Source organism: Rhodococcus sp. JVH1 (genome assembly GCF_000280725.2).
Classification (GTDB): Bacteria; Actinomycetota; Actinomycetes; order Mycobacteriales; family Mycobacteriaceae; genus Rhodococcus_F; species Rhodococcus_F jostii_A.
In genome coordinates this window covers 863,529-921,199 of sequence record NZ_CP166290.1, presented here as the reverse complement: position 1 = coordinate 921,199, position 57,671 = coordinate 863,529, and the positions used below count along the sequence as shown (strand labels likewise).

Genomic DNA, 57,671 nt, shown 5'->3' with positions numbered 1-57,671 from the left:
TCACAACACACCTCAGGGGCCGACGTGTTCCATCGCATGGACTTACCTCTGTCCGGAGCCACTGAAAATGGTGAACTCTCGTGCCATCGGCGACCCATACCAGATGAGCGACTTGTCCAGGTTCTCCTCGGTCCAGGTGAGCGGCTTCCAGGCCGGATCGAAGATCAGGTAGCCGGTGTCGCCGAACAGCTCGATACGGTTTCCACCAGGCTCAAAGACGTACAGGAACTGGGCCTGCGTCGCACCATGCTTGCCGGGTCCGATGTCGATGGTGAGGCCGTGATCAGTGAACATGTCCGCGGCATCGAGCAAATGCTGGGGGAAGCCGTACCAGAATGCGAGATGGTGCAGGCTCCCCTTTCCGTCCGCCGACTTACCCGTACGATCGGCGAGATTGGCGATCTCGTGGACAAGCGGACTCACGCTCATCCAAGCCGCGGCCTCCCGTCCGCCGACCACGATGTTCTCGCGCAGTCGGAATCCCAGCGTGTCCCGCAAGAATTCACGGTTCTCGGTGACATTGTCGACCAAGTGGTTGACGTGATCGAGTCGCCGGACGGGGACACCCTTCAAAGGGCGCTTCTGAGGGCGGCTGAGCAGCCTCGACGCTTGATCACTGGGTGCTTCGTAATACTCGACGTCCCACAGAATCGAATGCGCATGACCGGACGGCGACCTGAAGTCGACGGTCGGCCCCTGTCCGAGGTCACCGTCCCTCCAGCGGAGGGGCACACCGCTCGCCTCGAGGGCATCAACGCGCCGGCCGAGTGCCTGTGGGGAACTGCTCCGCCAGGTGGTTCTCCCGATCCCGGGCTCCCGGCGATAGGTGACCTTCAACGAATGGTGATACCAGTCCTCATATGCACGAAGGTAGACGGAGTCGCCGTCGCGGTCCGACACCGACATTCCGAGTAGCTCTGTGAAGAACCAGATGGTTTCGTCAACCTTGGGCGAGAACATCTCCACGCTTGCCAGCTGCGCGACATCGAAATTGGGTTCGGGGTAGGTGTTGTCGATTTGATTGCTGAATGTCATTGTCTTTCTCAGTTCTCATAGTGGATGCCGCACAGCGGGCAGCCGAAATCCTGGGGTGAGGCGGGGAACACCGCCGGCGGGGATTCGCTTCGTGGACGAAAGTCGCCGGGCGTCTGCGCCGAGCAGGCTAGTGGGTTACCAGATGCCGCTATACTGCAGCAGAAGCCGCGTCCTTCACCCGTGGCGCAACCTCTTTGGCTAGTAGCTCAAGAGAGCGGAACCACGCGTCCTTGTCGTCCTCATAGTCCATGGCTTCCACTAGAAGCGTCCCGAAACCACCAGAGTCTCGTTGCATGTCCAGGATCTTCTGGGTGACCGTTTCAACCGATCCGACGACGAACATATGCTCGATTAGATAGTCGAGTGTGAGCTCGTCGTAGGTCACCGAGTCGTCGTGCTTCCAGTTGTCCGCGATGCCGCCGAGATTCTTGAACACCGGCAGCAACTGGTCGCGGTAGAAACGGCCATAGAAGCCGTTGCGCACGTGATCGATGGCCTCTTCGTCAGTATCTGCGACGAACACCTCGCGTGCGATTCTCCAATCATCCCGGTTCGCAGTGCGACCAGACTTCCGCGCACCCCGTTCAACGGTTTCCCAGTGCCCGGCCATGAATCGATTGTTCATGTTGAGTGAAATCGGGAGGTATCCCATCTCTCCGGCCAGTTCCAGTGACGGTGAGTTCGGGCTCAAGCCGGAGATCGCAATGGGAGGGTGCGGGTCCTGGAATGGACGAAGATGATGGCCGAGCGTGCCTGGAACCGGACCGAAGGCGTCCGGTGCGATCTTCTCACACGTCCAGTACTTGCCTTCGTACCGCCATGGGCCCTCTTCGGTCCAGTACTTGACGATGATTTCCACTGCCTCGCGATTCATATCGCGGTGCTCGCCGGCGGCCATGTCGATGTTGAACATTTTCAGGTCGGTCGGCACGGATCCGGCGCCGAACCCCACCATATAGCGGCCCTCGAACAATTGATCCTGATAGGAGATGCGTGATGCGAGCTCGGCGGGGTGGTGAAGTGGCGGCAGGAACGTGCCGGCGCCGAGCTTGATGTTCGTGGTCTCCCGTGCGGCGGTCTGGAGAATGAGGTCCGGCGAAGGGACAGGCTCCCAGAGGTGAGTGAAGTGCTCGCCGTACCAGATTTCCTCGTATCCGAGGGTGTCGGCGTGCTTGATGACCGAGATATCCCAATCGAACATTCGCTTGTAGCCGCCGCGTTCCTGTGTACGCTCTGGGGGGGTGGGCCGGCGCGAAGAACAGTCCGAGTTTCACATTTATCTCCCTTGTTCGTTGATGTGGTTGGTGCGTTTGGTCGTTGCGGCTAGAGAATCACCCTGCGGGTGACGATGGCGGAGTCATCCCACATTTTCACGAAAGAGGATTCGGCCGACGACGTCCGTGAGAGTTTCTGCTGCGTCGGCCGGATAGCTGTCAAACCGCCAGGCGACGTGACGATCGGGACGTACAAGCACGCATCCGCTCTCGCCGACTTCCCGCCGACTGGCCCACTCGCCGTACAGATCTCGGAATCCATCATGCTGGCCGATCACATGTACGTCGATCTCGATTCCTGACGCAGCACTTGCTGCCGCAGCAGCCTCGAACCAGTCTTCACCGCCGAAACCCGTGAGCAGGCAGAGACGGGTGCCCTCCACGAGATCGAGCGTCGAGCATTCCCTGGTGCCACGGCCCAGGCGAGCGTGCGGAAGGCGTGCTCCCGGTTGGGTCGTCGGACGAAAATAGAGGTCGGGGTCAGAAGAGGGGTGATCTTCCGGCAGCGCATCATCAACGATCGCACCACACTTGTAGCGATATCCCAGTTCTACGCCGTGAGCATTGAACTGGTAGTTCGTTTGCTCGATGGCCTTGCGGAGCGATTCTCGACGCTGATCACCGACCGGGCCCGGTTCGGTGAGTTCATCGAGACGACTCTGGCCTTCCTCGACACTCTGACCAGGCTCGTATCCGAGCGCATCCGACACCGCCGCGAATTCTCTTCGACTCTGCAGTGCACGCGCCACCCCAGCTGCGCCGACGGGCTGACGTTCCGAGGAGTACGTATTCAGCAGCTCGGGACCGGCTTGCCCCTTCAGCACCAGGGCCATCTTCCACGCCAAATTGAAGGCATCCGCGACCGACATGTTGAGACCTAGGCCGTTGGCGGGCGGATGCCGGTGCACCGAGTCTCCCATGCAGAAAGCGCGGCCCGCCGAATACGTGGGAGCCACCTGACCGCTGACAATCCACGGTGCGCTTCCCAAGATCTCCACATCGACACCATCCTCGCCGATGAGTGCGCGCACCCGTGAGATCAGCGCTTCATCATCGAACGCAGTCGGATCCTCGGCTTCCGGGTCATAGTTGATGACCAAGACGAATTCCGTGAACGGACGATGGCAGATCAAGGTGCCCAATCGTCCCGTCGGAAGGGGCCCCGGAGCGAGATTCCACGCGAGTACCCCTGGCCGATGCGCGAGGTACTGGGTCAGATCTGCGCGAAACCAGATGTTCAAGGCATGTGCGATTCCAGCTTCTCCCGCAACCGCGAGCCCGGCCTGAGAGAGCACCGTGGCTCTTGCGCCGTCCGCTCCGATCAGGAACTGCGATCGAATACGAAGGGTCTCGCCGGTTTCAAGGTCCTTTACGATACTGACGACACCGTGCTCGTCTTCTTCGTACGATTCGAACTCGTGACGCATGCGTACATCGCAGTCCGCGTCGCGCACACTCTCCAACAGGAGTGGTTCCAATATGGTCTGGGGGCAGTTGAGCATCGGGCTCGGGCTCGCAGCAGCGTACTCCCCGGCGCGTTCGTTGCCGGTGCCCCAAGCTTCGAGACGCCCGACCTCGGGGGCTGCGAGCGTCGTGATCCACAGATTGTTGCGCATCAACGCGGGCGGAGTCGAGATCTCGATGAGGCGGTCATCGACTCCCAGGTGACGCATGATCTCTACCGTCCGCTGATTGACGATGTGAGCCCGCGGGGTGTGAGCGGTGCCAGCGTACTTCTCGACGAGCAAGCATTCGATCCCGTACTGGCGAAGCGCCAACGCAGTGGTCAGGCCAGATGGTCCCGCCCCGACGATCAAAACAGGCACATTGACTTCTTGCATCGGATCAGCTCCCAGATTTCCTAAATGACATGCGGTTCGAATTCCGGCGCGTGAACGGCCCCGTCGAATCGTCGTTGCCAGTTGCGCCCCGCTTTGCGACTGTTAGCAGACTCACATGTCACGGCGGTTGTGACTAGGTCGTGATTTCATATCGCGGGTGCAATCGCCTGAGACTCACCAGAGCACGATTGATAACTGCATGAACCACGTAGTGATGACGTTCAAGACGATTGCGGCGCGGTAGTCGCACTGGACTTCGGGAACGCAATAGCCGAACGCCAGCAAGCCCAAGGGTGGGGAGTCAGGTCATCGACGCCGCCGACCTGCGATCGGCGTTTCCCCAGATGCTGCGCGGCCTGTCCCGCAGCAACCTGAAATGCGCGCCGCCATGGCCGCGGTCCGCAACTGGGCAACAACCCGTTGGCCAACTGCCGTGGGGACACATCACCGTGCTGTTGGACAACCTCGACGACCAGGACCAGCGCATCTGGTACGCGCCGAGATATGCGTCGACACAGAACCCCCGGACGGGCGGGGCTGAGTTCGCCTCACGGTGGTGGCAAGTTGCCCACGTCGCCGCAACCGGCAGATTTATCGCGCTCGGACTTACGCATGGCGGGGCCGAGATATAGGTCGCGGCATCCGACTCGTCAGCGAGCACCAGGACCGACGCCGGGTCCACCCAGTGCATTCCAGCAATGCCCACTGCAGGTCGAGATTGGTGCAGCGCCACGCGTTCGGGCAACGATTCGACCCGAAACAACAGGTTACTACGTTCGCGGGTAGTTTGAGGCGAAGTACGGACGGCGTAATCAACGTCGTCCACGGCAACCGCGACGTCGGGACGGTCCTCATTGCCGGTGCGGAAGCAAGGCAGGGCTTCACCGTACGCACCGCCATCGCTCGACGTAATGACCTGGGCCGCAGACACCAAGGCTCACGCTCGAACTCGGTGACAACGATCCGGCGATCGTCCTCGACGAAGTGAACAACAGCGCCGCGCGGGACCGGACACCCGAGCCGGGAAGAGCTTCTCGCGGTTGCAGCGAGTCGACCAGTACGCCGGCCGGCCACCGCCTGGCCGAGGACGCGAGCCTCGGACTCCGAGTGTGATCCGGTACATCGAAGAAACGCTGTCGACAGTCCGGTCCGTGATCTCCTCGCCGTCTACGACGACAGGTCGTGTTGGGCTAACGAATCCGAGTACGGCTGGGACCCGTCCACGGCGGACGTCCGATATGGATCGCGGACTTGCAATCGTGTCAGATCGAAAACCGGCAGTACCTTCTTCAGTTCGCACACATTCGAATCACTCGGCCTGCGTGCGCCTTTCGAAAGGGTGAAGCAGAGCGGTATCGGCCGCCAAGTTTCGACCGAAGCCGGCATGAGGGAGTATGCCGAGGACCACACGATCCCCGTCGTGAGGTAATCAGCCCCTTGCTGCGGCGGGCCGAGTCTCCGCCGCCGCAACCGGACTCAGCTCGCGGCGGCCTCCGGATTCGTCGCGAGCAGGTCGAGGGTGATGTCGACGATGAGGTCTTCCTGTCCGCCGACGAGGCCGCGGCGTCCGACCTCGAGGAGGATGGTGCGGACGTCGATGCCGTATCGCTGGGAGGCGGCTTCGGCGTGCCGGAGGAAGGACGAGTACACGCCGGCGTAGCCGAGGGTGAGGGTTTCCCGGTCGACGCGGACGGGCCGGTCCTGGAGCGGCCGGACGAGGTCGTCGGCGGCGTCCTGGAGGGCGAACAGGTCGCTGTTGTGCTTCCAGCCCTGCAGGTCCGCGACGGCGATGAACGGTTCGATCGGACAGTTGCCGGCGCCGGCGCCGTGCCCGGCCAGGGAGGCGTCGACCCGGGTGACACCCTCTTCGACGGCGACAACGGAATTGGCGACCGACAGCGACAGGTTCTCGTGGGCGTGGATGCCGATCTCGGTGGCCTCGTCGAGCACGTCCCGGTAGGCGCGGACCCGGTCGCGGACGCCGTCCATGGTCAACCGGCCACCGGAGTCGGTGACGTAGACGCAGTGCGCGCCGTAGGACTCCATGAGCTTGGCCTGGGCGGCGAGCTCGGGTGCGGTGGTCATGTGGCTCATCATGAGGAAGCCGGAGACGTCCATGCCGAGTTCACGGGCTTTGCCGATGTGCTGGGCGGCGACGTCGGCTTCGGTGCAGTGGGTGGCCACGCGGACGGACCGCACGCCCAGTTGGTAGGCGTGTTCGAGTTCGGCGATGGTGCCGATGCCGGGCAGTAGCAGGGTGGTCAGCCGGGCGTGGGTGAGGTTGGCGGCGGCGGCTTCGATCCATTCCCAGTCGGTGTTGCTGCCGGGGCCGTAGTTCAGCGAGCCGCCGGCGAGTCCGTCGCCGTGGGCGACCTCGATGCCGTCGACACCGGCGGCGTCGAGCGCGGCCACGATCTTGCCGACGTCGTCGGGGGTGATGCGGTGGCGGACGGCGTGCATGCCGTCGCGGAGGGTGACGTCTTGGATGAACAGCCTGGTGGTCATCGGGTGGCTCCCTGGGTTGCCGTCGGGGCGGCGATCGTGTCGGCGACGGACTCGGCGTAGCGCACTGCGGCCGAGGTCATGATGTCGAGGTTTCCGGCGTAGGCCGGCAGGTAGTGGGCGGCGCCTTCGACTTCGAGGAACACCGTCACCTGGTGGGTGGGGGCGGCCGTGTCCCCGGAGGCGAGCAGGGTGTGGACGGGTTGGCCGTCCGGGACCGGGGTGATCTGGACCTGTTGCTTGAGTCGGTAGCCGGGCACGTAGGTCGCGACATGGTCGACCATCGTCTGGATCGAGTCGCGCACCTTGTCGTGGGTGGCCGGGTCGGGGGCGGAGATCAGGCACAGGACGGTATCGCGCATGATCAGCGGCGGGTCGGCCGGGTTGAGGATGATGATGGCCTTTCCGCGGCGGGCGCCGCCGACTGTTTCGATTGCGTGGGAGGTTGTTTCGGTGAACTCGTCGATGTTCGCGCGGGTGCCCGGACCCGCGGACTTCGACGCGATGGAGGCGACGATTTCGGCGTAGGCGACCGGTGTCACGCGGGAGACGGCGGCGACGATCGGGATGGTGGCCTGACCGCCGCAGGTGACCATGTTGACGTTGGTGGCGTCCCGGTGTTCGTCGAGGTTGACCGCCGGCACCACGAAGGGGCCGAGGGCGGCCGGGGTGAGGTCGATCAGCCGTTTGCCGAGCGGTTCGAGCAGGGCGGCGTTGGCGGCGTGTGCCTTGGCGGAGGTGGCGTCGAAGATCACGTCGATCTCGTCGAAGTTCGGCAGCTGAAGCAGGCCCTGGACGCCGTCCGAGGGGCATTGTCACGTTAACTGAGAGATTCTGCAGGGCATCGGATTCGGGTGCGGCATTGTCCGAGTCGGATGTTGCTGTAAGTGGTTCAGGCCGCGACCGCGGTGTCGGTGATCTCACGCCAGATGGTGAACCGGGCGGCCATCACCTGCCGGTACTCACCCGCCGACAATCGGTGTCGGTGTGGCCGGAAGTGCGGTGAGATCGACGAGAACGCCGACAGAAATCGCTGCGCGTGCCGCATCGATTTGAAGCGCTTCATCGCCCGCTCCCGCTGCCGGGTCGGCTGATGCGAGTTCTCGGCTCGATTGTTCAGGTACTTGGATCGGCGATGCTCGACGGAGCCGAGCAGGGCGCGATGCGCGACGGTGTAACTGGACAGCTTGTCGGTGACCAGCACCCGCGGCACGTATCGCACGCCCTTGAGCAGCTTACGAAAGAATCGCTTGGCAGCCTTGGCATTGCGGCGGGACTGCACCAGCACGTCGAGCACGTTGCCGTGCTGGTCGACCGCCCGCCACAAGTAGCGTTGTTCGCCATCGATCCTCATAAAGACCTCGTCGAGGTGCCACTTATCGCCCGGTCGTGCCCGGCGGCACCGCAGCTGGCTCGCCCAGTCCTGCCCGAACTTCGCGCACCAGCGCCGGATCGTCTCATAGGACACCACGACACCGCGTTCGAACATCATCTCCTCCACATCGCGGAAGCTGAGGCTGAAGCGGAAGTACAACCACACGCAGCGCTGGATGATGTCGACCGGGAAGCGGTGACGCTTGTACGACGGCGCTGCGGTGTTCACCAAGCCGATCCTGCCAGCCGGACCCCACTACCGTTAACGTGACAATGCCCTATGGAGTGTGGGGCGGCACCACCGACCTCGACCGCCAACATCTCACTACACCTCGTCCCCCGCGCAAACCTGTTTGCGTTTCGGGGCGGTTTGCAATCAGGACTGTTCGGCCTGTCGCTGCTCGATGATCCATGCCGCGATCTGAGTACGGGACGTGAATCCCAGTTTGGAGAGGATGTGTTCGACGTGGCCCTGGGCGGTTCGTTGCGAAATGACGAGCTTGCCGGAGATCGCTCTGTTGGTGAGGCCTTCGGCGACGAGCTCGGCTACCTGCTGTTCCCGCCGCGTGAGACTCGTGAATCCCGGCTTAACTGAGGTATCGGGCCGACCCTTCTCGTCGAGGGCATACGCTGCGAAATCGTCGAACCACGCCGTGAGGCCGCGCCGGAACTCCGTCTCGAACGCCCGGTTACCGATCACCCTGCGGGCCTTTTGCTCGATCCCGGTGTGCTGGACGAGCAGGTTCGGGTAGATGTTGCTCGGGCTCCCGACCGTCCGGGCGAGCGCCTCGGCAGCACCCATCATTTTGGCGGCCCGCCGGGGAGCTCCCTCATCCACAGCGATCCACGAGAGAACCTCCATACACCCCGCAGCGCTGGTGTGGTCGTCCACCAGCCGAGCGAGCTGCAGCCCCTGCGTGACCAGATCTTTCGCATGGGAGTGCTCGCGACCCCGCCAGGCCCCCACCCCCGCACACCACAGCGACCATCCCCGGTAGACGGACTCGCCTCGCGACTCGGTGAGCGCAAGAATCTCCCGGTAGCACTCCTCGCTCCGCGTCCGGTGTCCGTCCGCGTCACTTGCCAGCGCGAGCCCGAGCAGCGACCAGATCATGTACAGCAGGTTGCCCTCCTTGCGAAAGACCGCGAGCGAGGATTCGAAGTGCTCACACGCGGTCGAGGCATCCCGGGCGACCAGAGCGTGACAACCGGCGGCATCGGCCATGAGTGCCGTGCCGGTACGATCGCCGAGCTGCGCTGCCAGGGCGCCTCCACGCTGCGCATAGAGTGCCGACGCCTCCGGGTCGCCGTGCAGCCCGGACAGCACACTCAGCACGTATAACGCCTTGATCCGCTCAACACCGGGTTCACCGCACTGAACCGCCAGGAGCTGTGCGAGCCACCGCATTCCTTCTCGCAGCCTGCCCCGCACCCGCCAGTACGGGTACAGCGCCGTCGCCATGCGAATTCCCGTGTCCGCATCACTCGGGCCTGTCAAGCAGAACTGCAGAGCCGCACGGATGTTGGACTGCTCGGCGTCGAGACGCACGACCCAGGCCGCCTGCCGCGAACTGATCCAGTCGGACTCCGCCCGCAGCACCAAGTGTTCGTACCAGTCCCGGTGCCACCGCAACAGCGATCCGAACTCGCCGGTCTCTTCCAACCGGTCCGTACCGTAGTCGCGCAGCGTATCGAGCAGCCGGTACCGCACCGCTCCCGTGACCCCTTCCCGGATCAGGATCGATTTGTCGATCAGAGACGCGACCACGTCTACGACCTGGGCCGGCGTCATGGTGTTGGCGCAGATGGCTTCGACGGCGTCCAGGTCGAAGCCGCCCGAGAACACTGTCAGCCGTGCCCACAACTCCCGCTCGGCCGGGGAGCACAACTCGTGGCTCCAGTCGATGCACCACTGAAGAGTCTGCTGCCGTGCTGGCGCCCCACGACTACCCGTTGTCAGCAGACCATAGCGGTCCGTCAGTCGTTGCAGGATCTGCTCCACCGACATCACCCTGATCCGTACCGCCGCCAGTTCGATCGCGAGCGGCAGACCGTCTAGTCGGCGGCAGATCGCCGCCACGACGTCCTCGTTGTTCTCGGCGATCTCGAAGTCCGGGACCGCCGTCGCCGCGCGTTCGACGAAGAGGTTCACCGCCTCGTACTGGCCGAGCCCACTTCCGACCGCCGATCGATAGTGCAGATCCGGCATCGTAAGGGGCGGCACCCGGAGCGTCGCTTCTCCTCCAATGCCGAGTGGTTCTCGGCTGGTCGCAAGTATCCGAAGTTCCGGGCAGCTGCGGAGAAGGGTTTCGGCGAGGGCGGCAACCGGTTCGACCAGGTGCTCGCAGTTGTCCAGGACGAGCAGCAGCTTCCGTACTGCGAGGTATTCGACGAGCAGCGTCTCGGGTGGTCCGCCCCGACCCTCGCGCAGTTTCAATGCTGACGACACTGCGTCGATGACCGTGTCCGGGTCGTGCAGTTCGCCCAACCCGACCAACCACACACCGTCGTCGAACGCGCGGCTGGCGTCGGCCGCGACACGCAATGCGAGCCTGGTCTTTACCACTCCCCCGACACCAGTCAACGTCACGAGACGCGACACGGAGAGCAGCCGACGACCTTCGGTGATTTCACGGCGACGGCCGACGAAGCTTGTCAGTTCGTAAGGCAGGTTTCCCACGTTCGCCTTGCCACCGGAAGGCATGAAACCGTCACTTTCATCTCACGTACCCCTGTGACCACGGTACCTCCGCAAATTGCGGCCTCACAGCGGCGTGGTGAAGCCGTTCGCGACGCGGCTCACCTGGTCGAACGTGGGGGTGCCTGGCTGTCCCGGTAGCAGCGGTCGGGATGGTGCCGGCGGGCGCAGACCAGGGACCATCCGTTCGTCGGTGATGGCATCGTTCACCGTTTCGCGAATGTGTGAAAGTCACACACTTACCCGCTTGGAGGTATTCCATTATGAGTTCAGTCACAAGCATCGACTGATACGAGGAATTGGTATGACTGCCGTCTCAACGCTCGCAGCTTCGCGAGATCTACTGCAACACAAGTTCCAGCAATTGCTCAACGGCAAGCTGGTGGACGGCGCTGCTTCCCAGCCCGTGATCGACCCGGCCACGGGCCAGGTCATCGCACACGCCCCTGTGGCCGATCGGCAACAAGTCGACAACGCCGTCGCAGCCGCGAAAGCTGCGTTCCCTGCCTGGCGCGATGCGTCTGTTGCGGACCGTGCGGATGTCATCCGGCGACTCGCAGACATCATCGAAGAACGCCGCGACGAGATCGCGCGGGTGATTGTCCTCGAGAATGGAAAGCCGCTGGCTGACGCCACCGCCGATGTCGAGTACTCGATCACCTGGGCACGTCATATCGCGGACATGTCGTTGGATGGCACGGTCATCCGCGACGACGACGAAGCCTATGTCGAGGTCCGGCGCAAGCCGATCGGCGTGGTCGCGGCGATTCTTCCCTGGAACTTCCCGTTCTTCCAGTTCGTGTATAAGCTGGCTCCCGCACTGCTCACCGGCAACACCGTGGTCGTCAAACCGTCTCCGACGACGCCCCTCAGCGCACTGCTTGTCGGCGAGGCATTGCGTAGTCTCGTGCCCGCTGGTGTGGTGAACATCGTGGGAGACGCCGGCGAGGTCGGACCCATGCTCACCAGTCACCCCGATGTCGGGAAGGTGTCGTTCACCGGATCCACGGCGGCCGGCAAACGCGTCATGGCCAGCGGTGCGGAAACCCTCAAGCGCATTGTCCTCGAGCTCGGCGGCAACGATTCAGCGATCGTCATGCCCGATGCCGACGTGAAGAAGTCCGCCGCCGGCATCTACACCTGGGCCTTCGCCAACTCCGGCCAAGTCTGCATCAGCATCAAGCGCATCTACGTTCACTCGTCGCTGTACGACAGCTTCTGCAATGAACTCGCGGAACTAGCAAACAACGCGGTCGTGGGACACGGTCTCAATCCCGAAACCGATCTCGGACCGATCCAGAACGCCCGTCAGTTCGAAACCGTGAAAGAATCACTCAAACTCGCTCACGCGCAGGGGACAGTGATCGCCGGTGGCGAGGTACTCGACGGCGGTGGCTATTTCGTTCGACCGACAGTGGTTCGCGATGTGGATGAATCATCTCCGTTGGTGTCCGCGGAAACCTTCGGACCGATCCGCTCGGTGATGCGCTATGACGATCTCGATGATGCGATCGCTCGGGCCAACAACACCCCGTACGGGCTCGGCAACTCGGTCTGGGGTGAGGATCTCGACGCGGCAGAGCAGATCGCAGACCGGCTCGAAAGCGGCACTGTGTGGGTCAACACCCACTTTGCGCTGGCCCCCGACGTGCCATTCGGCGGGCGCAAACAGTCCGGACTGGGGGTCGAGTTCGGCCGCGAGGGCATCGAGGAATACACCGATGCCCACGTTATTCACATCGCTCGACAGTAGTACCCGACACAGTCTCGCTCCGTTCAAGCCGCTGACAAACGATCCCGACAAACACCCCTGGCCACACGATGGGAAAACCATGACACTCGATTTCAGTCTCAGTGAGGAACAAAAGCAGATCCAGGCAGACGCTGCCGAGTTCGCGGATACTGTACTGACCCAGGTCGCCGGCGCGATGCGCCCGTACCACGATCCGGAGTCGCGATTCAACGCGATCAAGCCGTTCTATGAGCAGATGGCCGACGCAGGTTTCATCACCGCATTGATCCCCAAGGAATACGGAGGAACCGCATTTACGTCACTCGAGTTCTGTCTCTCCGCCGAAGAACTGGCTCGCGTGGACATCAACGTCCCGAGCGCCATCCTCTCAACGGGCCTTGGACTCGACGCCATCATCAACTTCGGCAGCGACGAACAAAAGACAGAGTTCCTACCGCAGTTCACCGACGGCACACCCAGGCTCGCCGGCATCGCATTCTCCGAGGTGGGCGGATCGGCGAACTTCGACTCCAATGTCGTCGGCACCGGGGTTCGGACCACTGCCCGTCTCGAGGGCGATGAGTGGGTGATCAATGGGCACAAGCAGTACACGACCAACGGAACCGGTTGGGACGGAGCTCATCCCGATCTCTTCACTGTCCTCTGTACGACCGATCCGCTCAGTCCGATCTCCGAGGCCGCGGCCATGATCGTTGTACCCGGGTCGACACCGGGCATCGAGGTCGTCGGAATGATTGACACGTTGGGGCACGTCGCGACCCCGTCGCCGATGGTCAACTTCACCGACGTCCGGGTCCCGGCGGGCAATATCCTGGGCAGTCCGGGAGACGGTGTGAAGATTGCGCAGTCCTCCTTCACCTGGACCTCCGCACCGATCGCCATCGCGTGTGTCGGTCGTATGCGTGCAGCATTCGACGTGGCCTACGAGTTCGCGAAAACTCAGCATCGCGGTGGGCCCACGCCGATCATCGAGTATCAGAACGCCGGCTACATGCTCGCCGACCTGAAGATGAAGATCGAAGCGGGACGCTACCTCGCCTTGAAGGCCGCGGACCACTACGACAAGACTGGTGGCGCCGATAGGGAGATAGCCAACATCGCCAAGGTCTACAACTCCGAGCTGTGCGTGCAGGCAGTCTATGACGCAATGCGTCTGGTCGGCGTCGAGTCCTACGGCGGAACCGACAATGCACTCTCGGAAATCATGGCAGATGCACTGTGCTTCCCCATCTACGACGGCGGAAACATGGGTGTTCGCCGGCGGCAGCTGCACGAGTTGATGAAGCAAGAGGGATACGATCCGCTCGCGCTGCGAGATGGAAAGGCGTCCGTTTACAGCACAGAGAAGGACGCCGTCCAGCTCGTCTAGAACGCCTCAACGGGAACGGATCTCGGGGCTGAATCAGTAGCACTTCAAACAGTGCAGGCGTCGAGACCGACCCGTATCCGTGACGGCGGGTGAGCGCCGGGCCATCCATGCCCAGCGCTCACCCGCCCACAGTGCAACACAAACCTCGTTCCCCGGCCAGTGCGACGTTGGACGGCTATGTCAGTCAGCGAGGAAACGACTGGCACCCCCCATATACACCTCGCTGCCGCGGGCAAACCAATAATCCCGAAGGCCTCCGCAAAAGATGTGTTAAGTAACATGAACTCTCGCGAGTATCGCCAATGGCGCCAGAGGCGGCGCGCCGCTTGGATCGAAGTGAACCGCACACCCAAACATCCTGACACCGAGGCGGAGCGCCTCATCGAGTTTGCCAGCACGTGGGCACCATACGGGGGCGCTACCGAGGAGGAGATCCTCGTGCACTTCGGAATGACGACGCGCCGGTTCATTGAGCGTTTGTGGCAGATCATTCCTGAATCGAATTGTGCCCGAGAAGAGATACACAGTTTAGCGAGCGCGTATCCGCACCACCGGCGAACGAACGGTTCCTCACCCGCTTCGTAGTCGCTCGGCGTCCGGTTACGTGGACGACCCAGGTGAGTGGCAGTCCGACAGATCCCAAGAACCTGAGCAAGATTCAGAGTAAACGCAACTTAGGCGGGAAAGAAATGTGGCACAGCCATAGCGACAATGACATTCTCGACTTTGCCCTTCTCTGGGAACCACTCGGGGGACCCGCTCCGGAAAATGTTGCAGCCGCCTTCGCAATCGACATCAGTGATTACAACCGCCGGCTCGACGCTGCTCGTAGGTTCCAGTTGGCGCGACTTCGGCAGGGCGTCACATCCCCCGAGCACATCTATGGTCTGTCCGCTATTACAGCGCTTGATCGAGATCCCCCGCTAGAGCATGTCATACGAGCGACCGAGTCATCCTCGTGACTCGTTGTTCAAGACATGACCGTCGAAACACTTACCCCACGACACACCAGGTTTCAGTGTGGGACGGCCCGCGATCTCAGGCTGCGATACGCGAATCGGAGACCAGCCTCATCTGGCATAGCGCCTCGTTCGGTGTTGCGGACCAGAACAACGACTGCACGGTCCATACGCGGCCACACCCGAGCAGTCGAGCCACTTGTCTCGACACGCAGTGTCAGAGGAATTTTCGCGCGCATCACGAGACCATCCGCCCTAGCGCATCTGCATCCCCTGTTGGGGCAACTCGACCATGCGATCAATCAAAGGAGAGTCATGTCCTTCCAAACCGATCATGTCGGGCTCAACGTCACCGACCTGAACAAGTCCACAGAGTTCTACACCCGCATCTTCGGCTTTACAGTGGTGGCCGAGTCGCACGACGGCGATCGTCGGTCAGCCTTCCTGGCCCAGGACGAAGCGATCGTGCTGACACTCTGGCAGCAGAGTAGCGGCCGCTTCGACGTCGCCGGTCCGGGACTTCACCACCTTTCTTTCCAGGTGGCAGATCTCGACGCCGTCCGCGCGGCAGAAGCGGTGATCAAAGAGGTCGGAGCCGTTCTCCACTACGACGGCGTCGTGCCACACGCAGAGGGCACCCCGTCGGGTGGAATTTTCTTCGAGGACCCCGACGGCATCCGGCTGGAGATCTTCGCTCCCGAAGGCGCTGCCGACCTTCGCGCCCCCACCGCCGGGGCCCCGAGCTGTGGGTTCTTCTGATCAGGCATCCAGGAGAGGTCGCAGTCCAGCACCGGACGGGACTGCGGCTGGCCGATCACGGGAGCTCACGAGTTGGTTCGCGGATCCCCGACGTGGCCGCAGAGTTTCTCCGGAACCAGCACGCGCTCGTCATCGGCGCCGCCGACGATGACGGGCGGGTCTGGGCCGGGATGCTGGCCGGCCCGATCGGCTTCGCCGCACCCCGCGACGATCGAACGATCGACCTCAGCGTCTTACCCCACCCCGGGGACCCCCTTCACGGGCTGTTCGAACAGAACCGGGACGTTGGTCTGCTGGCCATCGAGCCACAGACGCGGCGCAGAATGCGGGTGAACGGCATAGCCGTGAGGGCCGACGAGATACTGACGGTGAGCGCCGAGCAGGTCTACTCCAACTGCCCCAAGCACATCCAGGCCCGTCCCTATACCTCTCCTCCCGTACCGCGACAGGAACTCGGACGTAACACCGCACTGTCACAACGGCACTGTGAGTGGATCACCGAGGCGGACACCTTCTTCATCGCCACATACGTCATGGGTTACGGTGCGGATGCGTCCCACCGAGGCGGCAACCCCGGGTTCGTCAGTGTGACCGGCCCGCGCACGCTGCAGTTCGAGGACTATCCGGGTAACTCGATGTTCATGACACTGGGCAACCTCGAACTCGACCCAGCAGCAGGACTGCTGTTCGTCGACTGGGAACGCGGAGAGACACTGCAGCTCACCGGCCGCGCGTGGGTGGAATGGAACGACAAACGCATCGTGCACTTCGAACTCGACGAATACATACACCCCGCCGGCACCGTGTCGGCAAATGCTGACGCCAATGCACCCCTCCCGACGACCAGCGATTCACCCCCGCGGATCGACCGCGACTGATTACCGAGATGATCACCGACATCGGCGATCGCGGTCGCCGGTGTCGGCGCGCTCCGGCTCGTTGCGGCCGTGTCTCCTAGCTCAGGTGATCTGGAAGTACCGCAGCCGGGCATACAGCTTGGACCGGCTTATACCGAGGCGTTTGGCTGTATGTACTTTGTTGCCGTCGCAGGCGACGAGCGTTCTCTCGATCAGTTCCCACTCGGCCTGTTCGAAGGGCGTCAGTTTCGATCGCACCGCACTCAGGCGCTGATATCGAGTGGGGAGATCAGTGATGGAGATGTCGCCTGCGCTCCGTCGTCTGCTGACCTCGGCCAGCACTGCGGCTAGTTCGGCCAGATTTCCCGGCCAGCGATGGCGGCGCAACAGATCGATGACCGGAGTGGAGAGGCGTACCTGGGGCGCCCTACCCGCATGGAGCTCACGCAAAATAGCGTTGGCGATTTGCGCTACGTCCTCCAGCCTCTCCCGAAGCGGCGGTAACTCGACCCATTCTGTGCACAAGCCACCGAGATAGTCGATGTCTTTGTGGCCGGCGTCGCGCACCGTGGTCATCACTATGCGTCTGCTGGCGGTGCGAATCGTCTCGGCCACCTCCGCGACGGCACGGGAACTCAGGCAGTCAGCCTCTTCGATCACAAGAGCAGTTGTCGAGTCTGTCATGGGCTCGTGCTCGAAATCGGCCGCAGAGATCACGACCGCGCTTTCACCAGCAATGCGGTGCGCGGCCCGTGAACGTCCGGTGCCGCGCTCGCCGATCACGAGCACTGGGGTACGCCGGGCGGCGAGGGCGTCGAGGCGTTCGTCGATTCGATCCGATACCGATCTGGTTCGGCCGAGCGTACGTGGCACCGGTGGGCGCTCGCGTACGTTGCTGCGGACACGGAGCAATGCTGCTTGGCCATGACTCGGGCTGGCCACCTGGACGGCCACTTCACGGCCCGACTCGAGAGTTAAACGCGCCTCGGTGGAGTGTCCGCCGGCCATCGCGTGCTGCTCGAGTTCTGACAGGTCGGACGTCGACAATTCGTCGAGCGCGCGGCGATTGTGCAAGACGAAGTCGCGTCCGAACAGGACCACCGGATCGTCGGTTCGCCGCACCAGAGCATGGAAGGCGATCAGGGACTGTTGGACGTCAGGGTCGTAGTCGGCGAGAAATCGCATGGAGATCTCACGCACCATCCGGTCAAGTACAACTTCGAGTGCTCGACGCTGCCGATGCTCAAATCCGGTATCGACCATCAGGTCGATGACGCCTTCGAGACGTCGAGTCACCGGGTTGATAATCGGAAGTCCGTAGCAGTCGAAGCTCTTGAGGCATTCCAGAAAGTGCTCCTCACCGACGACGGTCACGGGTTCGCGTGTCTCAACGCATGTCGCGATCGCGTTGGTCCCCGTGCGGGACTCGTCGAACGGCATTCCCAGGCATCCTCCGAACCGGTCGGTGCTGGCAGCGAGGTCTGCATCTCCGAAGAATCGGCCGACGATGGTGCCGCTGGAATCAGCAAGCAACCCGCCCGCCCGAACACCGCTCAGTGACTCGCGAACGCTGTCGAGAACCGGTGTAGCCGCCTGGAGCAGTCTGCTGGAAGAATCGAACTCCAACTTGGCAGGCCCGACGATATGGTTGGCCGGTTCCAGACCGAAATGTTGGGATCGGCGCCACGACATCGCGATCGTGGGTCGAAGGAGCTGGGGGCCTACGGTGGCATCGCCATCGGCCGAATCGGGGGTTTGAGCCATTGACCTGGATTCTACCGAATTGTGATATGGATCACCGGGTGGCATCTGTTGGTCGTCGAGGGGTACGGCCTCGGCATCCGGACCCTTTGCGTGTCCGCCGAGAGATTGCGGGACGGCTTCTACAAAACTCATGCCATATCTCCCTCATGACCGACTGCGGGGAGGTTGACTACGCGAAGGTCAACCGCATCTCCGAGTGTCCGGATGAATCCATGGTCGGCGACCCACGCGCCGCTAAGTGTGCGAGGTTCGTACATTCGGGCAGGAAGTGTTCGCCGCCCCGGAACGGGGCCGCTACCAGCTCGTCACCGAACACAAACTCGTCCGGATCCAGCAGCAGAGACAAATGATGTTCCGAGCTCTGGCCGACCGCCTTCACGACGAGACCGGTCTGGCTCAAACCGACCTGATCGTCTTCCGTGACCGACAACGGAATCGTCCACTTGATCGACGGGCACCCTTCGACCACAGCGCATCGGCCTGTCCCGACCGCACGCCTGCTTCCCCCGTCCTGCCCAACCAAACCGACGGAACGACTGTCTGTGGCCCTCGCTCAACTCGGGAATCCAATCGCCTGCGAACCGACTACCCATCGTTCCCGTCAGCCAGCCAGCCGATCTGTTCAGACTCTGGACCGACCCTCCCGGAGGAGCCCGCGCGAGGTCATCTCGGCTGAGCGTGCATCCCCGCCCATGGTTCACCACTCGATGGTGGTGGACCATCGGACCCGAGTAGTACACCTTCCATCTGGCGCATCGTGGTTCTGAGTTCGCGGACTACGGCCGCCACGGCCGGTCTGCGGAGAGTGTCGGATCGAGCAACCAGCCAGTAGTCCATCTGGACCGCAATCTCGTCGGGAAGGATCCTGATGAGATCGTCGTGGCGCGCTGCCATGAAGGTCGGAAGCAACCCGAGCCCCGCGCCGGCCCTCGTGGCCTCGACGTGCGCGAAGACGTTGGTGGAGGTAACCGAGTCGCGCATGTCAGGCAGATAGCGTCGACCGACGTCGAGGTCGTCGACTTGCAGCATCGAGGATATGAAGTAGACGAGCCGGTGCTGGGTGAGGTCGTCGACGGTGGTCGGGGGGTAGTGCCGGCGCAGGTAGTCGGTCGAGACGAACAGGCCGAGCATGTAGCCGCCGAGCCGGAACGCCTCGGCTCGGACCACCTGCGGCTCGCCGATGACAATCTCGATCTCCAGACCGGACCGGTGCTGCCCTGCTCTCCGGGTCGTGGAGACGATCTCCACGCTGATGCCGGGGTGACGCTGGTGGAGGCGTGCCGCGGCGGGTGCGGCGATGAACGTGCTGAATGCATCGGTGGCGGACAGCCGGACGACGTCCTCGATGACGGGTTCGGTTTCCGGGCTCGACTCGAGCTCCTGCAGGACGCCCTCCAGCCTCTCCGCGGCGGTCAGGGCGCGCTGGCCGAGCGGGGTCAGTTCCCACCCCCCGTTCGACCGGGTGAGCAACTTGCCGCCCATGGTGCGTTCGAGAGCACTGATCCGCCGCGAGATGGTGACGTGATTGATCCCGAGTGTCTCAGCCGCTCGGTTGAATCGGCCGCTACGGGCCACCTCCAGCAGGACCAGCAAGTCATCGGCACTCGGCCACGATGGTGCCATCTTCACCTTTTTGCAGATTTGCTGTTCGAGTTCGGCCATTGCCTGAACCGCGGTGGCTAATCAGACTCGATCGTATGCCCGCTCGTACGCGGATCCGAAACCAGTCACGGACCCGAAAGAGTGGGACGCCGTCCTCGTCCATCACCAAACTCCCGGTCGTGCGAGCGGTAGTCCCCGCGTCGATGGCCCGCACCCGCGCTTCCCGTTCCTCCCAGGGCCCAGGGCCCAGGGCCCCGCACAACACACGAAGGACATCAGCATGACTAACCCGTGACTAACCCCGAGTCACGTATTCGCAATCGTCACCGGGTCGGCTCAAGGCATCGTCGAGCCATCGCCGAACGGCTGATCGCCGACGGAAACGACGTGATACTGCTCGATCTCGCCGCCCACGTCCACCAAACGGCGGAAGAGATCAAGGCCGTGGGCGCCCTGCAGATCGACGTCCGTGACGTGGAATCGCTGCAGGCAGGAATCCGCTCCATCGCCCGCGAGCAGGGCCGCCTGGACATTCTTGTCAACTGCGCTGGCACCTGCGGCCGCGAATCGTTCGAAACACTGAGTCCGCAGACCTGGCACCAAGGCCTCGACACCTGACCGCGACCGCATTCGCCTGCCAGGCAGCGGTTTTCCCACACATGCGTGCCAGGTCGGGTCCTGGGGCATCACATGCAACGTCGTCGCTCCCGGTCCGATTGCCTCACCGATGGCCGCCGGCGCCGACTATGGCGTCGAGTCGCTGCCGATCCCCCGATTCGGCAAACCGAGCGAAGTTGCCGGCGCAGCGTCGTACCTGCTCACCCCCGACGCCGACTACACCACCGGCACCTGCCTGCACGTCGTCGGCGGAAGCGTCCTCGCCTGACCAGCGGCTGCAGCGGCTAACGCGGCGGCCGCCGGCAGCCCGTCCGGGCAAAAGCCGGCATTCGAGGGTGCGGCCGTTGGCGACCGCGCCGACCAAGACAAGCGGCGCGGCGCCGATTTCTTTGTGCCGCAAACCAAACCGTATGTCGACAGCGCCAGAGAGAGTCCTCCTCGTTGGCCGTCCACATGAACTTGGCAGCCGACAGCGATTGCGCCCGTTTCTCCCGAACCGGTTCACGTGCTTGTCAGTTTACGTGCTTGCCAAAGGAAGACCGAGCACCCACGCAGCTTCCACGATCGTGGAGGTGCTGGTGAGAGAAACTCCGACCAGTTCCTCGTATTTGCCGAGACGGTAGCGAAGGGTGTTGGGATGCACGACCAATTTCTGCGCCGCGCGCACGATATTGAGGTCCTCTTGCAGCAGAGCCTTCACGCTGTCTAGCAGCAGCTCACCGAACTCACCGAGATCGAGAGCAGGCTGCACATACTTCGTGCGCAGAAGGCCTGTCACGGCGGGTTCGGCCAAGGTGGCGATACGCCAACTTGCGTCGTCAAGGCTGTAGGTGCCTGGCGGCTGGTTCTGGGCGATTCTCAGAATCAGATCGGCGATTCGTGCCGACTCAGGGAGATCGGCGAGCTCGACACGTGGGCCGACGGCCACGACATGCCTGGGGGGGCGCATATTGGGTGGGTCGACGGTCAGTCCTACCCAACGGCCCTCGAACTCGGCCATCACCGGCGGAGGATCCGTGAGATGTTCCAACGCCGCCCGTACGGTGTCCCCTTCCGCAGTGCCGTGCGGTAGCAGGCAGAACACCGAATATCGCCCGACCGGATCGATGTTCAATGCCGTCGCAGCGGAATGGATTCGCGGGTTGCTCAGGGACCCACCGAGAAGTTCGCGCAGCAGTTCGGCACGTCGCATCGTCTCTCTGACTGCGTCGCGAACGGCATGGTGTCGATACTCCACCGCCGCGATGGCGGTGAACCAGTCCCCGACTTCCCACAGAAGGTTCGATGATTCCAAGATCTCGTCGGCCGGCATCCCAGCCTCGGCTGCCAGTTCGAGGAATCGGTCGTGGATGACCCGCAACGAGAGTCGGTAACCGCGGATGATGTCCTCGATCGGCACTCCTTCCTGAGCGCGCTCCCCTGTGGTCACGGCTGCCTCGTCACGTATCCAGGCGCTGGGCGCCTGCCGGGAGCGCAGCGTGGTAATGGCCCGACGGATATTTCGGCCCACGGACTCTTGGACGTCATCCCGGTTGACTCCGGCGCCGGCGTAGCTGGGCAGTTCCGTGAAGATCGCGTCGGCTGCGCGGCTGCCGAGCGCGGCCCATTCCCGATCCAGACAGTTGGTGACTGACACAATCGGATCGTCAGGGAGTGGGCTCACCGGACCATGCTAATCCTCATCGCATGGCCGTCGTTGTAAGAATATCCAACGAGGTCAACGCAAGGTTGGGTCGAGGGACGTAGACGATCGCCCACCCAGGTGCGATTCTGGATGGCAGTGATGGGCGCCACACGAGCGCCGCTCTTCGATCCCAACCATATTGCTTGATGGAGAAAATACGCATGACTAGGGAACTTCTCAGCGGAAAAAACGCAATCGTGACCGGCGCCGGCGCTGTCGGGGACGGCATCGGCAACGGCCGTGCAGCGGCAATCCGCCTGGCAGACGAAGGCGCACGGGTTGCGCTGTTGGACGTGAACGACTCCGGTGAGCGCACCCGCCAAATGATCGAGGAACGAGGCGGCACATGCGCAGCATTCCAATGCGACGTCACCGACCCCGTTCGCGTCAGCGAAGTCGTCAGTGAGATCGAACGGCGATGGGGTGCAATCGAGATCTTGTTCAACAACGTGGGCATCGCAGGACCGCCCGGCACGGTGGTCGACGTCGATCTCGACGACTGGACCCGCTGCCTCGAGGTCAATCTGACCTCCATGGTCGTGATCTCACGATTCGTGATCCCGTCCATGGAAAGGGCGGGCGGCGGCTCGATCATCAACATGTCATCCCTGGCCGGCCTGCGCGGCGGACATGCCGCGATCGGGTATGCCACCACCAAAGGTGCGGTGGTGAGCATGACTCAGGCCATGGCCAGCCAGCACGGCCGCCAGGGCATCCGCGTCAACGCCGTTGCGCCAGGGCTCGTCTACACACCAATGGTGTCAACGAAGCCGGGAATCGACGACGAGGTTCGCGCTCTCCGCGCTTCCCTCAACGTGCTCGGCACGGAAGGCACCGCATGGGACGTGGCCGAGGCAGTTCTCTACCTCGCCAGCCCAGCTGCGAAATGGGTGACGGGCACAGTCATCCCCGTGGACGCCGGAGCAGCGTCGCACTCCTCGACAATCGAAGTATCAGTCACCGACCGCGGCGCGACCGTTCCCTGAGGTCGGTCCCCCGCGAACGCGACCGCGGGGTGGCGGGCGAGGACGACGGCTGCCGGACAAGTCGATGCTCGTCTCACCTCGAGCCGCGTACCTCGGCACCTGTTCCCGGCGTCCGGCGGAGGCACGGCTCCAGCTGCACCTCTCGCGCAGTTCGGCTCCGGTCGTCCAGGCCCCTGCATCGCGACGACCCTCCGCGCCTTGCCCGAATGACGGATCACCTCGATCGGCAGCGGCCTCTCGCACTGATCGCCGTCGCACGGTGAGGCGGCCGCCCTGCCGAAAGCCACCCCCGTTACGGCGTCCGCCGTGCCGATTCTCGAACCGGTCACCGCAGCCAGAAGCGAGCCGCAGACCTCGCCTTATGACCGACGACACCCGACACGACTCCGCAAACAAAGGAGATGCTCACCCATGACAACTGAGACATTCCAGAGCATCTGGAACTCGACCGTGCACGAACACACCGACAATTCGTTCCTCGTCTTCCGATCCGAGTCGGGTTTGGTCAGCGAGTGGACCTACGGGGAATTCGACACGGTGGTCGCGCGCACCGCCGGCACCCTGCGGGAGGCGGGAGTCGGTCCCGGATCACCGGTCCATGTGGCGCTGCGGAACTGTCCGGCCTTCATCGCTTTGTGGCTCGCCGCGGCCCGCCTGGGCGCCTGGCTGGTCCCGGTCGACCCGGCATCTACGGCCCGAGATCTGGCCAGCCAGATCCGTCGAGTGCGCCCGGTCCTCGGGGTGTGCGCCGCCGATCGAGCCGCCGCGTACAAGGAAGGGGCGGCCGAGTCCGCTCCGGTCGTGATCGAGCTCGCAGAAGACGCTTCCGACATCGCAGTCGAAGGTCCTCTCGCCGCGGGTATCCCTGTCGAGAAACCGGCCCCGGTAACGCAATTCGACCGGCTAGCGGTGATGTTCACCTCCGGCACTACGTCGGAGCCCAAAGGCGTCGTCCTGACCCAGGCGAACTACGCGCATGTCGCCGAGACCATGGCCGAGGTGACACGCCTACAGTCTCGGCACCGCTGGCACGTCACCCTGCCGCTCTTTCACGCCAACGCCCAGTACTACTGCTTCGCCCCCGCAATCGCTGTCGGCGCGAGCGTCGCACTCAGCGCCGCCTTCAGCGCCTCGGGCTGGGTCTCGCATGCCCGCGAGCTCGGCGTCACCCATGCCAGCCTGTTCGCCGCACCGATCCGCATGATCCTCGCGCGTTGCGCACCCGACGAACAACCGCTTAACCTCGAACATGTCTGGTTCGCACAAAGTTTGGGCGCCGAACACTACGAGCAATTCGCTCAGCTAGTCGGAACGCGACCGCGCCAGTTGTACGGGATGACCGAAACGGTCGCGATCGTCTGCGCGGACACCAGCGACCCGCTTCGGCACGACGTGATCGGCACACCGCTGCCGGGCCGACGTGCCCTCGTCTGCGACCACGACGGAAGTGGGACCGCCGCATCGGGTGTACCGGGCGAATTGCGGGTGCTGGGGACTCCCGGTGTCGACCTGTTCGCAGGTTACCTCGACGACGAACAGACCACAGCCAAGGCATTCCGGCAGACCGAGGAAGGCACATGGTTCGCCACTGGTGACCTCGTGTCCGCCGTCGACGGGGTGCTGCGGTTCGTCGGCCGCGTCGACGACGTCATCAAGGTGTCCGGGGAGAACGTCAGCCTGACCGAGGTCGAAGCGGCGGTCGCGCAAGCACCGGGTGTTCTCGAGGTCGCCGTGGTCGCTCAACCCGACCCGATGCGGGATGTCGTCCCCGTTGCCTACGTCGTCGCCCGCGACCCCCATAATCCGCCGCATGCCGATGACCTGACCGAGTGGGCATCACGCAATCTCTCGCCCGCCGCGCGGCCCCGGCAATGGAATCTGATCGACGAACTCCCCCGCACCAGTGTCGGCAAGATACGCCGCTTCCGACTGCCCGCCGACCAGTGAAGAACTCCCAGGTCGCATCCCCCGCGGGTAAGTCCGACGAAAGAAACACATCGATGCCGCAGAACACGAAACCCGGTGCCAATGCCGTGGTCGATCTCGCCCTCCGCTGGTTGCCCTACGGCGGCCCCGAACCTGACGAGATCTTCGTGCAGTTCGGATTCGGCACGTCGACCTTTGCCACCAAGATCGACGAGTTTCTGGCCACGAACATCTCAGCGCTATCGATGCCGGAGCGGAACGCGCTGCGGGAGATGACTGCCACGCTCAAGCGAACCCGGACGAGTAAGCCCCCGAGACTCCCGAACGTCACCGCCTATTGACGAGCCGCAATCCGGCCGGTGCCGGGACAGCGAACCTCCTGAACCACTCCTGAACCGTCGCCATCGTCGAAGTCAATCAACCGGTGGATTCACAAGAAAGGATCTGACCCGAATGTCAGCCAACCCCCAAGCGGCGACCGTCGACCTGAAACGACGGAAACGGGCATTTCGTGGCGCCATCGCCGGCCATCTCATCGAATGGTACGACTACGGCGCCTATGGATTCCTCGCTGTCTACATTGGACAACTGTTCTTTCCTGCCAACGGTGCAGCAACCGAACTCTTGAGCAGTTTCGCGGTCTTCGCGCTGAGCTTCTTCGTGCGACCTCTGGGCGGAGTCTTCTTCGGCCCGATGGCAGACCGTGTGGGACGCAAGCGCACGCTGCTGGCCGTCATGGTGGTGATGACAGGTTCGACCTTCATGATCGGGCTTCTCCCCACGCACGCCAGCATCGGTGTTGTCGCCCCCATTGCGCTGATCCTCGCCAGGTGCGCGCAAGGGTTCTCCGCCGGAGGAGAAATCGGGACCACCACCAGTTTCATCGCCGAATACGCAGGACCCGGCCGACGTGGATACTCCACAAGTTGGTTAATGGTCACCGCCGTTGCAGGCCTGATGCTCGGTGGTGTGGTTGCCAACGGCCTCATCGCCGTGCTCGGCAACGAGAGCATGCTTGCCTGGGGCTGGCGCATCCCCTTCCTCATTGCCGGGCCCCTCGGACTGATCGCTCTCTTCATTCGCCTCAAGCTCGAAGACAGCCCCGAGTTCGAAGCCATCGCGAACGCAGGAACAAAGTCCGATGCGCCACTACGTGAAGCCTTACACTTCAAGCGTCCGATCGTCCTGATCTTCTGCATCATCACGCTGCACGCGTCGGTGTTCTACCTCATCGTCACCTACGCGTCGACCTACATGTCAAAGACCTTGGGATTCGACGACAACGCTCGCTTGGCCCTTGTGTTCGTATCCTGTGTTGTCGCGGCTGTCGTCATGCCTTTCGGCGGTGTCGTCACCGACCGCTACGGCCGCCGGAACTTCCTTCTCGTAACCGGCTTCCTCACGACGGTGTCGGTCATCTGGTTCTTCGAAGCAGGTCCCGGCGCAACGCCCACGAGCTTTGTCGCCCCCCTGGTGATTACCTCGCTGTGTCTCGGCCTCTACGCGTCGTCCACGTACGCCACCATGAGCGACCTGCTTCCGACACGCGTCCGGTCGACGGGAATCGCTCTCGCGTACAACCTCCCGGTTGCCTTGTTCGGTGGCAGCGCACCACTCATCTCCACCTGGTTGGTGGCCCGCACCGGAAACATCGCTTCTCCGTGGTACTTCTATGTGGCGACGTGCTTCTTATCGCTGATCGCGTTGGTTTCGCTACGTACATCCGACTTCGAAGCAGCAGCCGACCTCAATGTTGACGACAGCGTCACAGCAGACGCCACCACACACGACGACAACGACACCGCGCTCCCCTCCAGTCCCGCCCGATAGCACTGCCGCTTGTGGCGCTAGAAGCCGCACCGCCACGGCCACACATGCTGTAGTGCAATAACATTGGCGTGCTACAACTCTGCCTGGTCCAAGTGCCCACCCTCGGTGTAGGTTCCGCCGGGGCGATGTCAGTTATGTGATCCCGACCTGCGGTTTTCCGGAGATGTGTCGGCGACGGATTCCGGCGATCTTTTCGGTTTCGTCGGTCGTCGAAATCTCGTTTCGTGAGGGGATTCGATGTGGCATCCCCTCATCGGACCCGCTGTGGGATTCGTCAGCCCCAGAAGATGTGGATCGGGTCCCGGTCGAGTTCGATCAGCAGGGTCTCGAGGTGCGGCGACGGTGCCAGCCGGTCGTAGGCGTGGAAGCGGAGATTGCGGTCCCGCCAGTACAGGCTCCAGGTCTTCGTGGCCTTGGTGTAGCGTAGCCGTGCGATGGGCAGGCTGGTCCACTCCGGCCCGACGTCATCGCACCAGGGGGCGCGCCGCTCGACGATGGTCAGGTGCCGCGCCGCGACCTCACATTCGAAGCGAACCTCACGCCGGGCGTGCTCGGGAACGCGGACACTGCACCGCCGCTGCACCTGCGCAATATCCAGCTCCGGCAGGCCGGGAACCGCCGGTCCCGGCCGCGGCGGCACATCGCCGGTCCTGTCGCCGACGGCCACCATGGCCGGGGGTGAGCTGTGCGGGTTCTCGACGGCCTCACTGAGTACGGTGAACGCAGCGTCGAGGCGCTGCTGGCGGCGCCGGTTCGGTTCATGGTTGGCGTCGGCGGCCACGTACCCGATCAGCTCCTCGAGGTCCTCGTCGCTCACCGGCACGATTATGTCGTCCCCGTCGACATACGCGCGGAAGACAATGCGTTCGCAGTCGGTGTCCAGCAGCATGATGCCGCGCAGTGTCGCGGCCACCTCGTCGGAGATGCGGCGATGTTGCACCGAGCTGATCCGCCGCCAGTTCGAACGCGAACTGCTGTGATGGAGAGCAGGTCGGCCAGGAGTTGGTCGGCGCGGTTGCGGTGACCGCGGGAGAGCCTGCGGTCACCGAGACCGGTGTGTTGACCGCCGCCGATTCTGAATGGGATTGCGCGTGTGCGCGGTTCGCGGAGTACCGTGACCGACTGCGTTGTCGCAGGAACTCAACCCAGTGAACGAACACGGACCTCACTCTCCCTCAACGACGACGTGCGTTTTCTGGACGTGTGCAGTCGAGTAGTGAACGCGTGCAGTCGTCTTCTGAAACTGACACCGGCACACCCGAGAACGGCGCTCCAGAGCGAACCGGTGTCAGTTTCGGAAGGCGACTGCACGGACTCTTTAGGGTTCGCCGCTCCGTGCAGTGGACTCCTGACACTTTCTGGTCAAGAGGGCTATGCACGAGGACTACAGGCCTCCAGAAGCCAGACCGAAGAGCGACGCTCACCAGATTCGATAGCCGCACATTTCGAGAGTAGGTAGGCGCGGTGCAGCACAGGATCGTGCAGTTCGATCCACCGCAGCGTCGCCTGCTGCCCGGCGGTGACGGTGTCCGGGTTCTTCAGCAACGCCCACCGGCTGCGTTTCACCGTTTGAGCTGGTCCGGCCTTCGGGCGGCGGCGTGGTTTCCAACCGCCGCCGCGGGAGGCGTTCTCGGTGGCCCGGGCCCGGTTCCACGCGGCCCGGCGGACCGCGTCGAGGGCTTCGGTGGCCCAGGCGACCACGTGGAACGGGTCCGCGCAGCGGATCGCATCCGGGCAGTACCGGGCCACCACCGATCCGATCCACCCTGCCGCGTCCGAGGTGACGTGGGTGATTTTCGCGCAGCGTTCGGGCCCGAGCCGGTCGAAGAACCCGGACAGGGTGGCCGCGTCGCGGCCGGGGGCGGCCCACACCAGCCGACCGGAGTCGTGGTCGACGACGACCGTCAGATACTTGTGGCCCTTCTTATAGGAGATCTCGTCGATCCCGATCCGACGCAGCCCGGCCAGCGGGTCCCGGGCGGGTGCGGTGTCGGCCCACACCCGGTCCACGATCGCCCCGACCGTGCGCCAGGCGGTGCGCGTCACCTCGCAGGTCGCGGCCTTCGAGGTGTGCGTGGCCAGCCACGCCACCGTCTGGTCGAACGAGTAGGTGTGCCCGGCGCGGTGCCGGGCCCAGGGCACAGCGGCCACCGTGACCCCGTGTTCGCGGCAGGACACCCGTGGGGCGTCGGCCTCGATAAAGGTGCGGACCAGGCCGCAGTCCGGGCCGCGCCATCGCCGCCGCCCGGTGCCGCCGTCGTAGCCGGGGCTACGGCGACCGCACACCCCGCACCGGGACCGGGCCCGGGCCTGCGGCCGGACCGCGACAATCACCGCCACGGCCGTGGCATCGAAATCGACACCCTCGATCACCGTCTTTTCGACACCCAACACCTGACGCCATATCCTGGCTTCGCGCACGCCGTTCCCCACACATGTAGCTGACTGACCCTAGACAAGCCAGAACGCTACTGGGACAACGGCGTGCGCCCTCACCAGGACCGGAATTCACCCACGATCACAGCAATAGAGCCCCTTTTCTGGCGTCAAAGTCCGATGACGACTCGAAGTGTCGACCACCATGGCCACATCCCGACGCCGGCGGCGACCTCCGCTGACACCCACCCATCTCCACCGCCTCATCGGCTGTGAGGCTTCGCTTAACTGAATCGATTGTGCCACAACCGCTCAACTGACGCATTCGGCTGCACCGCAACGCGAATGGAGTTGATCGACCACTTACCTACCGAACGTTTTCGGGCCGTGCGAGCGGTCTGCGCCGAAGAATGACCAAGGGAGCAAAGCAATGCCATTGAGAAGAACGGTCGTGCTCGGCGTCGTCGCCGCCATCGGTGCCTACTGTTTCTCTTCCCGCTCGTCACCGGAATGATGACCAAGGTCCAGGGCGTGGAACACCTCACCGGTGACCTGCGCGCCAGCTTCGAGCTTCAGGCGTTGGCCCAGACCCGGGCCGACATGGACACGGTGCAGGCGATGTCGGGTCAACTGCAGTCGCAAACCCTGCCCGCACTGCCAAAGCCGAAAGGTTTGAGAAGCTGTGGAGGAGGTCGGCGTCTACTCGGCGTCCAGTTCCCTGCGTAGCGTGTCGAGTTCCTCCTTTATCCGAGGCCGTCCTGTTGTGTCATCGATCCATAGGGCCCCATCACGATCAACTCGGTACGCTCCGGCGAGAGCGAGCACCGCTCGCGCAGTCGGCCTGTCGCGTCGTCCCCGTTCTTTGATCGAAAGATCAAGGCCCGTATCTGGAATACGTTCTGCTGCAGCAGATTCGCTGCGCCGCGGAGTTCGTTCCGGTCGTGGCGGCCGCCAGGTCCGGCCAGTGGAAACTCTCAAACTCGTGGCATTGGGTCCAAGCACTACCCGCCCGCCGACGCACCCCCGGCCAGTACCGACGACATGAACACCTCCGAGATCGCCGGCCAACGTGACGGCCAGCGCTGTTGCGTCTGCATGTCCCGCAACCGCGCAACAAGGTGCATCATGGGCGGCCCCTCGTCGCACAGAAGCCTGATCACGCCCAGACCCGAGCACTGTGCGGCCAGCGGTACCAGAGCTTCCAAGGCCTCCTGCTCATCACCGGCGACGAGAACCGACACGACGTGCAACAGTCGCGCTCGCAGCAGCGCACGGGGACGCTCGTGGGTCGCGATCCGCTCTACCAGGGCAGCTGCCCTCGTACGAGCACGGAATGCGCTCGGCAACGACTTCTCTGCCATTAGGCGCCGGATCGCCGAATCCTCCTCAAGTTCTGCTCTCACCTCGACGATCCCGTCCACCCGATCCGGCACACGTGCGGGAGCGTCCGAGTCGCCCTCGGCCAGGTGCTGCGCGGGAACGGCGGCGGAGAGCCCCCACCTCGTCCGCTCGTTGTCGATACGGGCGGCCAACCTCGGCAGCGCCAGCTCGGCGGCGATCTGCGCACCGTCGTCCAGCCGCTTGGCGGCCGCTGTGATATCTCCCCGGATGGCCTTGATCCGGGATCCGGTGCCGTACGTGACGAGCATGAAATCGACGACACCGCCCTCCGAGCCGAGTTGATAGCTTTCGTCCAGCAGTCGCTCGGCCTCGTCCAGCTGGCCACGCTCGTAGAGCAGATCCCCCAGCATTGTGCTTGCGAGCTTCGTGGAATACGAGAGGTGACCTCCCGCCTCACGCGCGAGACCATAGGCCAACCGAAAATACCGCTCGGCTTCGTCCACGCGCAGCATCTCGTTTGCCGCGATCCCGGAAAAGCAGTGCCCGTACACCACACTGAACGGCCCCGTCGTGCGCGCGTGGAAGGGCGACCCCCATTCCTGCCACCGCTGTGCGGCGTCGAACTCGAAGCGGTGAATCGCCTCGTAGGACGCGACGTTGGACGCAGCGGCGAGGACGAACGGGCGCAGGGTCTTCTGCCGGTCAGTGCAGTCCGACACCAACTCGGTGAGCCCGTCGATGCGGTCCCCGAAGAGGTCCGCGACTCCCCTCACCAGTGCGGCGTCGACCCGCAGGTCGGCCGTAGTGGTGTCGGCAGCGGGTAGGTCGGCGATACTGGCATCTAGAGATCGAAGTGATTCCTCCACGATGGTGTGGTCATGGTGGAGCAGTACGTGCGCCCAGGCGAGGGCGAGCTGCAGGTGTGGGCGATCGGCCGCGAGCGCCCGGGGAACCTTGTCGATCAGACCCAGTACCGACGCGAGCTGCGAATGCTCGATCAGCGCCAGTCCTCGTGCGTCGACGAGGTCGGCCGCGAGTTCCCGGTCCCCGGCGGCCAGTGCCTGACCGACAGCCTCGCTCAGCAGATCGTGCGCGGCGAACCACTGCGACGCCGTGCGGTGCAGTTCGGCGATGCGCGCGGGATGATCGCGCTGCATGCGACGACGCAGGAAATCGGCGAACAAGTGGTGATACCGAAACCACTCTCGCTCGTCGTCGAGTGCACGGAGGAACAGATCGCGTTCCTCGATTTGTTCGAGTAGCGCTTGGCCGTCGTCGACGCGCGCGAGCACGGCCGCGAGATCACCGCAGAGCCGTTCGGTGACCGATGTCGCCAGCATGAAGTCGAGGAGGTCGGGTTCGAGGGCGCTGAGAACGTTCTCGGCGAGGTACTCGCCGATGCCTCGGTGTCGGCCCGACAGGTGGCTGATGAATTCGGCTGGATCGTCGCGCCCTCGCAAAGACAGCGACGCCAACTGTAAGGCCGCGACCCACCCCTCGGTGGAGTCCCTCAGGTCGGAGATGTCGTCCTGTTCAAGGGGCAGTCCACACATATCGACGAGGAACTCTCGGGATTCGTCCAGGTCGAACCGGAGGGCAGCGGCGTCGAGCTCGACGAGTTCATCACGGACCCGCATGCGGCTGAGTGGCAATCCCGACTGACTGCGGCTGGTGACCAGCACCTGCAAATGGTGGCACCCATGATCGAGAAGGAATCCCATCGCGGCGATGGTCGCGGCATCGGTCGCTCGGTGCCAGTCGTCGATGACGACGGTCAGCAGCTCGCCTCGTTCGTGGATCTCGTTGATCAGGGTCGTGAGCACGTACCGGTCGGCCTGGTTGCCGTGTTCCTCGAGAATCTGGCCGAGTTCCGCGGCAAGATCGGGTCGGACGGTGCGGATCGACTCCGTCAGGTGTGCGAGGAACCAGACGACGTTGTTGTCGTCCGAGTCGATGCTCAGCCACGCGACCGCAACACCGGAATTGATCAGGGTGTCGCGCCACTGCGCGGCCAGTGTGCTCTTTCCGAACCCTGCAGGGGCGTGGATCAAGATCAATCGCCGGCGACTGGCGTCACGTAACTGTCCGGCGAGTCTACTGCGTGGCACTAGTGCCCGCGTGGGTGTCGGCGGCCGGTACTTCGTCGACGCGCTCGGCGGTTGCAGCGACGACCCGACGGCGTCAGGCAGCGAAGCGGGGTGTGTCTGAGTTGGCACATAGCTGACTGTGCCGGTGGCACGGTCTTGAATCGATCGAACAGGTGTTCGGTCGGCTTTAGTTGGTATTGCCATCTCGTCGACAACCAGATCGTGACTGCGTTCGATCTCGCGGAATAGATTTCCGAACTCCGCTGCGGTGCATGGACGGGCGCCTGGATCCCGAGCCATCGCGGTCTCGATCGCTGCGCGAACGTCGGCTGGGATGCGGGCGGACGGCAAACGCGGTGCTGGTTCGGCGGTAATGCGCAGGAATTGGGCAACGACCTGTTCACCGGACCGGCGCTCGAAGGCCGCATGCCCGGTGATGAGAGAGAACAGGGTTGCGCCGAGCCCATAGATATCGGATGCGACGCTGGGAGATTCGCCGGAAAGCACTTCCGGGGCCGTGTATGCCGGTGAACCGGTGAGCGCGCCGGAGTCCGTCTCGAAGCCGCCTTCGATACGTGCAATACCAAAGTCGGAGAGCTCCGGCTCCCCGTAGTCGGTCAGCAAGATGTTGGCCGGCTTGACATCGCGATGGAGGATCCCCGCGCGATGTACGGTCTCGAGCGCTCCTGAAAGCTTCACCGCGATGCGGATTGCCAACTCCCACCCCGTCGGTCCGTGGCGCCGGACTGCAGCCTCCAGTGAGTCGCACTGGTGGTATTGCATGACGATGAAGGGAAGGCCACTCCGAGTCGCCCCGATCCGCAGCACATTGACGATGTTTGGGTGCCCCGAGAGCTGCCCCATTGCGCGCTGCTCCCGCAGAAACCGCGCTCGATTTTCCTCGTCGAGCCCCGAACCCAGCACCTTGACGGCGACGACCCGGTCGAGCGATGACTCCCGACATCGGAATACCACCCCGAACCCGCCGTGGCCGATCACCTCCACTTCCCCGAAGCCCTCGGCTTCGAGTTCAGCCTTGATCGTCGGAACCGCACCGCCGATGGGAGCGGAACCATCCGCGCCTACCATCGATCGCTCACCCCTGGGCCTGGGCGGCGGAGGTCGCGTCCTTGGTCCATCCCGCATCACCGATTTCCCAATCGTCTACCAGACGAGCGCCAGTCGACAGGCGGCTGCAAACGTTCGTCGCCCCAAAGCTTACTCGGTTGGGATCCGCGAGTAATCGGTCACGGCACATGGTTCCGCTGTTCCACGGGAGCGAGTCTGTTCGGGCTGCTGATGAGCCGTACGGGGAGCCCGCCACCAGGAGGGAAGATTGAGAGCTGTTGGGCACCGCACCGCGCACCGGGCAGAACAGTACCGCCGAGATCAAGGCCCGCATCGAGGCCAGGTTCCCCGACGACGGACCCCGGCCCACCCGTTGAACCCAACCCACCGTTCGCCCGACACCGACACGGGGCACTCGTGAGGACCTCGAACATGAATACCAACGTGGCACTGCTGATGGGATTGCTCGCAGGAAGCCTCGGCGGCTGCGCGGCCCTGCAGACCTTCCTCGGAGAACCGGCGGCAAACGCCGCACACGGGAGGCTCCCTTCCACCCGAACGGCTAACCACCGCGACGATCACCTGCCACTGCGCGGTCCGGGCGGGTCGACGCACCAGCGGATCGGCTACAGTGTAGCAGCGAGCCAAAGTGCCCGGTCGAATTATTCTGCCACACAAGACTATACGATTCCCGCGCGACACTGTCCGCACTTCTCCCTTCCCCGGCATCGCCCAGGGCCCCGCCCGCGGACGATGAGCCGGGCCGCTCGGGCGTCCCCCGCCCTCCACCCGCCGCCGACATCTGACCTCATTCGACATCCGCGGTTGTTGACGCGGCCGAGGACGTCTCATCGCTCGGCGGTGAACCGACGTTGTGCAGTGCCCGCGATGCCCGATGTCAGTGAGCGTGCCGACCTCAGCCCAGTCTGCCGCGGGCAACCGGAGACGGCGAATCGACTCATCGCGGAGCAAACGCGGCGATATGCGCTTCCGCCCCTTGTGACGAATCGTATTCCGCAGCTTGACATCAGAGCTGTCCCGGGTGCCTGAAACCACGTCGTGATCACCCGCGTCCGTGCGCCTCGGTCTCCGGACCGATGTCGTGTCACACCGAAGCAATGCTGCTGTTGGGCACGGCCGCGAAGGACTGACCGCGGGACTGTCGAGCGCCGCCAATCCGTGGCGCAGGCCCCCGACCAGGCGTTGATCGGCAACATCCTGTCCGACCTTGTATGACGCTCACCCGCGGTTGGCCTGCTTGGTCGGCCGGCCTATTCCCCGGGGCGCATCCTGGAGTGTTCGGGCATGTCGCCTGCGGTCCCGCGCTGCCTCCCATGATCACCACACTCGCCCCCGCCGACGCCCCCAAGACGATCGCGGCGATCGACACCGCCCGCGCTGCAGCCAGGGAGACCGCATCTCTGGGGCCGGCGAACATGCTCCCGACCAGGGCATATGCATGTGTAGAGTCTGTTGCCCCATGGTCACGGTGTTGTTTCGGGATGCTGTCTTCGGTGCATGTGCCCGGGTGAGCGAAGTGTAAGCACACCGTGACAACACGCCATTGAACGGACACATTCCGCCCCTAGGGTTCTGCAAATCTTCAAACCCCCAGGAGCTAAGCCGTGGTAACCATATCTCAGTCACATTCGAACTCATCACATTCCCCGGTATCGGTCGGGCATCGGATCGACAACTGGGACCCCGAGGACGAGGCCGCCTGGGAGGCGGGCGGGGAGAACATTGCCCGCCGGAATCTCGTCGGCTCCATTCTGGCCGAGCACATCGGGTTTTCGGTGTGGTCGGTGTGGTCGGTGATGGTGCTGTTCATGCCCGCGGCGATTTACCACATCGATGCAGCCGGAAAGTTCTTCCTCGTCGCCGTACCCACCCTGGTCGGCGCGGTTCTACGCCTGCCGTACACGTTCGCCACGGCCACGTTCGGTGGCCGCAACTGGACCATCATCAGTGCACTGGCCCTGGCGGTTCCGATGACATTGACGCTGTACTTCATCTCCAGACCCGAGACGTCCTACACCACGTTCATGATCATCGCCGCGTTCGCCGGACTCGGCGGCGGGAACTTCGCGTCCTCGATGACCAACATCAACGCGTTCTACCCGCAACGACTCAAAGGCTGGGCCCTGGGTTTGAACGCGGGCGGCGGGAACATCGGCGTCCCAGCCATCCAGTTGATCGGCCTGCTCGTGATCGCCACCTGGGGCAACCGCAGCCCGCAGATCGTCTGCGCGGTGTACCTGGTATTCATCGGCATCGCCGCCGTCATCGCGGCCCTCTACATGGACAACCTCACCGACCAGAAAACCGGCGCACGATCGTTGATCGATGTGCTCAAGTTCCGCGACTCCTGGATCATCTCGTTCCTCTACATCGGAACATTCGGATCGTTCATCGGATTCAGCTTCGCCTTCGGCCAGATCCTGCAACTCAACTTCCTCGCCGGACTCACCAACGGCGCTCCGGCGACCCCCGCAATGCAGGCCACCGCCGCCCTGCACGCCGCCCAGATCGCCTTCATCGGACCGCTCCTCGGGTCACTGTCCCGCCCACTCGGCGGACGCCTCGCCGACAAGATCGGCGGCGGCAAGATCACCCTCTACAGCTTCGTGGCGATGATGGCAGCCGCCGGTATTCTCGTCGTCGCCGGCACCGTCGACGACTCGACACCCGGGGCAGCGAACACCGCCATCATGACCGCCTACGTCGTCGGATTCATCCTGCTGTTCGTCATCTCGGGAATCGGCAACGGGTCCGTCTACAAAATGATCCCGGCAATCTTCGCAGCGAAAGCCGCATCACTACACCCCCACGACGCACCCACCGCCGCCGCCTGGTCACGCACCATGTCCGGAGCACTGATCGGAATCGCCGGCGCCGTCGGTGCACTCGGCGGAGTTGCAATCAACCTCGTCCTGCGCGCGTCCTACCTCGGGGTACACAAGTCGGCCACCACAGCATTCTGGGTGTTCGCCGCGTTCTACATCATCTGCGCGGCGGTCACATGGACCATGTACCTCCGGCGACCGACCGCATCGACACCCTCACCGGCCGACGCCCTCACGCCTGCACTCTGAACAACAACCTACGGAACCGCAGGAACGTACGGGAATGCCGATCCCATCCGCGGAACCCCGTTCAGCAGAACTCCATCCCCGCCTTGACTGCTGCACCCCCAGCGTGCGGGGTTAACACCCACACGACAGCGATTCAGCGCCTTTCGGCCGCGTCGACCGACGCCGCCGTCATCCGCTGGACAAGTCCAGTACAGCCGGGACCGTTCGGTCCTTGGAACACCTGAGTAAGGAAATCTACGAGCATGAGAATGTCCAAACTGATGGCCGTCGCTGCCATGACCATCGCGTCGATGGGTATCGTCGCCGGCACCGCCCACGCGGAACCCGCACCGGTCCCGGCCGCCGGGGTCGGGTGGAACCTCACCCGCAACGGTGATCAGGTCATCGTCAACACCACGGCCGGGTCACTGAGCAACGAGAACAACCACCTGATCGTCCGCGACGCCTCTGGTGCCACACTCGAGTCGGTGCCACTATCGATCGCCGTCGACGGCTTCGCGCACCCAGTCGCCGCACAGATCAACGGCCGCACCGCAACCCTGACCACCGACACCAGCCCGGCCGCCGCAACCCCGGTCACCCTGCCGCTCCGGCAGGTCGACCTGCCCGCCGCAACCGCCGGAGTCAAGGACAACATCACCCTCACGGCAGCCGTCGGCGGCTTCCTCGGCGCGGCAACCGGTTTGGTCGGCGGCTGCCTCCTCGGAGCAGTAGCCGGGGCCGTGATCTCCGCACCGGCAGCACTGCTGTTCGGCGCGGGCCCGTTGGCCGGATGCATCGGCGGCGCACTACTGGTCGGCGCGGGCGCCTCCCTCGCCGGCACCGCGATCGGCGGCCTCGGAGCCATGGCGGCCAACGCTGATCCGTTCATCACGCTACTGAACGCACCCCCGTCCCCGAAGAAGTAACACGGCCCGCAGTGCCATCGACTCGATAAGCTCCTGTGAGTGCGGCCCGCGCTGGCGGGCCGCACCGCGGACGCTTGGGTCGCAGATGCCGATTCGTATCGGCGCAGTATTTCGGGCGAATGAACACCACTGGAGCAGCCGTCGCACACACTGCGCAGCCGGTGCACTACTGAATAGGGCAAGACGTCGACGTATGTGCGAGCATCTCGAGTGCCGGTGCCGACACGGCGTCGCCGGCCTCCCAATGGGGCCGGACGGAGAGGGAGGAGGGCCGACCGGATCGAGAGAAGCTGACCGGCACACGACGCTCACGGCCATGAACAGCTACGAACCGATCGACGACCACAACCCGCACGCACCGCCGGTGGCGTGCTGGTTCTGCTATCCGTCGCCGGCCAGGACACAACTTCCTGCAACAACCGCCGCCTGTTCCCGAGGCCGACGCCGAGCCGCTCGCCGCGGTTGGGGACCTGGGCCAGCTACTACATAGATCGAAGAAAAGTCAGACCCTGTTCTTTACTAGGCCAGTAGCCCCCAAACGGACCCATATCATCTGGCTGGGAAACATGACATCTCTCCTATTACACCGGACACGACAACGTCGGCTGGACCAGGCTGCGGCTCCGTCCGCGTCCTCGCGGACCTCATCGACGAACACGGACCCGGCATCTACCCCACCCCAGCTCCCCAATCATCCACACCCGTCGCTGATTCAGCCAAGCCCGCCGTCACCACACCAGTGCGGCGGACTTTTCCGCTACACAAGGCGGCATCGACGTTAAGATCTATTGAGCTTGGCGGTTAGTCAAACAGACGGGGAGGACGACAGGGTGGTCCGTGATCAACTCCGCATCGGTGTGCCGAAGAAGGTTGCCGAGGACCTCTATGAGCTTGGATTCGATCAACCTGTCGAGACCTCACGTGACACGGAGCACACCCTGGAGACGATTCGTGTCTACGTGGAAGTCTCCGGTGCCGTGATCTCTTCACTGGATAGCTTTTCCACCGTACTGGTCAACCTCGGCGAATTGCCCGATCTGTGTAGCGCGATCGCGGGCTGGGTCAAGCGGGAAGGTGAGATCGCACAGGGCGGCTCGGAATCTCCGGAATCCAACCAGAAAGGACTGCATTTCAGTGTGACGCTGTCGAAGCCCTCCGCGACGAGCGAGTCCGGTCGGGTGAAGTTTGACGATGTCACGTCAACTACGGAGCACGAGTTCGTCACTCATTTGCTTGGCGCGTTCCGCAAGCATGTTGCCGAGGCTCGCTAGAACGGGACGCGCGTCGCCACGAGAACGCTTTCGAAGCATGGCGATGCGTACCCCGTCCACACAGCGAAACACTCGTACAGTCGGGGAATGCTGCATCCCAGCCGGATCTGTGAACGCACCGGATTCGGGTTGCTCTAAAGTCTGTCCGCCAACCTTCTGGCAGCGAGCTGAACGGCTTCCCACACCGTTGCAAAGGGGGGCGCGTACGACAGATCCATGGCGGCGAGGTCGTCGACAGTCATCTGCCCCCATAGTGCTGCGGCCGCAGTGTCAATTCGCTTCGCAGAATTTCGGCCTCCGACGATCTGAACACCAAGAAGTCGTCTACTCCTCCGGTCTGCGATGATCTTGGTAGCGATCGGTGACCGCTCCGGCATGTACCCGCTGGCGGTTCCCCCCACTGTGACCAGCGATTCTGGGCTGAATCCGGCGTCAATTGCAGCGTCGGTCGAGAGCCCGGCCCGTCCCACTTCCACGTGCACATTTGGATTGGTGAATCTGGTTATGGCTGTCGCCAGCACACCAGCAAATTGCTGTTTTCCGCCGACGACGTTGTATCCGCAGATCCTGCCTTGCTTGTTCGCATGCGTGCCTAGAGGAGCGAATGTACGGGTACCCGTGATCCTGTCGATGACCTCGCAGCAATCTCCCGCAGCCCAGACGTTTTCAGCCACTAATTGGTTCTCATTTGGCAGGTATCCGCCAAAGTCGCCAACCGGGAGGCCGGCGGCGACGCCCAGCTCAGTGGCGGGCCTGACACCGAGCCCGAGTACAACGACATCCGCGGGGTACGTTTCACCGTTGCTTGCTGTCAGTGAACGAACTCTTCCATCAACGATGTCGATGCCCTCGACTACGCACTGCGGGACAACGTGAACTCCGCCCTCGGCGAGGCCGCTGTGGACGCGGGCGCTCATGTCCTCGTCGAGGTTGCTCATCACCGAACTGCGGGTGATCAGCGTAGTCTCGAATCCGCGATCGACCATCGCTTCTGCCATCTCGACACCGATGTAGCCGGCACCAACAACTACCGCGCGCCGAATGGCTTCGGTTGCTTCGGAGTCTGACGATTGTTCTGGCAGTACAAGACTGAGCCATCTACGTGCATCGTCGAGGTTCTTCACAGGGAGAATTCCCGGTGTCAGATGTCCGTTGCCGTCAACCGCCCATGGTGGAATGACGGGGTGCGCTCCAGTTGCGAGCACGAGCTTGTCGAAGTCTACCGTTTCGGATACGCCGACGCTATTTCCGTATGTGACGGTGCGCGTTTCGAGGTTGATATCGGTCACCAACGCATCGAGGCGAAGATCGACGCCCATTTCTCGATGGCGGTCGGGAGTGCGGGCGATCAGTTCGTCTTCGTGGGCTACCGTTCCCGAGATCAGATACGGCATTCCGCATGCTGAGTAGGAGGTGTCGCGGGTTCTTTCCAACACGACAACCTCGATCGTGCGACCATCGGCGCGCGCCGAACGTAGCGCTTGGTGCGCGGCACTCATACCAGCGGCGTCAGCACCGACAACGACTACGCGTTCGGTGTGTTCTTGGGTGGTCATCAGCGGACCTCTGCATTCGCACAGAGCTCTGCCACCCACGATATGGTACTGGTTGCGAGATGTGTTCCGCTGAGTGCGTCGATTTCGCGAATTCCCGTGGGGCTGGTTACATTCACTTCGGTGAGCCTATCTCCGATGATGTCGATTCCGACGAAATGGAGCCCGCGTTTGACGAGCTCCGGACCGATGGTTTTGCAGATCCTGCGATCGTTCTCTGTGACTGTGTCGATTTCCACGCTCGCGCCCGTTGCCATGTTGCAGCGGAATTCGTCGCCCTCTGCGATGCGCCGGACAGCACCGACTGGGGTTCCACCGAGAACGATGACGCGTCGGTCCCCAGCCGTGACCGCGGGGATGAATTGCTGGACAACGACGTGTGTGGTTCCACGCTCGGTAGCGGTATCGAGGATCGAGTGCAGATTGGGGTCGCCAGGGCTGAGCAGCATGATCCCGCGTCCGGCCATCCCGTCCGTTGGTTTGAGAACGGCCCTCCCCCAAGACTGGACCGCGTCGATGATCTCGGTTTGATCTGCGGAGATGAGCGTCGGCGGGCCGAGTTCTGGAAAGCGAAGAGCAAAAAGCTTCTCGTTTGCGTCCCGCAGACCGCTAGGTGAGTTCAGCATGAGCGTACGCGCGGGATCGACCAGGTCGAGGATATATGTCGCCCGCAGGTAGTCGGGATTCACCGGAGGGTCGGTCCTCATGAATACCGCTGCCGCAGTGTCGAGAAAGATCTGCTCGGATTCGGTCGCGACGAACCAATTCTTTCCGACGACCCACTTGCCGTCGATAAGCACTGCAGGCTGCAGCGTGACGTCGCGGGTCTGCGCCGTTGCCCGCCCAGCTGTCACGCCCAATTCGGCGATGGTGGTCACCAGGACGCGATGTCCCAGCGCCTGAGCTGCTTCCATCAGTGCCACTGTGGTGTCGTGGGCGGGGGCCAGCTCACTGAGCGGATCGGTAATGAACACGAACGTGAACCGTGAACTGACCGTATCGGTAGTCGCTCTTGAAGGGATGACTTGTTGCCTCATGGGTCCGTCCTATTTTGGGCGCGTCGGCGGCTGTGCGTACGATCGTTCGATGCACGGGTGTGGGGAGCTGTCGGCCCGCGCTAGGTAAGACGCGCTCGTTACTGGAATGTTGCGACGAGCCGACCTCTCCATTCGTGCATGTCAGCGCTTAACCCGGAGCACCCTGAAATTGGTGTATTCGAGGATCCCGTGGACGGACTGTTCAACACCCAATCCGGACTGCTTGATTCCGCCGAAGGGGACATCTGATGTCAGCACTGGATGCTGATTAACCCACGCAGTTCCGGCTTCCAGGCGATTCGCTACTTGCACTGCGCGTTGTTCGTCCGTGGACCACACCGAGGCGCCGAGACCGAGATCCGAATTGTTGGCGCGCTCGACGACGTCGTCGATGTCGGTATAGGTCAGGATCGGCAGAACCGGTCCGAACTGCTCTTCCCTGACCAGTGGAGTCGTGTCGTCGACACCGCGAACAAGAGTAACGGGATGGAAGTATCCTGGCCCGTCCGGGATTTCGCCACGGAAGTAAACATCGGCGCCGCGTTGCACCGCATCGTCGACATAGCCTCGGACCTTTTCCAGCTGCGCCAGGTTCTGGATTGGTCCCATGTCTACGCCCTCGTCAAGTCCGTTGCCGACGACGATCGTCGTGGCCACTTCAGCGAGAGCCTCCTCGATCGCGGGCGCGAGGTGGGCAGGGACGTACAGGCGTTTGAGACCGGCGCAGACGGCACCACAGTTGGACAGCGCCGCCCAATAGAGGTCGTCTGCAATGGCCGCAACGTCCACGTCGTCGAGAACGATACCCGCGTCGTTGCCTCCCAATTCCAGGGTCAGCCTCTTCAACGTCGGACCCGCGCCGGACATGATCGATTTGCCTGCCCGCTCCGAGCCAGTGAAGGTGATCTTGTTGATCCCCGGATGGGCGGTCATTGCGCGCCCCAGGTCGTCCCCACCACTCAGAATTTGGAGAACACCGGCGGGAAGCGCCTGTTGGAGTAGTTCACCGAGACGGAGGGTGGCCACCGGGGTCAGTGGGGATGGCTTGAGGATGATGGTGTTTCCGGTGACCAGCGCCGGCCCGATCTTCCACAACGCCAGTAACAATGGGTAGTTCCAGGCGGTGATCGCACCGACTACACCGACTGGCTCGCGATGGATCTCGATGTACTCGTCGTCGTTGTCCCGAAAGATCTCGACCGGGATGTCGGTACTTGCGTACCGAGTGAGGCCTCGAAGTCCGGAATCAATCTCGCCGGCAGCCTTGGCTAAGGGCTTGCCCTGTTCCAGCGTCACCAGCATGGCGAGTTCGTCGATATTCGTGCGAACTAGCTCGACAACGTTCCGAACGATTTCCTGTCGCGCTGCTATGCCCATGTCACGCCAGCTGGGGGCTGCCCGTCTTGCGGCATCCACAGCAGCGTCAAGATGCTCGGCGCCAGCGTCGGGGACTTCAGCGAAGACTTCGCCGGTCGCGGGGTTGATCACCCTGTTGACGGCCGAGGTTGTCACGATCTGTCCATCGATGGTGAGACCGGGTGCTTTGTCGGCCACCAGGGCTGGGGAGTTGCTCATGCCGGGGATCCTTCGGGTCGGAACAGACGTTGGAACTGTTCTGCGTTGTAGATGTTCTTTCGCGCCGCTTCTTCGCGCGGGTCGGAGATCTTCACCTTCGCGGCCGGGCGCGCTGCGATTCGGTCCGACCACGCCTTCATATTCGGATAGTCCGAGACCGTAATTCCGTGCCCACCGGCAACTCTGGTCCAGGTGTAGGTTGAGATGTCGGCTATCGAGTACTCGCCGGCCAGATAGTCGCGATCACGGAGCCGGTCGTCGAGAACCTTGTACAGGCGTGCTACCTCACCGACGTATCGGCTGCGGGCGTAGGGGTTATCGATCCCCTGTTTGGGTGCGTGGGAGACGAAGTGGGCGGCCTGTCCTGCCATCGGGCCATGGTTCGCCACCTGCCAGAACAGCCAGCAGAGCGCCTCCTGGCGGCCGCGGGGATCTGTGGGCAGCAATCGTCCGGTCTTTTCGGCAAGATACTGCAGAATGGCCCCCGTCTCGAAGATCGCGATTGGCTCGCCTCCGGGGCCATCGTGATCGACGATCGCCGGGACCTTGCCGTTCGGATTGATTTCGAGATACTCGGGGGCGAATTGATCCCCTTCCTTGATGTCGGTCCAGATGATCTGGTATTCGAGCGAAAGCTCTTCGAGTGCAATGAGCACTTTTCGCACGTTCGGGCTTGTGTAGTAGTAGAGGTCAATCATCGACGATGCTCCAAGAAGGTCGGTTACCGGCGGGTCAGATGTCGTACTGCTTGCGGATGCGTTCCAGGTACGCCATCAGGTTCGGTTTGGTCTGGACGTACCCGGCGCCCAGCCAGTCCTGTGGTTGGTCGGCGATGTGCCGGAGGATCGAGTACACAGTTGCGTCGATGGAACGCAGTTCGCTTCCGAGGAAGTACTCGCTGTCTCCGAGGAAATCCGAGAGAGCATCGACATCTGCACGGAAGAAGTCGACGACTACTTCAGCCTTCCGTCGTCCCATTCCCTGGCCATTGAAGCCCTCGACGACCCGGACACGGAATGCGTCCAGGAATGCCCGCAGCTCCGGGGTCACTTCGCCGCCGCCGACGATGCAGGGGATGTACGTCTCCCAGCCCGAATCTTCGCGGTAGCGCGGCTGGATGATTCCGCTCCAGTAGAGGTGCTCTTCGACCAACCGGCTGAACGACAGGGACAACGCCCGGTCTTTGGCAGACAGGTCAGCGTCAAGCTTGTCGCCGAACTTGTCCTTCAGGTAGGCAAGGATCGTGTTGGAGTCGCCGACCTTGGTTCCGTCCTCGTCGACGATGTACGGAAGTTTGCCGTGGGGCGAGTCCTGGTCGAGCGTTGCCAGGTCCTGCGTCTTGTGCTCGAACTCGACACCCGTGAACGTCATGTAGTTGACAATCTTGGTGACGTAGGGGCTGATGTCCGGAACACCGAAGGCTGGTGTGTATCCGTAGATGGTGATCATTGCGACTTTGGATTCCTAGTCTTGGGAGTCAGGGTGTCCGGGGGTTCCGCAGAGGCGGTCTACCACTGCAAGAAAGTGCCATTCGAATGCTGAAATCGACCGGCGTTCTCGGGGGTGAGGTTGTCGATGTTTTTGATCAGTCCGGCGGCGGCCTGTTCCGGGGTGATGTAGGTGTGCTCGCCGGGGAAGTCCTTGGTCAGGTCGGTGGCGACCATGCCCGGATGGAGCATGAGCACGCTGATCCCGTTCTTGGACAGGTCGTGGTGCAGGTTCAAGCCGGCCATGTTGGCGGCGGCCTTGGAAATCCGGTAGCTGTACATGCCACCGGAGGTGTTGTCTCCGAGGGATCCGACCCGGCTGGTGACGATGCCGACCTTCGCGCCCTCGTTGAGCAACGGACGCACTGCTTCGATCGTGCGCAGCGGTCCGAGGGTGTTGATCTCGATCTGTTTGCGGACCAGGTCGTAGTCGATCGACCCCAGTTCGTCGAGCCACATGACCCCGGCGACGTGGAAGACTGCGTCGAGGTTCGTGTCGGCCGCTGTCAAGCGCTGCGCGAGCGCGTCGACCGATTCCTGTGATGTGACATCGACGTTCGGCTCGACGGTGATGCCGTCGGCGGTGAGGTCGGCGCCGTCGAACAAGCAGGCGGCGATGACGTTATCGCCGCGCTCGTGCAACTGGCGGACGATCGAGTGCGCGATGCCCTTGTCGGCACCGACAACCAATACTGTGGACATAGTGTCTTTTCCTTTCAGGCAGTGACGCCGACAACGGCGCTCTGCTCGGATCCGATGATGTTGGTAGCCGCAAGCTCGGCGATTTCTTCAGCAGTGAACCCATATTCGGCAAGAATTTCGGCATTGTGCTGGCCGAGTAGCGGCGCTCCGCGTGGCGCTTCCGGAACGGTGCCGAGGAACCTCGCGGGAACCCGGGCTTGCCGCACGCGTCCGGCTACGGGGTGAGTCGATTCGACAATAATTTCGGCGGCTTTGACCTGCGGGTGTTCGATGACCTCTGCCCGCGTGAGAATGGGCGCCGCTGGCACGTCGAAGGTGTCGAGCACGGTCAACCAATCAGCTGAAGTCCTGGTCAGGAGTACTTCCTGGATCAACTCAAGGCGCTCGTTGATGTGCTTCGACCGACCCACCGGGGTGGAGAACCGCTCGTCCTCGATCCACTCGGGGTGACCGAGTGCCTTGCACATGCTCTGCCACTCGCCGTTGCTGTTCGTGGCGACGGTGATGTAGCCGTCCGCGGTCTGGTAGATCAAGTCGATGAAACTCCCGCCCTGCGCCAGCGGCACGGGCTGGTCCGGGAACGTGTAGGCGCCCATGTCCGATGCCCACAGGAACGACAGCACCGCCTCGAGCATCGACAGGCGAATGTGCTGCCCCTCCCCGGTGCGTTCCCGAGCGAACAGTGCAGCCGAAAGTGCTTGGGAAGCAACAATGGCGCTGAGTTTGTCGGGGAGGATCGTGCGGATCAGGCGGGGTCGTTCCTCATCGGAGCCGGCCTGCACGGTGGTCAGGCCGGTCAGGGCCTGAATCAGCGAATCGTAGACCCGCTGGCCGGAGGCGGGGCCGCGTTCACCGAATCCGCTCATCGAGAGATAGATGAGTTTCGAGTTGAGCGGGGCGAGGTCGTCGTATCCGATGCCGAGGCGCTCGACGACGCCCGGCCGGAAGTTCTGCACCACGACATCAGCGGTGGAAACCAGCTTCTTCAGCACCGCAACGCCTTCCGGCGTCTTCAGGTCGAGGGTCAGGGACCGCTTCGACCTGTTGACGTTGACGAACATCGCCGACATGTCGCCGGAACGATTAGGCAGGGAGCGGACGTGATCGCCCTTGCCCGGCACCTCCACCTTGACGACGTCCGCGCCCTGGTCGCCGAGGATGTCCGTGGCCCAGGGGCCCGACATCATCGAACACAGGTCGACGATCTTGATTCCGGTCATGGGGCCGCTCATGAAGGGCGCCTTTCTGTCGAGAGAAGTACTTCGGGGGTTCACGTGGCCAACAGCCAGATCTCGTTGCTCAGTGTGGCCTGCCTCACGCATACTATTGAGCTTTCTTTCACGAGTCAATTGTTTGTTGCAGATTATTTTCATCAGTGAATAGATGCGTGCGCATCTATATGCCGTTCTTTCGCAGGATCGCCTGCGTGGAGGTGCCGGAGGTGATCACTCACCCGAGTTGGTCGTCAGGCCGAATACCGACGGCGAGCTGGAGAACGCGTCGCAATCACGGCGCCGGGGGCATGCACCGATCGAGGCGACGGGATCCGCGGAAGAGGTCTCGGGACAGCGCGGGACAGCGCACACTCGTGGCCGCGGTATGGAGGCCACAAGGAAGTTCCAAACCCGCGTCCACGAACTTGAAATGTCGGGGCCGGGGCCGTTTGCGCGGAGCGAGGGTGCAGCCCCTGCGGCGACGTCGGCAGGGCGCAGCGGCACGACCAGTCGTACAGAGAGCAAGGGTGCCTGCGTGCGGCGGGGACCACCGTCCTGTCCGTAGGCGTCGACGGGCGTGCTGGCGGTACCGGGAGTGGCCGTCCGGGCGGTGTCGGCCATCTACGAGAGCGCCACCGCAAGGACAATCTGGGTGGGTCGACGTGATCATGGTCGAGCCGATTCGCGCGAAGGAGTGCCTGGATGACATCAGTCCACGGGCGACGAACCGCCGTGGCGATCGAGCCACGCCTCGTGACCATGCGTGATGACGCCCAGCGCGAGATGAAGTGCGTCCCCCAGGTCAGAGTTCGGACGCCTGCAGCGAGTACGTCACCGACGCGCAATGACCGTCGCGCTCGACTCGTCACCCAGTCACGAACATTGGTACCGCGCAGAGCCACTCGATGCGCCCATCAACTTCGACAAGCCAAGGTCCACGCATATTCGAGAGCCTTCACCCGAATACATCGGCAATCCGCCAACTGGTGGATTGCCGTCGGACTATTCGGTCTCAGTTAGCCACGCCCCGGGTCCTCGAAGTGGGCGAGGAGGAGTTTGAGGAGCCTGCGAAGCTCGGTGTCATCGTCTTCGCTCACAAACGCGAGGAGTTGCGCCTCGTGACCCAGGATGTCGGAGGCGACCTCGTCGATGAGTTGGACACCACTTCTGGTCAATTGCACGTCGACGCGACGACGGTCTTGTGGGTGAAAGCTCCGTTTGAGCAGACCACTGCGCTCGAGTTTGTCCAGGCGGTTCGAGATACCCGCCGGGGTTATCAGCGCGGCCTCGGTGAGTTGCCCGGCCGTCATCCGATACGGCTTGCCGGAGCGCCGCAGCATTGCCAAGAGGTCGAGCGTCGCACGATCGGTTCCTAGCTCCACCAGGCGTTGACTGCGTTCGCGCTCCAGGTATCGCGCAATACGCCAGATCCTCGAAACGATGCCCACTGAACTGACGTCGATATCCGGCCGTTCACGTACCCATGCCTGCTCGATGCGATCGACGCCATCATCTCCAGCCACGTCCCGAATCGATGGTGCTTCGACGCCCATCCCACACCCCATGTCACTTGAATTGATCAGCTCGGGACTATTCACTGCTAAGTAGTTTTGCTTGAAAGTTTACACGTGCACCTGGGACTGGCAACATTGCAGTCGCGGTCCGACCAGATGTCAACACATTTCGGCAGTATTGGGCGTTGATCAGCAAGGTCGCGAATCTGATCAACATGACCGCAGAGACGCCCGATTCGAGCCACCGGTGTGCGTCGAGCATCGCCGGCGGCCTCCAGCGACAGGCAGGCTGCAGTGTCGGTATCGAATCGCCGCACACACGGCGTACCTTCACCTCAATGTGGGGCCGCTCGACATGACGCCTCAAGTGACCGAATGCCGGGCATCCTGCCGCGGAAATGCGCGTTCTGCGTTCGTCGCGCTCGACTATTGTATGGTCGATTCTCGGTGACGATCTACGCTCCACGAGCCACTGCAGTCCGATCCGCGCCTGATTCCGGTGAAGAACTACTTTGTGGCACTGCGCTTTACGTGGGCGTGCCACAGGAACGAACTCGGTGGTTCGTGGTGTGCAGGACTTGCTTCCGTGGCGTGTCTGGTTCACGATCTACCCGTCGTTGCGCGCCGTCTGTTGCGGGGCGCCTTCGCCACACACGATTGAATTCCGTCTAGCGTTCGCCGGTACCCCTTTGGAGTGGGCGCGGTGGGCAAGTTAGGACAGCTGATGACTACTTCGGTGATCGTTGCCGGTGCCCGGACCCCTATGGGTCGGTTTATGGGGGCTTTGCGGGATCTGTCGGGTTCCGACCTCGGTGGCGTCGCGATTCGGGGAGCCCTGGACAAATCTGGAGTGCCCGCCGCGCTGGTCGAGTACGTGATCATGGGTCAAGTGCTCACAGCTGGCGTCGGCCAGATTCCGGCCAGGCAGGCGGCGGTCGCGGCCGGAATCCCGATGGACGTGCCGGCGCTGACAGTCAACAAGGTCTGTCTGTCGGGCATCGACGCGATCGCGTTGGCCGATCAGTTAATCCGTGCCCGGGAGTTCGAGGTGATCGTCGCGGGTGGCCAGGAGTCCATGTCACAGGTTCCGCATCTGCTGGAAAACGCGCGAGCGGGCTTCAAGTACGGCGATGCGACGATCCGCGATTCCATGGCATTCGACGGGCTGTACGACATCTTCACAGATCAGCCGATGGGGAATCTGGCCGAGGTGAAGAACGGGGAGGCCGATCATCGAATCTCTCGCTCCGAGCAGGACGCGTTCGCGGCGGCGTCACATCAGAATGCGGCGCGGGCGTGGAAAGACGGGCGGTTCGACGACGAAGTGGTGACGGTAACGGTTCCGCAGCGGCGTGGAGGGGCGGTGGAACTCGCGCAGGACGAGGGGATTCGCGCGGATACCACCGTGGAGTCGCTGGCGAAGCTGAGACCGGCGTTCAGTGTGGACGGAACAATCACCGCCGGGTCCGCGTCACAGATTTCCGATGGTGCGGCCGCGGTCGTGGTGATGAGTAGGGCCAAGGCGCAGGAGCTCGGGCTTGCATGGATCGCCGAAATCGGGGCGCACGGCGTCGTTGCAGGTCCCGACTCGACCTTGCAGTCACAGCCCGCACGGGCGATCACCAAGGCGTGCGCGAGGGAGGGCATCTCTCCGGAAGATTTGGACCTGGTGGAGATCAACGAGGCCTTCGCGGCGGTGGGAATCGCCTCGACGCGCGAGCTCGGGTTGGATCCGGCGCGGGTCAACGTCAATGGCGGAGCAATTGCGCTGGGCCATCCGCTGGGCATGTCCGGGGCGCGGATCACCCTGCATCTGGCTTTGGAGTTGCAGCGCCGCGGCGGTGGTGTCGGGGCTGCTGCCCTGTGTGGTGGAGGGGGGCAGGGCGACGCCCTGATTATCCGCGTCCCGAAGAAGTAGAGACATACGTCCCCTCAGCGAAAGGTTCGAACATGAATATTCAGGAGACCGCAGCACTGGTCACCGGAGCCGCCTCCGGCCTCGGCGCCGCCACCGCCAAGCGTCTCGCCGACGCCGGAGCCACCGTGTTCGGACTCGACCTGCAGCAGTCCATCGAGCGCGCCGGCGACAACGTCCCCGACGGCGTGACCCTCCTCGCCACCGACGTCACCAGCGGCGACGAGGTCCAGGCCGCGATCGAGAAGATCGTCGAGTCGGGTCTGCCGCTGCGCATCGTCGTCAACTGCGCCGGCGTCGGCTGGGCCGGCCGCATCCTGTCGAAGAAGGGCCCGCACGACCTCGAACTGTTCCGCACCGTCATCACGGTCAACCTGCTCGGCACGTTCAACGTCATGCGCCTCGCCGCCGACGCCATCGCCAAGACCGACACCGTCGACGAGTCCGGGCAGCGCGGCGTCATCATCAACACCGCGTCCGTCGCCGCGTTCGAGGGCCAGATCGGCCAGATCGCGTACTCCGCATCCAAGGGCGGCGTGCACGGCATGACCGTCCCCGCCGCCCGCGACCTCGCGCAGTTCGGCATCCGCGTCAACACCATCGCCCCCGGCATCATCGACACCCCGATGCTCGCCGGCGTCACCGACGAATACCGCAAGGGCCTCGAAGCCGGCGTCCCGTTCCCCTCCCGCCTCGGTCAGCCCGCCGAATACGCCCAGCTCGCCCAGATGATCGTCGAACACGACTACCTCAACGGTGAGACCATTCGCATGGACGGCGCGCTGCGCATGGCGCCGCGGTAGGCGGCTGGCTCGCGAGAAGGGCTCGGGCGCCCTTCCTGCCCTGCGACGGTGACGCGATCGCAGGGCTCCGGAGTTGCCCATTCGCACAGCCATCGCCGACGGGCCCCTGGTCTCTGGACCAGGGGCCCGTCGGCCTGCGTCGAACAGAGAGTCACGCTCCCGGCGCGCGAAGCAGCCTCCCTTCGTACGCGCGCTCCTCCACTTCACGAACTATTTCTCAGGCAAACACTAAACTGAAATAACTATTGACTCGTGAAATATTGGGGACAATACTGATTACATCAGGTTAAGAAGCGGCAGATCATTGGAGCTGGCCGCCCGGAGGATCGGAAAATCCGGTGAGTGCGACATTCGAACCCGCAATTCGGTGGGAAAGACGATCAACCATCGCGGCAGACGACGGGGTTCCGCTCGTGACCCGCGAGTACGGCCCCGAAGCGGCACCCTTGACCGTCATCTTTGCGCACGGTCACTGTCTGAACATGCAATCGTGGGAGCTGCAACGCGCCTTCCTTCAGAGCACCTTCGGGTCAGAGATCCGGCTGGTCTTCTACGACCAGCGCGGCCATGGCGAGTCCGGGGCCGCAGCGCCCGACACCATGACGATCGAGCAACTCGGCCAGGATCTCGACTCCGTCATTCGTGCGGTGGGGGGCAATGCACCGATTGCATTGGTAGGGCACTCCATGGGCGGGATGAGCATCCTCAGCTGGGCCCGTCAGCACCCGGAAAAGATCGGGTTTCCCGTGGTCGCCGCCGGCCTCATCGCGACCGCCGCAAGCGAGCTCATCGGGTCCGGTATCGCTCGTAGCCTGAGCAATCCGCTGGTACTCGCGGCCACGACCGTTGCCCGGCACGCTCCTTGGATTCTGGGTGCCGGACGTGTCGTCGCCGGGAAAGCATGCGAACGCGTAGTTCGGCATGCAGCCTACGGTCGGGCCCCGATCCACCCGCGCCTGGTTACCTGCGCCAACACGTTGATCAACGACACCGCATCCGCGACCATCCTCGGGTTCCTTCCTGCCTTCACGCATCTGGACGAAACGGCAGGAGTGAAGGCACTCGCAGCGATCCCGGCGATGGTGCTGTGTGGGTCAGGGGACCTGATGACGCCGTATGCGCATTCGCAGAACATTGCGGACCAGCTACCGCTCTCGGAACTGGTGCCCGTCCCAGACGCCGGACACATGGTGATCCGCGAGCGAGCAGCCGTCGTGTCCGAGGCCATCGTCAGACTGCTCACGCGCGTTCGGGCCGCGCGGGAGCCGTACGCGCCCGCCGCTGTCGAGCCCGCTTCCGTCGGGGCCTAGGGTCTCGACGGACACATACGGGGAGCCGCCGGTGGACCTGGGGACCTGGGCGGCTTTCGACGCATCGACGTGCCAATCCCGTCGCACCGCGCCGCCGTGGGATGGGGTTCGCCGGCGCCACGACCGGCGAGCTGGTCGACGAGGGGCGTGGGCGGTTCGGGGTAGCTTCGAGCACGCAAATCTTGCTCTGGTGTATTTTTTAGCCGTGAACTTCTCTCTCGTCGTAGACTGCATCCATGCGGCTTCGAGGATCACATGACTGCTGAGATTTCGACGGCGGATTCGGACTCGATCGACGACGGTGTCGATCGGGTTGAGCAGGCATGGGCGCGTGAACGCCCGGACATCGACGTCAGTTCCGTGGGAATCGTGACCAGGATCTGGCGCATTGCACGGCATTTGGAGCGCGAACGTGTCGAGCGTTTGGCCGAACTCGGCACCGACAGGGTCACACTCGATGTCCTCGCGATGCTGCGGCGTGCCGGAAAGCCGTATCGGATGACGGCCGGGCGCCTTTCCGAGGCGGCACTGATTACTCCCGGGGGGATCTCGAACCGGCTGGACAAGCTCGAGCGCAGCGGACTGGTCAAGCGGAGCTTCCACCCGAAGGACCGTCGTCGGGTGGATGTGCAATTGACGAGGAAGGGTGTCAAGCTCGTCGATGAGGTCGTCTCCGACATCATGGATCACGAGTCTCGGCTCTTGGAGATCCTGGCCGGCGACGACCAAGCGGAGCTTCGGCGGCTCCTCAAGATCCTTCTGGCTCAGTTCGAGGATCCCGCGGTGGGGCTGGAGACCGACTGAGCCGGATCCTCGGGGCCTAAGCCGAGCGCGGTTCGGCGCAGCACGTCCATCCCGACGCTGCCGACGGCCAGAGCTCGGTCGTGAAATTGCCGCAGATCCGATTCGGGGTTGCGCCGGAGATAGTCGTCGCGCAGTTGCTGCCATAGTCGCTGACCCACGGCGTATGACGGAGCTTGGCCGGCCCATCCCAGGTACCGGTCGTGTTCGTGCCGCCGACTGATCTCGTCCAGTACGCAATGCTCGGCCAGAAACTGCCACGCCTTGCCAGGATCCCACGACAGATGCCTCCGCCCAGACAACTCGGGGCAGGCAGTTCGCAGTGAAGACCGATATCGATCACTACCCGCGCGGAGCGCAGACGTTGTGACTGGAGCATTCCCATACGGTCAGCCGGGTCGTCCAGCAGACCGAGGTCGACCGCCAGCGTCTCGGCATACAAAGCCCACCCCTCCCCGTGCCCGGAGGTGAAGTTCGCCAGGCGGCGCCATCGATTGAGCTCGTGCCCTCGCGCCATGGCGGTGCCGACCTGCAGGTGATGTCCTGGGACGCCTTCATGGAACACGCGGGACGTTTCGTGCCAGGTGTGAAAGCGGTCGACTCCGGCGGGTACCGACCACCACATGCGTCCGGGGCGAGTCAGTTCTTCGTCGGGGCCGGTGTAGTAGATACCACCGGTGCGGGTCGGGGCGATCCGGCACTCGAGTCGCTCGATCTCACGCGGGATCGTGAAATGCGTATCCTGCAGGTTCGCCAGGGTTCGGTCGGAGAGGTCCTGCATCCACCGTTGTAATGCGTCGGTGCCATGCAGCGTGTACCGCGGGTTCGCATCGAGTAGCTCGAGTACCCGCGATATGCCGGCCCGGGGTGAGAGCGTCGGCGGTCCGTTGCTGGGCGGACACGATGGACGCCAGGGTGGCCCTCCCCCACTCGTACGTCTCTTCCAGGTCGATGCTGGTCCCGATGAAACTTCGCGACCTGAGTCGGTAGACGTCCTTGCCGACACTGTCTTTTGTTCCCGTGTGGGGGGCGATTTCGGATTCGAGGACCTCCGCGAGTGCGAGATAGGACCGGGATGCCGAGCGGGCGGCCTTGACGAGGTCGCGCCCAAGGGGTGAATCACCGTCCGGTCCCCTGTGGATCAGGCCGTCGAAAGCGACGGGCGACAAGCGGGCATGTTCGATCCCACATTCCACCTGCCGGATCGGGATACGATGCGCAGTTCGTTGTCGGGCGCGGAGGGCTTCTGTGTAGCTTTCGATCGACCGGGGAACCTGTGTCAGCCTCGCCACCAGAGTCCTCCAGTCGTCGTCGGTGGCTGTGGGCTGAAGGTCGAAGACACGACGAATGCTCTGCAGGGGCGAGCTGATCACGTTGAGTTCGCCGACGAGTAGATCCGCATCGGACAGCGCGAGGAATGAGTCGATCCGCTCGAGCATGGCAGCGATGGTGACCGCATCAATGGTGTCCTGCGGTGGTATCTGCTGCAAGCGTCGCCGCGCCGCGCGTGCGGCGCGCACCCGGTCGGCGATACCGTCCGGTGAATAGTCGGTCACCTGGTCGTCGAAGCCGTGTACCCCGATGCGGGTCGCCTCCACCGGGTCCAGTTCGCAGCACGCGATCAGGTAGTTCTCTGCGATCCGGTCGACGAGTGTGGGAGTCCGGACGGGGGTGTGCCCTTGCGGGGTCTCATTGGTGTCCGAGCTGCACTGGTCGGGCGATTCAGCAGGCATCGGTCACGGTGCCGCCACGACCGCAGCGTCGAGCCGTGCGAACGCGTCGGTTTCGATGTCCCCGTGCACGTGTGCGGGGGCCAGTCCGTGCTTGGTGTAGCGATCGATGTAGGTCGCAACCGTTCCCGCGGCGAACGAATGGGTCGGGTGCCGGCGTAGGTGCAGCTCGACCACGCCGAGCAGGAGCTTTGCGGCGTCCCGCAGTACCGGGTCGTTGAGTCCGTCACGCGCGGCCGTCACCCAGAGGTCCTGCGTATCCGGGAGCAGGTCGATCAGTTCCGCGGCAACTCGTTCTTCCATTGCGGTCGAGGCGACGAGGACCGCGGCGGAGCGGCAATCCGACTCCAAGGCATCGATCATCCGGAACTCTAGCCAGCCGCGAGGCCGGATCGGCGGAAACAGTGTCGTCAGGTGGTAGCGCAGATCGTCCTCGGTCGGCCAGCCTGCCGGGTGCCCTGTTGTCATCCAGTCGGCGAAGGTCAACCCGGGCGGAACGCTGGTCCCCAGATCGCCGCCGCGGATGAAGAACACATCGGCCGCGAGAGCATATTGCGCCCAATCCGTTCCGGGTTGATCACTCACCGGGACCGGTGCCGTCCGCCCGGGGTCGATCCCATTCCAGATCGCTTGCCGTACCGATTGCCAGCGTTGCCCGTCGGGACCGATACCGGGAGAATTCGCGAAGGCCGCGACGAGGACCGGGCCCATCTTGTTCGCCAGTACCCAGCGCAGGTTCCGGCCGTCGGGATGGTGGCTGATGTTGATCTGCACCGATGCGGTGTTCGTCATCATCCATGTCCCTTCCCGGCCGCGGTGCGCGTAGAAGCTCTCCATCGCCCGATACCGGGGGAGGTCGAGGATCCGGTGCGGGGGACGGCGGTCGTCCACTGCGAGGTCGGTCGGAATCAACCCATGCGCTCGTAGCCGATGGTGAAGAATCACGGCGTCTTCGTTGATTGCGCGTAGCGTGGCGGGCCCCGATTCGAGCGGCGGACCAGACAGTTCGATCTGCCCGCCCGGCTCGATCGTGATGCGGCTGCCGTTCGGCAGGGGACGGTTCATGATGGGCAGGAAGTCGGCGGGTTCGGGGCGTGAGAGGCTGCCTCGCTTGTGCACCGGCCATTCAATCTCGACGCCGACGAGGTCCGCGCCACCGGGTTCGAATGCTTCGCGGGCGACCGCGTATGCCCTCTGGATCGTCAGTGTAGGGCGAGAACTGGTCATGTCACCAGGTCCTTTCGTCGTCGATACTATAGCGGGAAAACATTTCACGTCGAAACAATTGACGAGCAAGAGATATCTCCATACTATGGAGTGAAGCACATCACAACAAGCCCCAGTTTGTGTCGCTCGACACTTCGCAAAACTGTCTTCTACCAGGTGAAAGGTGCCCTTCATGAGCGGCCCCATGACCGGAATCAAGATCGTCGACCTGTGTTCGATGATGTCGGGCCCCTGGGCCACGGACATCCTCGGCGACCAGGGCGCGGACGTCGTCAAGGTGGAGGTGCCGGGCAAGGGCGATCACGTCCGCTCCCTGCCTAATCGTTCCGGCGACATGTCGGCGATGTTCGTCAACGTCAACAGGTCGAAGCGGTCCCTGACCCTCGACCTGAAGACGCCGGAAGGCGTTGCGGTGCTGAAGAAGCTGGTTTCCACCGCTGATGTCGTGGTGCAGAACTTCCGGCCGGGCGTCGTCGAGCGCCTCGGCATCGGATACGACGACCTCGCCCCGCTCAACTCGAAACTCATCTATCTCTCGATGAGCGGATTCGGTGAACGCGGCCCCGCCTCCGGCCAGCGGGTCTACGATTCGCTGATTCAGGCCCTGACCGGCCTGACCACCGTGCAGGCCGGCTCCGATGAGGAACGACCCCGCCTGATCCGCACGATCCTCCCCGACAAACTGACCGCAGTCGTTGCAGCGCAGGCTATTTCGGCGGCACTGTTCGCCCGCGAACGCACCGGGGAGGGCCAGCACATTCGCCTGTCGATGCTCGAGGCGGTGCTGTCGTTCCTGTGGGCATCGGACATGGGCGCCTACACGTTCCCGGACCAGCCCGTGCCGCTGGCGCAGGGCGGGAGTTTCATCGACTTGATCTACCAGACCGCGGACGGCTACATCACCGTCGCCACGAACAGCAACGGCGAGTGGCAGAGCATGTGCAAGGCACTCGGTCACCCCGAGTGGATCGAGGACGAGCGGTTCTCCACCCCGGTGGGTCGATCGAAGCACATCAATGAGCGTCTGGAACTCATCCAATCTGTGCTGCTGGACAAGATCTCTGCCGAGTGGTTGGCGCTGCTCGACGAGTTCGACGTACCGGCCGCACCCATCCTCACGCGGGCAGAGGTCATCGAACACCCGCAGGTCAAGGCCGCCGAGATCATCGTCGAATCCGAGCACCCCGCGGCAGGGCGTGTGCGGCAGGCCCGTGTTCCCGCGCGGTTCCTGGGCACCGTCCCGGATGCACCCAAGGGTGCGCCGCTGCTCGGCCAGCACAACGCCGAGATCCTCGCAGAAATCGGCTACAGCAACGACGACATCGCTTCGCTCGCTGCACAGAAGATCATCGGAACCGAGCAGGACGCCACCGCCGGCGTCCTCGCCTGAAAGGAAGTTTGGACAGTGTCCACAGTATTGGTCGTCGGTGCCGACAAGGGCATCGCGCACTCGATCGTCCGCCAGATGCACGAGCGCGGCGATAACGTCATCGCCGCCTGCCTGTTCGACGGCGCCGACCTCACCGCCGACGGCATCACCGTCGAGCCGAACGTCGATGTCACATCACAGGAATCGGTCGACGCGCTCGCTTCACGGCTCGCTGCAGCGGGTACCAAACTGGACGCCCTGGTCCATGTTGCCGGGGTCATGTGGCTCGACGAACTGGGGTCGATCGACTACGACCTGGTCCGCAAACAGATCGAGATCAACACCCTCGGACCGCTGCGGACCGTGGAGGCACTGCGGTCGCTCCTGCAGCCCGGCGCGAAGGTCGGCATCGTCACCAGCCGGGTCGGATCCCTCGGAGACAACACCTCCGGTGGCA

The 57,671-nt window shown here is 63.4% G+C and carries 45 protein-coding genes and 3 pseudogenes (2 of these 48 cut by a window edge); 21 read left to right on the top strand and 27 right to left on the bottom strand.

What is annotated here, in order from left to right; translation table 11 throughout:
- The 4 genes from JVH1_RS41805 to JVH1_RS41790 form a co-directional block, all read right to left on the bottom strand.
- Positions 1-4: the 5' portion of a 3-oxoacid CoA-transferase subunit A gene (locus tag JVH1_RS41805; RefSeq protein WP_009476135.1), read on the bottom strand. Its footprint begins 767 nt before the window's first position; the window shows 4 of its 771 coding nt (coding positions 1-4); it begins with the start codon at positions 2-4; the stop codon falls past the left edge of the window.
- A gap of 38 nt (positions 5-42) precedes the next feature.
- Positions 43-1,035 carry a VOC family protein gene (locus tag JVH1_RS41800; RefSeq protein WP_009476136.1) on the bottom strand — a complete coding sequence of 331 codons (993 nt, stop codon included), beginning with the start codon at positions 1,033-1,035 and terminating at the stop codon, positions 43-45.
- A gap of 148 nt (positions 1,036-1,183) precedes the next feature.
- A complete protein-coding gene (locus JVH1_RS41795; RefSeq protein ID WP_009476137.1) occupies positions 1,184-2,236 on the bottom strand; it encodes an LLM class flavin-dependent oxidoreductase in 1,053 nt (350 codons plus the stop codon).
- A 156-nt stretch (positions 2,237-2,392) separates the two neighbouring features.
- Positions 2,393-4,150: an FAD-dependent monooxygenase gene (locus JVH1_RS41790; RefSeq protein WP_009476138.1), complete on the bottom strand. Its 1,758-nt coding sequence runs from the start codon at positions 4,148-4,150 to the stop codon at positions 2,393-2,395.
- Between the two features lie 344 nt (positions 4,151-4,494).
- Here JVH1_RS41790 and JVH1_RS41785 point away from each other — a divergent pair, with 344 nt between their 5' ends.
- Positions 4,495-4,782 (top strand): hypothetical protein, encoded by a 288-nt coding sequence (locus JVH1_RS41785; RefSeq protein WP_237735198.1) that lies wholly within the window; start codon positions 4,495-4,497, stop codon positions 4,780-4,782.
- A gap of 844 nt (positions 4,783-5,626) precedes the next feature.
- Here the strand turns inward: JVH1_RS41785 and dmpG are convergent.
- The 4 genes and pseudogenes from dmpG to JVH1_RS41765 form a co-directional block, all read right to left on the bottom strand.
- Positions 5,627-6,655, bottom strand: a complete 1,029-nt coding sequence (gene dmpG / locus JVH1_RS41780) for a 4-hydroxy-2-oxovalerate aldolase (RefSeq protein ID WP_009476143.1) — start codon at positions 6,653-6,655, stop codon at positions 5,627-5,629.
- Positions 6,652-7,452: pseudogene (locus JVH1_RS41775) on the bottom strand (acetaldehyde dehydrogenase (acetylating)); the annotation flags it as partial. The gene dmpG and the pseudogene JVH1_RS41775, both read right to left, overlap by 4 nt.
- Before the next feature lie 92 nt (positions 7,453-7,544).
- Positions 7,545-8,258 (bottom strand): IS6 family transposase, encoded by a 714-nt coding sequence (locus JVH1_RS41770; protein ID WP_157174013.1) that lies wholly within the window; start codon positions 8,256-8,258, stop codon positions 7,545-7,547.
- 144 nt (positions 8,259-8,402) lie between these two features.
- Positions 8,403-10,730 carry a LuxR C-terminal-related transcriptional regulator gene (locus JVH1_RS41765; protein ID WP_009476146.1) on the bottom strand — a complete coding sequence of 776 codons (2,328 nt, stop codon included), beginning with the start codon at positions 10,728-10,730 and terminating at the stop codon, positions 8,403-8,405.
- A 298-nt stretch (positions 10,731-11,028) separates the two neighbouring features.
- Here JVH1_RS41765 and JVH1_RS41760 point away from each other — a divergent pair, with 298 nt between their 5' ends.
- The 4 genes from JVH1_RS41760 to JVH1_RS41745 all read left to right on the top strand — a co-directional run bounded on the left by JVH1_RS41760 (position 11,029) and on the right by JVH1_RS41745 (position 16,442).
- The gene (locus JVH1_RS41760; protein WP_009476148.1) at positions 11,029-12,477 is read left to right on the top strand and encodes an aldehyde dehydrogenase family protein; all 1,449 of its coding nucleotides are present in this window, start codon (positions 11,029-11,031) and stop codon (positions 12,475-12,477) included.
- On the top strand, positions 12,446-13,846 hold the full coding sequence (locus JVH1_RS41755; RefSeq protein ID WP_237735196.1) for an acyl-CoA dehydrogenase family protein: 1,401 nt from the start codon (positions 12,446-12,448) through the stop codon (positions 13,844-13,846). Before JVH1_RS41760 ends, JVH1_RS41755 begins: the two co-directional genes overlap by 32 nt.
- Before the next feature lie 1,274 nt (positions 13,847-15,120).
- On the top strand, positions 15,121-15,564 hold the full coding sequence (locus JVH1_RS41750; RefSeq protein ID WP_009476152.1) for a VOC family protein: 444 nt from the start codon (positions 15,121-15,123) through the stop codon (positions 15,562-15,564).
- A 92-nt stretch (positions 15,565-15,656) separates the two neighbouring features.
- On the top strand, positions 15,657-16,442 hold the full coding sequence (locus JVH1_RS41745) for a pyridoxamine 5'-phosphate oxidase family protein (RefSeq protein WP_009476153.1): 786 nt from the start codon (positions 15,657-15,659) through the stop codon (positions 16,440-16,442).
- Between the two features lie 81 nt (positions 16,443-16,523).
- On the opposite strand, the gene JVH1_RS41740 is transcribed toward JVH1_RS41745, so the two are convergent.
- The 3 genes from JVH1_RS41740 to JVH1_RS41730 form a co-directional block, all read right to left on the bottom strand.
- A complete protein-coding gene (locus JVH1_RS41740) occupies positions 16,524-18,317 on the bottom strand; it encodes a sigma-54-dependent Fis family transcriptional regulator (RefSeq protein WP_083849780.1) in 1,794 nt (597 codons plus the stop codon).
- A gap of 37 nt (positions 18,318-18,354) precedes the next feature.
- Positions 18,355-18,615 (bottom strand): hypothetical protein, encoded by a 261-nt coding sequence (locus JVH1_RS41735; RefSeq protein ID WP_157174014.1) that lies wholly within the window; start codon positions 18,613-18,615, stop codon positions 18,355-18,357.
- 233 nt (positions 18,616-18,848) lie between these two features.
- Complete coding sequence (locus JVH1_RS41730; RefSeq protein WP_009476157.1) at positions 18,849-19,847, bottom strand: LysR family transcriptional regulator; 999 nt, start codon at positions 19,845-19,847, stop codon at positions 18,849-18,851.
- Between the two features lie 231 nt (positions 19,848-20,078).
- On the opposite strand from JVH1_RS41730, the gene JVH1_RS41725 reads away from it, so the two are divergent.
- Together JVH1_RS41725 and JVH1_RS41720 are read left to right on the top strand one after the other, a co-directional pair.
- Complete coding sequence (locus tag JVH1_RS41725; protein ID WP_009476158.1) at positions 20,079-20,405, top strand: SDR family NAD(P)-dependent oxidoreductase; 327 nt, start codon at positions 20,079-20,081, stop codon at positions 20,403-20,405.
- Positions 20,406-20,415: 10 nt separating this feature from the next.
- Positions 20,416-20,673, top strand: a complete 258-nt coding sequence (locus JVH1_RS41720) for an SDR family oxidoreductase (RefSeq protein WP_083849781.1) — start codon at positions 20,416-20,418, stop codon at positions 20,671-20,673.
- 249 nt (positions 20,674-20,922) lie between these two features.
- On the opposite strand, the gene JVH1_RS41715 is transcribed toward JVH1_RS41720, so the two are convergent.
- Positions 20,923-22,041 carry a CdaR family transcriptional regulator gene (locus JVH1_RS41715; protein WP_009476160.1) on the bottom strand — a complete coding sequence of 373 codons (1,119 nt, stop codon included), beginning with the start codon at positions 22,039-22,041 and terminating at the stop codon, positions 20,923-20,925.
- A gap of 209 nt (positions 22,042-22,250) precedes the next feature.
- On the opposite strand from JVH1_RS41715, the gene JVH1_RS41710 reads away from it, so the two are divergent.
- The 4 genes from JVH1_RS41710 (at position 22,251) to JVH1_RS41695 (ending at position 26,831) form a co-directional block, all read left to right on the top strand.
- Positions 22,251-23,075, top strand: coding sequence for an SDR family NAD(P)-dependent oxidoreductase (locus tag JVH1_RS41710; RefSeq protein ID WP_009476161.1), 825 nt, complete (start codon positions 22,251-22,253; stop codon positions 23,073-23,075).
- A 411-nt stretch (positions 23,076-23,486) separates the two neighbouring features.
- Complete coding sequence (locus JVH1_RS41705; protein WP_009476162.1) at positions 23,487-25,022, top strand: class I adenylate-forming enzyme family protein; 1,536 nt, start codon at positions 23,487-23,489, stop codon at positions 25,020-25,022.
- A gap of 53 nt (positions 25,023-25,075) precedes the next feature.
- Positions 25,076-25,342, top strand: a complete 267-nt coding sequence (locus tag JVH1_RS41700; protein ID WP_043779864.1) for a hypothetical protein — start codon at positions 25,076-25,078, stop codon at positions 25,340-25,342.
- 112 nt (positions 25,343-25,454) lie between these two features.
- On the top strand, positions 25,455-26,831 hold the full coding sequence (locus JVH1_RS41695; protein ID WP_009476164.1) for an MFS transporter: 1,377 nt from the start codon (positions 25,455-25,457) through the stop codon (positions 26,829-26,831).
- A 274-nt stretch (positions 26,832-27,105) separates the two neighbouring features.
- On the opposite strand, the gene JVH1_RS41690 is transcribed toward JVH1_RS41695, so the two are convergent.
- Both JVH1_RS41690 and JVH1_RS41685 read right to left on the bottom strand, forming a co-directional pair.
- Positions 27,106-27,771, bottom strand: coding sequence for a DUF3024 domain-containing protein (locus tag JVH1_RS41690; protein WP_009476166.1), 666 nt, complete (start codon positions 27,769-27,771; stop codon positions 27,106-27,108).
- 503 nt (positions 27,772-28,274) lie between these two features.
- Positions 28,275-29,252: pseudogene (locus JVH1_RS41685) on the bottom strand (ISL3 family transposase); the annotation flags it as partial.
- 465 nt (positions 29,253-29,717) lie between these two features.
- On the opposite strand from JVH1_RS41685, the gene JVH1_RS41680 reads away from it, so the two are divergent.
- Complete coding sequence (locus tag JVH1_RS41680; protein ID WP_043779867.1) at positions 29,718-29,933, top strand: hypothetical protein; 216 nt, start codon at positions 29,718-29,720, stop codon at positions 29,931-29,933.
- Between the two features lie 275 nt (positions 29,934-30,208).
- On the opposite strand, the gene JVH1_RS41675 is transcribed toward JVH1_RS41680, so the two are convergent.
- Positions 30,209-33,724: a serine/threonine-protein kinase gene (locus tag JVH1_RS41675; protein WP_009476169.1), complete on the bottom strand. Its 3,516-nt coding sequence runs from the start codon at positions 33,722-33,724 to the stop codon at positions 30,209-30,211.
- A gap of 1,604 nt (positions 33,725-35,328) precedes the next feature.
- Here JVH1_RS41675 and JVH1_RS41670 point away from each other — a divergent pair.
- The 3 genes from JVH1_RS41670 to JVH1_RS41660 all read left to right on the top strand — a co-directional run bounded on the left by JVH1_RS41670 (position 35,329) and on the right by JVH1_RS41660 (position 38,977).
- A complete protein-coding gene (locus JVH1_RS41670) occupies positions 35,329-36,798 on the top strand; it encodes a NarK/NasA family nitrate transporter (RefSeq protein ID WP_009476172.1) in 1,470 nt (489 codons plus the stop codon).
- A gap of 242 nt (positions 36,799-37,040) precedes the next feature.
- Complete coding sequence (locus JVH1_RS41665) at positions 37,041-37,706, top strand: hypothetical protein (RefSeq protein ID WP_009476174.1); 666 nt, start codon at positions 37,041-37,043, stop codon at positions 37,704-37,706.
- An 830-nt stretch (positions 37,707-38,536) separates the two neighbouring features.
- Positions 38,537-38,977: a hypothetical protein gene (locus tag JVH1_RS41660; protein WP_009476175.1), complete on the top strand. Its 441-nt coding sequence runs from the start codon at positions 38,537-38,539 to the stop codon at positions 38,975-38,977.
- Positions 38,978-39,111: 134 nt separating this feature from the next.
- Here JVH1_RS41660 and JVH1_RS41655 read toward each other — a convergent pair whose 3' ends face one another.
- From JVH1_RS41655 to JVH1_RS41620, 8 genes are all read right to left on the bottom strand, one after another.
- Positions 39,112-40,533 (bottom strand): FAD-dependent oxidoreductase, encoded by a 1,422-nt coding sequence (locus JVH1_RS41655; RefSeq protein ID WP_009476177.1) that lies wholly within the window; start codon positions 40,531-40,533, stop codon positions 39,112-39,114.
- Positions 40,533-41,567 carry a glutathione synthase gene (gene gshB / locus JVH1_RS41650; RefSeq protein WP_237735197.1) on the bottom strand — a complete coding sequence of 345 codons (1,035 nt, stop codon included), beginning with the start codon at positions 41,565-41,567 and terminating at the stop codon, positions 40,533-40,535. The genes JVH1_RS41655 and gshB overlap by 1 nt, the downstream gene beginning before the upstream one ends.
- Before the next feature lie 141 nt (positions 41,568-41,708).
- Positions 41,709-43,142, bottom strand: a complete 1,434-nt coding sequence (gene tadD / locus JVH1_RS41645) for a non-phosphorylative glyceraldehyde 3-phosphate dehydrogenase TadD (RefSeq protein ID WP_009476179.1) — start codon at positions 43,140-43,142, stop codon at positions 41,709-41,711.
- Positions 43,139-43,840 (bottom strand): glutathione S-transferase family protein, encoded by a 702-nt coding sequence (locus JVH1_RS41640; RefSeq protein WP_009476180.1) that lies wholly within the window; start codon positions 43,838-43,840, stop codon positions 43,139-43,141. Before JVH1_RS41640 ends, tadD begins: the two co-directional genes overlap by 4 nt.
- 34 nt (positions 43,841-43,874) lie before the next feature.
- Positions 43,875-44,591 (bottom strand): glutathione S-transferase C-terminal domain-containing protein, encoded by a 717-nt coding sequence (locus JVH1_RS41635; RefSeq protein ID WP_009476181.1) that lies wholly within the window; start codon positions 44,589-44,591, stop codon positions 43,875-43,877.
- A gap of 59 nt (positions 44,592-44,650) precedes the next feature.
- Entirely contained in the window at positions 44,651-45,331 is a 681-nt protein-coding gene (locus JVH1_RS41630) for an SDR family oxidoreductase (protein WP_009476182.1), read from the bottom strand.
- A gap of 14 nt (positions 45,332-45,345) precedes the next feature.
- Positions 45,346-46,704 carry a CaiB/BaiF CoA transferase family protein gene (locus tag JVH1_RS41625; RefSeq protein WP_371113177.1) on the bottom strand — a complete coding sequence of 453 codons (1,359 nt, stop codon included), beginning with the start codon at positions 46,702-46,704 and terminating at the stop codon, positions 45,346-45,348.
- Between the two features lie 857 nt (positions 46,705-47,561).
- A complete protein-coding gene (locus tag JVH1_RS41620) occupies positions 47,562-48,098 on the bottom strand; it encodes a MarR family winged helix-turn-helix transcriptional regulator (protein WP_009480635.1) in 537 nt (178 codons plus the stop codon).
- 685 nt (positions 48,099-48,783) lie between these two features.
- Here JVH1_RS41620 and JVH1_RS41615 point away from each other — a divergent pair.
- The 4 genes from JVH1_RS41615 to JVH1_RS41600 all read left to right on the top strand — a co-directional run bounded on the left by JVH1_RS41615 (position 48,784) and on the right by JVH1_RS41600 (position 52,891).
- Entirely contained in the window at positions 48,784-49,977 is a 1,194-nt protein-coding gene (locus tag JVH1_RS41615) for an acetyl-CoA C-acetyltransferase (RefSeq protein WP_043782928.1), read from the top strand.
- Between the two features lie 32 nt (positions 49,978-50,009).
- Entirely contained in the window at positions 50,010-50,777 is a 768-nt protein-coding gene (locus JVH1_RS41610; RefSeq protein ID WP_009480632.1) for an SDR family NAD(P)-dependent oxidoreductase, read from the top strand.
- A 338-nt stretch (positions 50,778-51,115) separates the two neighbouring features.
- Entirely contained in the window at positions 51,116-52,087 is a 972-nt protein-coding gene (locus JVH1_RS41605) for an alpha/beta fold hydrolase (protein WP_009480631.1), read from the top strand.
- A gap of 255 nt (positions 52,088-52,342) precedes the next feature.
- On the top strand, positions 52,343-52,891 hold the full coding sequence (locus tag JVH1_RS41600) for a MarR family winged helix-turn-helix transcriptional regulator (RefSeq protein WP_043782923.1): 549 nt from the start codon (positions 52,343-52,345) through the stop codon (positions 52,889-52,891).
- On the opposite strand, the gene JVH1_RS41595 is transcribed toward JVH1_RS41600, so the two are convergent.
- The 4 genes and pseudogenes from JVH1_RS41595 to JVH1_RS41580 form a co-directional block, all read right to left on the bottom strand.
- Positions 52,852-53,190: a DUF885 family protein gene (locus tag JVH1_RS41595; RefSeq protein WP_337461935.1), complete on the bottom strand. Its 339-nt coding sequence runs from the start codon at positions 53,188-53,190 to the stop codon at positions 52,852-52,854. The two genes, JVH1_RS41600 and JVH1_RS41595, sit on opposite strands and share 40 nt — an antisense overlap.
- Before the next feature lie 77 nt (positions 53,191-53,267).
- Positions 53,268-53,699 (bottom strand): annotated as a pseudogene (locus JVH1_RS41590) (DUF885 family protein); the annotation flags it as partial.
- Positions 53,605-54,621 carry a DUF885 family protein gene (locus JVH1_RS41585; RefSeq protein ID WP_009480627.1) on the bottom strand — a complete coding sequence of 339 codons (1,017 nt, stop codon included), beginning with the start codon at positions 54,619-54,621 and terminating at the stop codon, positions 53,605-53,607. The gene JVH1_RS41585 and the pseudogene JVH1_RS41590, both read right to left, overlap by 95 nt.
- Positions 54,622-54,624: 3 nt before the next feature.
- Entirely contained in the window at positions 54,625-55,914 is a 1,290-nt protein-coding gene (locus JVH1_RS41580) for a glutamate-cysteine ligase family protein (RefSeq protein ID WP_009480626.1), read from the bottom strand.
- A 103-nt stretch (positions 55,915-56,017) separates the two neighbouring features.
- Between JVH1_RS41580 and JVH1_RS41575 the strand changes: the two genes are divergently transcribed.
- Both JVH1_RS41575 and JVH1_RS41570 read left to right on the top strand, forming a co-directional pair.
- Positions 56,018-57,235, top strand: coding sequence for a CaiB/BaiF CoA transferase family protein (locus JVH1_RS41575; protein WP_371113173.1), 1,218 nt, complete (start codon positions 56,018-56,020; stop codon positions 57,233-57,235).
- A 15-nt stretch (positions 57,236-57,250) separates the two neighbouring features.
- A protein-coding gene (locus JVH1_RS41570; protein ID WP_009760402.1) for an SDR family oxidoreductase crosses the window boundary here: on the top strand, positions 57,251-57,671 show its 5' portion. 260 nt of this gene lie beyond the right edge of the window; only the first 421 of its 681 coding nucleotides appear in the window; its start codon is at positions 57,251-57,253; its stop codon lies beyond the right edge, outside the window.

Bases quoted from the DNA above. Each gene is read 5' to 3' on its own strand.
- JVH1_RS41665 (WP_009476174.1), top strand. From the start codon at position 37,041: ATGAGAATGTCCAAACTGATGGCCGTCGCTGCCATGACCATCGCGTCG.
- JVH1_RS41585 (WP_009480627.1), bottom strand. From the start codon at position 54,621: ATGCCTGCTGAATCGCCCGACCAGTGCAGCTCGGACACCAATGAGACC.
- JVH1_RS41755 (WP_237735196.1), top strand. From the start codon at position 12,446: ATGCCCACGTTATTCACATCGCTCGACAGTAGTACCCGACACAGTCTC.
- JVH1_RS41610 (WP_009480632.1), top strand. From the start codon at position 50,010: ATGAATATTCAGGAGACCGCAGCACTGGTCACCGGAGCCGCCTCCGGC.
- dmpG (WP_009476143.1), bottom strand. From the start codon at position 6,655: ATGACCACCAGGCTGTTCATCCAAGACGTCACCCTCCGCGACGGCATG.
- JVH1_RS41625 (WP_371113177.1), bottom strand. From the start codon at position 46,704: ATGAAAATAATCTGCAACAAACAATTGACTCGTGAAAGAAAGCTCAAT.
- JVH1_RS41575 (WP_371113173.1), top strand. From the start codon at position 56,018: ATGAGCGGCCCCATGACCGGAATCAAGATCGTCGACCTGTGTTCGATG.
- JVH1_RS41700 (WP_043779864.1), top strand. From the start codon at position 25,076: ATGCCGCAGAACACGAAACCCGGTGCCAATGCCGTGGTCGATCTCGCC.
- JVH1_RS41705 (WP_009476162.1), top strand. From the start codon at position 23,487: ATGACAACTGAGACATTCCAGAGCATCTGGAACTCGACCGTGCACGAA.
- JVH1_RS41795 (WP_009476137.1), bottom strand. From the start codon at position 2,236: ATGTTCGATTGGGATATCTCGGTCATCAAGCACGCCGACACCCTCGGA.
- JVH1_RS41765 (WP_009476146.1), bottom strand. From the start codon at position 10,730: ATGCCTTCCGGTGGCAAGGCGAACGTGGGAAACCTGCCTTACGAACTG.
- JVH1_RS41635 (WP_009476181.1), bottom strand. From the start codon at position 44,591: ATGATCACCATCTACGGATACACACCAGCCTTCGGTGTTCCGGACATC.
- JVH1_RS41615 (WP_043782928.1), top strand. From the start codon at position 48,784: ATGACTACTTCGGTGATCGTTGCCGGTGCCCGGACCCCTATGGGTCGG.
- JVH1_RS41600 (WP_043782923.1), top strand. From the start codon at position 52,343: ATGACTGCTGAGATTTCGACGGCGGATTCGGACTCGATCGACGACGGT.
- JVH1_RS41675 (WP_009476169.1), bottom strand. From the start codon at position 33,724: ATGGTAGGCGCGGATGGTTCCGCTCCCATCGGCGGTGCGGTTCCGACG.
- JVH1_RS41740 (WP_083849780.1), bottom strand. From the start codon at position 18,317: ATGAGTTTTGTAGAAGCCGTCCCGCAATCTCTCGGCGGACACGCAAAG.
- JVH1_RS41750 (WP_009476152.1), top strand. From the start codon at position 15,121: ATGTCCTTCCAAACCGATCATGTCGGGCTCAACGTCACCGACCTGAAC.
- JVH1_RS41760 (WP_009476148.1), top strand. From the start codon at position 11,029: ATGACTGCCGTCTCAACGCTCGCAGCTTCGCGAGATCTACTGCAACAC.
- JVH1_RS41800 (WP_009476136.1), bottom strand. From the start codon at position 1,035: ATGACATTCAGCAATCAAATCGACAACACCTACCCCGAACCCAATTTC.
- JVH1_RS41790 (WP_009476138.1), bottom strand. From the start codon at position 4,150: ATGCAAGAAGTCAATGTGCCTGTTTTGATCGTCGGGGCGGGACCATCT.
- tadD (WP_009476179.1), bottom strand. From the start codon at position 43,142: ATGAGCAACTCCCCAGCCCTGGTGGCCGACAAAGCACCCGGTCTCACC.
- JVH1_RS41730 (WP_009476157.1), bottom strand. From the start codon at position 19,847: ATGGCCGAACTCGAACAGCAAATCTGCAAAAAGGTGAAGATGGCACCA.
- JVH1_RS41655 (WP_009476177.1), bottom strand. From the start codon at position 40,533: ATGACCACCCAAGAACACACCGAACGCGTAGTCGTTGTCGGTGCTGAC.
- JVH1_RS41630 (WP_009476182.1), bottom strand. From the start codon at position 45,331: ATGTCCACAGTATTGGTTGTCGGTGCCGACAAGGGCATCGCGCACTCG.
- JVH1_RS41785 (WP_237735198.1), top strand. From the start codon at position 4,495: ATGCTGCGCGGCCTGTCCCGCAGCAACCTGAAATGCGCGCCGCCATGG.
- JVH1_RS41620 (WP_009480635.1), bottom strand. From the start codon at position 48,098: ATGGGCGTCGAAGCACCATCGATTCGGGACGTGGCTGGAGATGATGGC.
- JVH1_RS41695 (WP_009476164.1), top strand. From the start codon at position 25,455: ATGTCAGCCAACCCCCAAGCGGCGACCGTCGACCTGAAACGACGGAAA.
- gshB (WP_237735197.1), bottom strand. From the start codon at position 41,567: ATGAGGCAACAAGTCATCCCTTCAAGAGCGACTACCGATACGGTCAGT.
- JVH1_RS41680 (WP_043779867.1), top strand. From the start codon at position 29,718: ATGATGACCAAGGTCCAGGGCGTGGAACACCTCACCGGTGACCTGCGC.
- JVH1_RS41710 (WP_009476161.1), top strand. From the start codon at position 22,251: ATGACTAGGGAACTTCTCAGCGGAAAAAACGCAATCGTGACCGGCGCC.
- JVH1_RS41640 (WP_009476180.1), bottom strand. From the start codon at position 43,840: ATGATTGACCTCTACTACTACACAAGCCCGAACGTGCGAAAAGTGCTC.